Raw genomic sequence first — 57,490 nt, forward strand, 5'->3', positions numbered from 1 at the left:
CGCTTACCTGGGGGGGCTTCGTCATTGTTTTATAACACACAGACCCCCTACCCGCCCGCGCCGCCCGGGCCGCCCCCGTTTGGGGCGGGGGCCTTCGGTCCTCTCGGCTGCAAGTTGCCGGAGGCGCCGCGCATCCTCAACGGCCCTAAGCCGCCCCCGCCAGAGGGGCTTGAGCCGGTCGACGCGCAGGCTGGAAACTGTCCAGACCAATCCAGACCGTAGCGAAAACAGTGTTGGCTTCCGATCGTTCGTTGACCGCTGTTTTCGTCAGGTCAACTTTGCCTGTTCGCTGTATCCGGATCATGCCGCCGAGGCTGCGCTTTGTTGCAGCTCGGTTTCGGAGTCAGGTGACTTCCTATCAAACGAAAGGCAATCGCGTATTCGCGCCGCGGTTTGGCCGATCCGCCTAGGCAAACACGCCACCGTCATGACGACGTCGTGCAACTGCAAGCTGCTTTGCGCGGACCTTTTCTGTTAACCAGGGGAAACAGAATCGAAACACAAACGAGCATCAGCGAAATCGGCTTGAAACATGACGCCCCGATAAGCCGGTCATCGAATTGAGCCGGTCCCGACCGGCAGAATAGGGGAGACATCATGTGCACTGCCATTTCCGCCAAGCTCATCAACATCGCCGCCGCCGTCATCACCGGTACTGCCTTGCTTGTCAGTGCCGGCAACGGCGCAGCCCACGCCGCCGCCAACAAGATCGTCGCGCGTGTGTCGCTATCGCAGCAGACCATGGAAATCCTGGTCGACGGCCGGCCGACATTCGCCTGGAAAGTCTCGACCGGCGACAGGACGCACGTCACGCCGACCGGTTCGTTCAAGCCGACCCGCATGCATGAAATTTGGTATTCGAAGAAATACGACAACGCCCCGATGCCGCATTCGGTGTTCTTCAGCGGCGGCTACGCCGTACATGCGACAAGCGCCATCAAGCGCCTCGGCCAGCCAGCCTCGCATGGCTGCGTGCGTCTGCATCCGGACAACGCCGCCGATTTCTACCAGCTCGTCGAGGTCTTCGGCCCGGCCAACACCAGCATCGTCATCGTTAAATGAGCGATGCTTCTCGTCGCTCCCAGGCAAGGGCCGGATATTACCGCAATCTAATCCGGCATTACCGGCATCAGCTTCGGATCCGGCTTTTCGGCGTGATGCGGCAGGTCCTTGCTGGCGACAAAGGTGTAGAACATCGGCACCACGAACAGCGTGAACATGGTTCCGACCAGGATGCCGGTGAAGATCACCAGGCCCATCGAATAGCGTGCCGCGGCACCAGCGCCGCTGGAGATGATCAGCGGCACCACGCCGAGCGCCATCGCCGCCGTCGTCATCAGGATCGGCCGCAGCCGCACCCTGGCCGACGCGATGATCGCATCGCGCCGCCGCATGCCGTGCATTTCACGCTGCTGGTTGGCGAACTCGACCAGAAGGATGCCGTGCTTGGTGATCAGGCCGATCAGCGTGATCAAGCCGACCTGGGTGTAGATGTTGAGCGTGCCAAGCCCGACATTAAGCGGCACGATCGCGCCGAAGATCGACAGCGGCACCGCCATCATGATGATCAGCGGATCGCGGAAACTTTCGAATTGCGCCGCCAGCACCAGATAGATGACGAGCACCGCCGCCGCGAAGGCGATGATGATCGTGTAGCCCTGTTCCTTCTCCTGCCGCGATTGACCGGTATAGTCGATGAAGAAGGTGTCGGGCAGGCTTTGCTTGGCAATGTCCTCGATCGCCTGTAGCCCATCCCCGGTGGTGATGCCGGGCCGCGGCAAGGCAGAGATCGTCGCCGAGTTGAGCTGGTTGAACTGCTCGATGGCGGCCGGCGACGCGTTGGTCGAGATCTTCACCACCGCCGAGAGCGGCACCATCTCGCCCGATACGCTGCGCACGAAATACTCGCCCAGTTTTTCAGGGTTGTCGCGAAAGCTCTGCGGCACCTGCGGGATGATGTCGTAGCTGTTGGATTCGCGGTCGAATTGCGCCACTTCGGCGCCACCGACCAGGAGCGTCAGCGTCCGGCCGATGTCGGCTATCGGCAGGTTGAGCGCGGCGGCGCGGTCGCGGTCGATCGTCACCGTCACTTGCGGCGCGTCGAAGGTCATCGAATTCTGCACGACGATGAAGCGGCCGGAGGCCTGCGCCTTGTTCTTGATGTCTTCGGCCGCCTCGTACACCTGCGAGGCGTCGCCGGTCGAGCGCACGACCATCGTTATCGGCAGGCCGCCGCCGGAGCCGGGCAGCGTCGGCGGCGCGAAGACGAAAGCTTCGACGCCCGCCACCTTGCTCAGGCGGCCCGTAATGTCTTGCTGGATTTCCTTCGAGTTGCGCGTGCGGTCAGCCCAGTCCTTGAGCGCAAAGCCGACGAAAGCGCTGTTCGTCTGGCCACCACCGAAGGCGACCGCCGAGAACTGTGCCCGCGTCTCAGGCAGATCCTTGACCAGGCCGAGTATCTGATTGACGTAGGTTTCGGTATAGTCCGACGTCGCGTACCGCGGCGCGGTCACCAGCGAAAGCAGGAAACCCTGGTCCTCTTCCGGCGCCAGTTCGCTCGCGGTCTTGGTGAACATGAAACCGGTCGTGGCGACCAGCGCGAGGACGATCATCAGCGTCACCGGGCGATAGTTCAACGAACCGGTGACGAGCCGCTCATAGATGTGTTCGACGCGCCCGAACGTATTGTCGACAATGCGCTGGAAGCGGCTGTGCGAGCCGGACCTCAGGATACGTGCCGACATCATCGGTGTGATGGTGAGGGCGACGACACCCGAAAGCACCACCGAGCCGGCAAGCGTCACCGCGAATTCGCGAAATAGTGCGCCTGTCAGGCCGCCGGTGAAGGCCAGCGGCGCGAACACGGCGGCCAATGTTATCGTCATGGCGACGACGGCGGACGAGATCTCGCGCATGCCGTTGAACGCCGCCTGCATCGGCGACAAGCCGTCTTCCTCCATGTGGCGGTGGATGTTTTCCACCACCACGATGGCATCGTCGACGACAAGTCCGATCGCCAGCACCATGGCCAGCAGCGACAAAAGATTGATCGAATAGCCCACCGAAAACAGCAGGAAACAGACGCCGATCAGCGACAGCGGAATGGTCACGATCGGCATCAGCACCGAGCGGAACGAGCCGAGGAAGAGCAGGATAACAACGATGACGATGGCGACCGCCTCGCCGATGGTCTTGAACACCTCCTCGATCGACGCACTGATCTGCTCGGTTGAATCGTAGACGATCTCCATCGTCATGCCGAGCGGCAGCGTCTCCTGGATGGTCGGCACAATCTTGTGGATTGCCGCCGCGGTGGTCAGCGGATTGGCGGCCGGCGTCGGAAAGATAGCGAGAAAGATGCCGGGCTTGCCGTTGAAGCTGACCCTGGTGTCGGTGTTCGCCGCGGCGAGTTCGACGCGGGCCACGTCGCGCAATCTCACCACATTGCCGTCCTTCGACCGGAGTGGAAGGGCGGCGAAAGCCTCCGGGGTCTGCAGCGTAGAGCGAACGGTGATCGAAGAAACCACATATTCGTTTTCGGTGTCGCCGGGCGCGGAAAGGAAATTCGATTCGTTGATGGCGGCCAGCACTTCCGCCGCGGTCACGCCGCGCGCCGCCAGTTTGATCGGGTCGATCCAGACCCGCATCGAATATTCGGCTGCGCCGAAGATCTGCACGTCGGCGACGCCTTCGACCGTCGAGATACGCGGCCGCACGACGCGCTCGATATATTCGGTGAGCTGTTCCGGCGTCATGTTCGGGTTCTGCATCGAGATGTACATCATCGCGAACTGCTGGCCGGTGCCCTTGACGATCACCGGGTCTTTGGTTTCGTCCGGTAGATCGCCGCGAACGCTCTGAACCTTCGACAAGACTTCGTTCAGCGCGACGTCGGGGTCGGAGCCGAGCTTCATCTGCACTGTCACGGTGCTGGAGGACGGCCGGCTCGACGACGTGACATAATCGATGTTTTCGGTCGAAGCGACGGCACGCGCGATCGGCGCGGAAATGAACCCCTGGATCAGGTCGGCACTGGCGCCGGGATAGGCCGTGGTGATGGTGATGGCCGTTTCTTCAACCTCTGGATACTGCCGGATCGAAAGGTTGAAGATTCCCTGAAAACCCAGAAGCAGGATCATGCAGGCAAGCACGGTCGAAAGGACCGGGCGGCGGATGAAGAGGTCGGAAAAGCTCATTGCTGGGCTGCCTGCTGGTTCCCTGGCTTGCCCGGATCGATCGTGTTGTCGACGGCAACGGACATTCCGTTGGAGAGCCGGTTCTGGCCGGCGGTAACGACTTCGTCGCCGGGCGCGATGCCCTCCAGAATCTCGACCAGGCCGGCGTTGCGGCGGCCTGGCTTGACGAACACCTGGGCTAGCACGAGCTGCGGCTTCTGTTTTTCCGCTGCCGGCTTGGCTTCCTCTGCCGGTTTGGCTGGGGTAGCAGCCGGCTTTTCGTCGGGTTTTGCCGCGGGTGCTTCGGCCGCGGGCTTGGCAGCATCTGCAGCCGGCTTTTCTTCCGGCTTTGCCTCGGGCGCCGCGCCGTTGGCTTCGGCGGATTTGGCCGGGCGCACCACGAAGACGAAGTCGCCGTACAGGCTGGAAGTCAGCGCCGTCTGCGGCAGCGCCAGCACGTCGTTCTCCTCGGGCAGTTCGACGCGCACCTGGACGAACTGGCCGGGCGTCAGCTTGCCTTCGGGATTGCCGACCTCCGCCCTCACGGTCACCAGCCGGCTGGTCGGGTCGATCTTCGGATCGATGCCGCGGATGCTGCCGGTGAACGGCATGTCGCCGCCGCCGACGCCCAACCGCACCGTCTGTCCGATCTTCAGCTGCGGAAGCTGCTGCTCCGGCACGGTGAAATCGACACGCATCGTATCCATGTCCTGCAAGGTCACCACGGCGGTGCCGGGTGTGAGATACTGGCCAAGGTCGATTTTCGGAATACCGACGGTACCCTTGAAAGGGGCCGTCAACTGCTTTTGGTCGAGCACCGCTTGCAGCTTGTTTACCTGCGCGGCGGAGACCGATGCTGCTGCCTGCGCCGTGTCGAGCGTGGCATCGGTGCCCACCCCGCGCTTCTGCAGCTCAAGAGCGCGCATCAGCGTCGTCTGGTCGGAGGTGGCTTGCGCCTTCGATGCCACGAGGTCGGCTCGCTCGACTTCATCGTCGAGCTGCAGCAGCACGGCGTTGGCGGCGACCTTCTGATTGGCATGGAACAGGATGTCCTTGACGATGCCCGCGGTTTCGACCGTCAGGTCGACGCCGCGTACGGCACTGACAGTGCCGATCGCCTCGATGCCGGGCGTCCATGACATCGGTTTGACGATGACCGTCGACACGGTCGCGGCCGGCGGCTTCATGGTGGCGAAGAACTGTTTGATCGCATTGTCGCGAAACAGGTTGAAGCCGACGATGCCGCCGCACACCAGCACGAGCAGAATGAAGGCGATGATGAAGCGCTTGATCACGAACAGTCCCTCGGCCACGGCCCAGCATAACGGTCGGATGACCGGAACACATACCTGTGCCTGGTCCCAATTTCAAATGACGGCGATCTTACTGTACCGTCTGGACGGTCTTGTCAATTCCGCCTAAGCTAATGAATGGGGAACGCTTGATGAAGGCCCGCAGAGCAAATTCGCGCGAGAAGATCCTCGCCGCCGCCGCCGCCGTGGCGCGCGAGACGGGTCCTGGCAGCCTGTCGCTGGATGCGGTCGCCAGCCGTGCCGGCGTGTCGAAGGGCGGTCTTCTCTACAATTTCCCGACCAAGGCGAAATTGATGCAGGCGCTGGTGGAGGATTACCTGCGCGCCTTCGAGCAGGCCCTGGAGTCCGCCCGCACGGCCGGCGTCAACGGCGAAAGCCCGCTTGCAACTTACATCAAGCTGTCGGCCGAGCATGCCGAGGAATCGAAACCGTCGGCATCCTGGATATTTTCGGCGATTGCCGAGGATCCCGATTTCCTGACGCCGATAAAATCGTTCAGGCGGCAGCTATTCGAGCGGCTGAAGCAGGAGACGCCGAACCTCAAGGCGCTGCTGGTCTGCTATCTCGCCATCGAAGGGCTTCGCAGCATGAACCTGTTCGATTCGGACATTCTCTCCGCCGAAGAGCGCCGGCTGCTGATATCGACCCTGCTGGACATCGCGGAATAGTCGAACCGCCAATCTGCGGTTCTGAACCCGATTAATGGCGGCGTTCGTTCACCTGTGTCAAAATACGGGCTAGCACGTCGAAACCACGCCATCCCGCTTTCCGAAAATCGGTTCCGATTTTCGGGCCGATGCGCTAGAGCCTTTCGGGATTGAACCGAGCTGCCTTCAACCCGGAAAGGCTCCCACCGCTGCCCATGCCCCATCTTCCCGAGCATCTTCTCACCGGCTACCGCAGTTTCATGAGCGGCCGCTATCTCACCGAAAGCGGCCGTTATCGCTCGCTGGCGCGGGAGGGCCAGGCACCGGAAACGATGATCGTCGCCTGCTGCGATTCGCGGGCCGCGCCCGAAGCGATCTTCGATGCCGGGCCGGGCGAGCTGTTCGTGCTGCGCAATGTCGGCAATCTGGTGCCACCCTATGCGCCAGACGATCAGTTCCACTCGACATCGGCGGCGCTCGAATTTGCGGTGCAGAGCCTCAAGGTCAAGAACATCGTGGTGATGGGCCACGGCCGCTGCGGCGGCATCCGCGCGGCACTCGACACCACGGCCGCACCCTTGTCGCCGGGCGATTTCATCGGCAAGTGGATGAGCCTGATCGCGCCCGCGGCCGAGACCGTATCGTCCAGCACCTTCATGACCGCGACCGAGCGCCAGACGGCGCTGGAGCGCATCTCGATCCGCTATTCCATCGCCAATCTGCGTACCTTCCCTTGCGTCTCGATCCTCGAAGGCAAGGGGCGGCTGTCGCTGCACGGTGCCTGGTTCGATATTTCGACCGGCGAGCTTTGGGTGATGAACAAGGACACCGGCGATTTCGAGCGGCCGGAGATGGAGTAGGAGACAAGGCATGACGCGACTTCGGGACGCGTTCGCGGCTGCGGCACTGCTGTGCTCGGCAGATTTCGCCCGTGCCGACGATAGCGCGATCATCGATCGCTGGTATTCGGCACTCCTCGTCGCCGACCGCGGCGAATTGTCGGACCTGCTTGCCGACAACGTCCGCATCAAGCTCGACGACCTCGGCGTCGTGCAAAGCAAGCAGGAATTCATCGCCTCGATCGCCGAGTGGCAAGGCGCCGTCGCCGGGGCCGAAATCCGCCATCGGATCGAGAAATCGGAGGGCGGCGTCACCACTGTCATCGCCTGCTATGATTTTCCCAGCAACGACATGCTGATGCAGGAGACCTTTGCGGTCGCCAACGACCAGATCACCGCCAGTTCGCAAGCCGCGATCGCCGAAAATTGCGACGGCTACTGACGGAACCATGAACGGGACCCGCTGTTGCGCGCAACGGGCCGGCGCCTTACATCGGTGACGATCCGCTTCTCCCGCCCACCCAGCGAAAGTTTGCCCATGCCGTCAACCGTCGACCTCGCCGCCCATCCGCTGACCGCATGGCAAGGGCCGTTCGGCCTGCCCGATTTCACGCGCATCGGCGACGGCGATTTTTCTCCGGTCTTCGACGCGGCCCTGAAGGCGCATGAGGCCGAGATCGAGGCGATTGCCGGCAACACCGGGACGCCGACGATCGAAAACACGCTTGCCTCGCTCGAGCTTGCCGGCGAGGCGCTCGACCATGTCTCCTCGATCTTCTGGTGCCGCGCCGGCGCCCACACCAATGAGGCGATCCAGGCGCTGGAGCGCGACATCTCGCCAAAGATGTCGCGGCATTACTCGGCGATTTCGATGAACGAGCGACTGTTTGCCCGCATCGACGATCTCTATCAGCGCCGCGAGGCTTTGAAGCTCGATGCCGAAACGCTGCGGGTGCTGGAAAAGACCTGGAAAAACTTCGTCCGCTCCGGCGCCAGGCTCGACGCCGAAGGCAAGAAGCGGCTGGCCTCGATCAACGAGGAATTGTCGTCGCTCGGCACCAATTTCGGCCAGAACGTGCTTGCCGACGAGCGCGACTGGGCGTTGTTCCTCGACGAGGCCGACCTGGCCGGCCTGCCGGAATTCCTGAAAAGCTCGATGGCGGAAGCCGCCGAGATGCGCGGCCAGAAGGGCCGCTACGCCGTCACTTTGTCGCGTTCGATCTACGAGCCGTTCTCGACCTTCTCAGAACGCCGCGACCTGCGCGAGACGGCGTCCCGCGCCTTCATCATGCGTGGTCAGAATGGCGGCGCTACCGACAACACGGAAGTGGTGCGCGACATGCTGCGCCTGCGCGCCGAGAAGGCGAAGCTGCTCGGCTATGCTTCCTACGCCGCATTGAAGCTCGACGACACCATGGCCAAGACGCCGGAGGCGGTGCACGCGCTGCTCGATCCGGTCTGGGAAAAGGCGGTGGAAAAGGCCGCAAGCGACCAGGCCGAATTGCAGCGGCTGGCGGTCGAGGCCGGCAGCAACGAGAAATTCGCTGCCTGGGACTGGCGCTTCTATCAGGAGAAGCTGCGTGCAGAGAAATTCGCCTTCGACGAGGCCGAGCTGAAGCCGTATCTGCAGCTAGACCGCATCATCGACGCCTGTTTCGACGTGGCAACACGATTGTTCGGCATCTCTTTCGAAGAAAAGAAGGGCATTGCCACCTGGCATCCGGACGCTCGCGTTTTCGTCGTGAAGAATGCCGACGGCAGCGAGCGCGGCCTGTTCCTCGCCGACTATTTCGCGCGGCCTTCGAAGCGCTCCGGCGCCTGGATGAGCGCGCTGAAATCCGGCTACAAGCTTGGCGATGGCTCCAAGCCGGTCATCTACAACATCATGAATTTCGCCAAGCCGCCGGCCGGCGAGGCAGCCTTGCTGTCGGTCGACGAGGCCAAGACCCTGTTCCACGAATTCGGTCACGCGCTGCACGGCATGCTGACCGACGTTACCTGGCCATCGGTCGCTGGCACCTCGGTCAGCCGCGATTTCGTCGAGCTGCCCTCGCAGCTCTACGAACACTGGCTGACGGTGCCGGCGGTACTGGAAAAGCATGCGCTGCATATTAAGACCGGCAAGCCGATGCCAAAGGCGCTGGTCGACAAGATGCTGGCGGCGCGCACCTTCGGCGCCGGCTTCGCCACCGTCGAGTTCACCGCCTCGGCCTTGGTCGACATGGCCTACCACGCCCGGCCGGATGCACCGGAACAGGCGCTTCGTTTCGAAGCCGAGACGCTCGAAAAGCTCGACATGCCTGACACCATTGCCATGCGTCACCGCACCCCGCATTTCGGCCATATCTTCGCCGGCGATGGCTATTCTGCCGGCTATTACTCCTACATGTGGTCGGAAGTGCTCGACGCCGACGCGTTCGCCGCCTTCGAGGAAACAGGCGATCCCTTCAATCCGGCGCTGGCCGAGCGGCTGCGCAAGAACATCTACGCCGCCGGCGGTTCAAAGGACCCGGAAGAACTCTACACCGCCTTCCGCGGCAAGATGCCTTCCCCGGAAGCGATGATGGCCAAGCGCGGGCTGGTGTGATGCATGCCCGCTCTTGTCACCGTTCTCTTTCCATCCTGATTGATCTCGGCTGTCATGGCGGCGGGTTGCGCACCGCCTGATCCGGTTTCCGCCGGTCCCGTTCGGCCTCGTTGGCTGCGGCCGCGTCGTTGAGGTGACCGCACTTAATGCGGTCTCCATCGTTCCGGCCGAAGGAGCCGCGTTCATGGCGGCGCTACGGGCTGTGCGGGGTTAGGCAACGACAGCTTGCCCGCTATGCTGATCGGCCGCTGCCGCATCCGGACCGCGCCTTGCGACGACCGCTACGGAAACTCTCAGTCGCGAAGTGGCAGCCCCGCCAATGGAAGGCCGGGCTGGTAAGTTTGATTGTCTCGGCGAAGGTTTTTGCCGAGGCGATTGGCCTAGGCAGGCACAAAGCCAAAATAGGCTTTGTAGGAAGCCCCCTCGCCGGAAATCAGGGGCGTTTCCACTTTGAACCCAATCCCGCTGAAGGTGGTATTGTTCGTACGTGCCGCGAGCAACACCATCTGCTTTGCGGAGATGGTCACTGTCGCGCTCCCGATCCTGTCATCGCCCCAATCGAAGAGATCGCTGATGGCGCCGCCGATCGATGGCATCAAGGATCCCAGGGCGGGGCCGGCTATCGCGGCAATGATAGGTCCTGCCACCGGAATGAGGCCCAAAGCCAGCGTGCCCGCCGTATGGACGCCCATGACGATCTTCTGCACCTCGTCCTTGTATTTGTTGGGGTCGCCAAAATCGTTTTCCATCAGCACCGTGCCGATATTGATGCCGTAGGGCTTGCCTCGATAGATTTCCATAAGGTCGGGTCTCGTATCTCCGGCATCGACGTCGCCATAGACCTGGCTGCGCCTGGTGTCGGCGATCTGCGGCGTTGTCACGCTGACGATGACATAGGGTTCGTCCGCACTCGATCCCTGATCCCAGTCGGTCTCGCCGAAGCAATGGAGGCCGGTATAGTGGACGACGACGTCTCGAAGGTCGATCGCGCCGGTGTCGGGCCACCAGTATATGCCGCCGTTTTCAAACAGATTGGCACGGCCACCATCGGCAAATTCGGTCTCGTCGGTCGTGGGATATCCCAGATATGACTGTTCCCAGCCCAGGCTCTCCCACTTCTTGCGGATGTCACCGTACACCACGTTGGCTCCTGTGTTCGGTGTCCAGTAGATCGAGCCGGCATTGGCAAAATGGTTGTAGCGCCCGACGCCGTCGGGAGTTCCGGTTTCGTCGGTGACCGGATAGCCGAGAACCGAGCGCTCCCAGCCCATTGCTGCCCATTTGCCGCGAATTGCCCCCCAAATCGCTTGAGCACCGGTGTTCGGTGTCCAGTAGATCGAAGCGGTATTGTTGTTGAAGTGATTGTATCGGCCGACGCCGTCGGGAGTTCCGGTTTCGTCGGTGCAGGGAATGCCCCACGCGAGACCGCCAAGCGCAATCCACTTCCTGTAGATTTCGCCATGGATCTCAAAGGCGTCGTGCATGGCATCGTTGTAACAAATGCATGAGCCGTTCTTGAGATACCAGGCTTTTCCAGTGTCCTTCCTGTCGATCTCGGCGAAGCCGGCGCCTCCAAGGGAGTTGTACTTTTGCTGTATGACAGCTTCGGGCGAGAGGAGCGACCAAGGCCCGATCCTGAGCTGGTCGGAAAGTCTTGTGGCTCCAGCGCGGATGGTGCCGGCACGCACTCTCGAAGTTGCTCTGGCAGTATACGGCATGACCTTTTCCTTCCTGTGAGTGTTGGTATCGGGGGCTTCAGGCCTCCGGCGATCGGTTTTGATCGACGAGCCGAGGTTCCCAGACCGCGACTTACGGACGGCTTACAGAGTTCCGAGCTGCGCCAGAGTAATTCCAGGAAAAGTGTGGAACGGTTTTCCGTCCGGAATTGCGCAAAAATAAAGAGATAGAGCGGTTCGGCGTTTCCGTGAAACGATGAACCGGTCTAGAGAAACGGGCGCACGAGCGAACGCAGCAAAGGCGAGGGCTCGTCATCGCCGGTCGAAGCGAGCGCGCGTTCATAGCGCCGGTAATCCTCGATGGCGCCGGCATGATCGTTCCTGGAGAGGCTCTCCTGGATGAGCGTGCCATGGAGTTTGGCCGATTCCGGGTAGAAATCGAGCGCACGCCGGCACGCCTGGCGTGCCCGATCCGCATTGCCTTGACTCTGCCAGTGTTTGGCGATCCGCACGGCAAGCTCCACAAACCCATCCCGCACCCGGTCGGCCGCGGCATTCGACCAGGCGGGCATCGGGGCATTCGAGAAAAGCGGGCCGACAAAGCCTTCCAGCAGCATCTCCTGCTCCTCGATTGCGCAGTCTCTTTGGCCCGACAGAACGGGTTTCAGCCGGTCTTCCCAATCCTGCAGATCGATCGAGACCTTGTCGGCAGCGAGCCGCAAACGGCCTTCTCTCAGCGTTACGAGTTCGCCTTGCCCGAGCAATTTGCGCAGACGATGCAGCGCCTGCTCCAAGGCCGCTTTGGCCTGGTCGCCGTCGAGGTCGGGCCAGAGCCAATCCTGCAGGGTTTCCACCGAACAGACCTGGTCCCTCGACAGGCAGATAATGCGCAATATGTCGAGCGCGCGGGTAGGTTTGGCACCGGGCGCGACCTCGGCACCATCGATTTCGAGGCGGAAGCCTCCCATCAAGTGGATCCTGAGCGGCCAAGGCCACTGGACGGGTCGGCCAGCGGGCGGGACCAGATATCGCGCCCGAACGACACGGCGGCAGAGATCGACGTCGATCTTTCGCTCCAGCGCATCGGCGACAAGATCGGCCAATAGGTCCGGCAGGTTGAGCAGGATTGCGGAGGGGTTGACCTGGCGCAACGCCTCCATGAATTCAGCCAGACGACTGCCATAGGACGCGCCGCCGTTCCACTTCTGCTCCAGGGCCCGAGCGGCCAGAATGTTGAGTTCGACGCGCTGGCGAGGGCCGCCGCTCAGCCTTTCGACGATCTCCTGGAGTAGCGCAATGGCCTCCGCTGGACGCCGATCGGCCAGCAGGACCTGGTATTTGGTGACGTAATGCGGCCAGCGTTCGATCATCGGCTCATTCGCCCGCTCGATCGCATCCATGAAGGCATCGCAGTCGAGATAAGCCTTGACGAAGTCGCCGTTGCGCGTGTGCATCGCCGCGTGGCAGTCGGCGACTACAGCGACCTGGGTTGTGAACCTGCTGTCCGCGATCTCGCCCAGCCGGGAGACGAGCGCATTGAATTCCGAGAACCTGTTGTGAAGCTTCATCAGCAATTGAAGCTGATAGAGCGCGCTGAACTCGACGCCCCGTAAGGCGTGCTGCTCGCCTATCGCCGTTGCGCGTCGCAACGCATCCTCGGCCGAGGCATAGACAAAACCGCGCCGCGAATAGGGGAAGTAACGGCCGCTGGCCGAGCCAAAGGACACCAGCCACATGCCGAGCACCAACGGCGGGATATCCGGATGTTCGAGATCGGCGGCAACGCTGTCCACGGCATTGGCAAAAATGTCGCGCTGCCCCGACGAGGTCGCGTAGTCGATGAGCGCTTCGCTTGCCAGCAGGCGCAACTCGACCGAATCCTCGATCGGCAGATGTGTCAGGCGCTGCTGGATATCATTCACGAGGCGCTTCGCGTCATGGGCGTCGAATTCGCCAGGTTCGGCGAAATCGACGGCCCGCAGGATGCCGAGCCTGACCATCATGAGTTCCTCCGGATCCAACTCCGGCAATCCCTTGGCAAGAACCTGTGAGGCTCGGCGCGTCCAATCCGCCAGCCCCTCATGCGTACGCCAGCTGGCGGTCTTGACTACGACCGCCCGCGCCACCGTCAGGCATTGGCCGCGCATGTCGGTGTTCTCGAATGCTTGCCATGCCTTGGAGAAGTGCGGTTCGGCCTTCGCATCGTCCGATGCGAAGGCGACGCCCAGCCAATAATGGACCCACCCGTCCATCTGGTCGGGGGGCAGCCTGTTGCACCATTCGACGAAGCTGGCCCTGCGCCCTTGCGTGAGAACGCCGTTAGCGCACTCCAGAATGAGCTGGCGTGCCAGCGGCCAGGCGCCCGCCTGCAACGCCAGCACGATTGCCGCGTCGGTTTTGTCTGCCTCGTGCAGGACCTTTGCTGCCTGCTCGCGCAGCCTGGAACGGTCCGCTTCCGTCACGCGCCGGTCCAGTAGGCCGGCAAGGTATTCGCGCAACAAGTCATGCAGCTGGAAGGCGGCGCCGCCCGGACCGTCGCGCGTGATCAGCAGCTGGCGATGCTGCAGCCGCACCAGCAGGCGAGCAGCCTGCGGCGAGCCCAGGAACGCATCGGCAAGCTCCGTGCTGATCTCCGGCAGAACGTTGAGCCTGATAAGCAGATCCTGGTCCTCCGGCGCGATGTCGCGCAGGAAATAACGTCCGACAATCTCCCGAAGGCCGGCTCCCCCGGCAAGGCCGGTCTGCGAAAGCGGGTAGTACATTCCGGCGTTGGCCAGCAGGAGAAGGCCCACCGCCCAGCCGCGCGCCTCCGAAATGTCGCCGACCTCGGACGGCGATTGCGAGCGGGCGGTGACGAGGTTGCGAGCCTCCCCAGGCGAAAACTCCAGCAGCGTTTGGTTGAGCACCGGCAACTGTCCCGACAGCACGAGGTCGGCGACGTCGCCCTCGGGCAGCATCCGCGATGTGCAGATGCAGCGGACAGTGTTGGGGCGTTCGCGCAACAGGATCGCCAGCGTCCGGCGAAAGCCTGGCGCATCGGCACGATGCAGATCGTCGAGGACCAGGATCGTGCCCGGATCAAGCCGCGAGAAATAGGTGCGGAAGAACAGCCGCGCGAAATCGTCGGAATTGTCGGCATATTCCGGACCAAAGACCGGCATGCCGGCATGCCTGCCGTCGAGCGACAGCGTCAGATAGTGGAAAAGGCGCGCAACGTCCTGGTCCTCGGTGTCGACCCGATACCAGTTGTACGCCGATTCGCCTTGCTTCAGCCCGCCTTGTTCCAGCCCGCCGTGTTCCAGAAAGTCGATCACCGCGGTGGTCTTGCCGTATCCACCAGGCGCCGCCAGCCAGCATGCACCGCTGTCGAGGGCCTGCGAAAGCAGCGCCACTACGCGCGGACGGCTGACAATTCCCACTGGCCGGGGTGCCGAGAGCTTTGCTATCTCGCGCGGCGCGTCCCGGAAGTATTTATCCATTGTGAGGACTCTCGCAGCGCAGTCGCCTCGCCAAAACAGGTAATCGGTTCGCCCGCAACAACAAATCGCCGGCCGGCGTTGTGCTCGCCTGACGTGCCGTTCTCGCCGGCAAGGTCGCGGTTATCCCTTGTGCGACATGATATGCGAAACCCCGACACTCACGTCGGCGGTGTGTCTTGCCATCACTGCGTTCATTCGCATTGCAATCGCCGCATAGCCGTTTCGTTCGTGGTCGGTAACTTCCGAGGGCTTAAAGAGCCAAGGAAGGGGTGCAACCTGCGCGTCGGCGAAATTGGCCGGCAGGTTCGATGGCAAGGCCTTTTTCCCTAAAGGCAGCTCTAACCCAAGGTCGCTAAATTCCTCCTCGAGACTGGCGTGCAGATGAGAAAGCACCACATAGATCGCCAGCTTTGATCTAGTCCTTTCTGTGTTGTTTTGGTTGTACTCTTGAAGAACCTCATCGAACGATGGCGCTACATCGCTTTCCGCGGCGGTAGCTCGTGTTGCAACAGCACCGGCCAGGGCAGTCGCTGCCATTCCTGTAAGACCTACAAAATCACGCCTTGTCGTGCTGGTCATGGTGAATTCCCCTCGGTTTTGAAGACGGACCAAGTCTGGCAAGGACGAGGCGCAGTGGCAATAGGCCGCATACGCTACTGCTGTAGAGGGTCTTTACGTCGCCGATGTGAATCCACCCGGCAACGATAGTGCCAAGCCGCCAGCAGGCCTGCAATGCGTTCGCGAGCTTCGTCTGAGAGACGCCGTGAATCCAAGGAGGACTTCCTTGGAATTCATCCAGGCAAAGGGTCGGAAAAAATCCGCTGGTGGAGCTGAGGAGGATCGAACTCCTGACCTCGTCATTGCGAACGACGCGCTCTCCCAGCTGAGCTACAGCCCCGTCCAGCGGATGGGGCTTTTATCGGCCGCTGCGGTTTCCTGTCAAGGCTGCGCTTGCTGCCGAAATGCCGCTCGGCCGTTCGTGCGCCCTCGCCCATGCGGCAGAAGGCGGCTCTTGCCGCTTTCACCTACAGTGGCTACATGTCGGCAACAATCGGAGACCGGCATGATCGCCCTCATTCAGACCATTGTCATGGCGCTTGACCTTTACTGGTGGATCATCATCGCCTCGGCGATATTTTCCTGGCTCTACGCCTTCAACGTCGTCAACTCCCGCAACCAGTTCGTCGACACCATCAGCAACATGCTCTATCGGCTGACCGAGCCGGCGCTGCGGCCGATCCGCCGCTTCATGCCCGACCTCGGCGGCATCGACATCTCGCCGATCATCCTGCTGCTGATCCTGTTCTTCATCCGGCAGTTCCTGCTCACCACCGTGCTTTCGCTGGTCGTCTGAGCCCAGAGCGTCGATGAGTGCGCCGTTCCGCACGCGCGCCGACGGCATCGACCTGTTTGTCCGGCTGACGCCGAAATCAGCGATGGACAGGCTGGAAGGCATCGAAACATCGGCGGATGGACGAAGCCATCTGAAGGCTCGCGTCCGCGCCGTGCCGGAAAACGGAGCCGCCAATCGAGCGCTGGAAAGGCTGGTAGCCAAGGCGCTTGGGGTGCCGGCATCGGGCGTCTCGATCGCTGCCGGCGGCACAGCTCGGCTGAAGGCGCTGCGCGTGCTTGGCGATCCCGCGGCGCTGGCGAAACGCATCGATACGCTGGGCACACCTGCGCCATGATCTCGGCTGGCTCACTTACCCGCAAAAAAAGGCCGGGCTGCAAAGCCCGGCCAGATGTGAAGGTCGAAAACCTTCAGAGGGGAACGCGCCGGACGAATGGGAGGAAACATCCGACGCGCATTGCATATGGGTTGGCGTCGGCGACGTTTCAATGAGGTCGGAGGAAAGCTCAATGACCACTACTCGAGTCCTATTCTTCGATGTTCTGGGAACCGTCGTTGATTGGCGCAGCGGTATCGCAAGGGAGGCCGGCGCCTTCCTCGCGCGAGTTGGTGCAGAGCAGGTCGATCCCGGTGAATTCGCCGATGCGTGGGCGTCGCGCTATGACGCCTCGACCGAGGCGATGCGGACGGGGCAGCGGCCTTTCGTGTCACTTGACGTAATCAACAGGGAGAATCTGGACGCCACCCTCGTCCAGTTCGGGCTGGCCCCATCCGAGCTGCCGACCGCCGAACTTGAGGAACTCAACCTCGCCTGGCACCGGCTGGAGCCGTGGCCCGATTCGCTGAAAGGCCTTGCGAGGCTGAAGGAACGCTTCATCATCGTGCCCTTATCAGGGGCCAATACCCGGCTGTTGCTGGATATGGCCAAGCGCGCCGGCCTGCCTTGGGACACCGTCCTTGGCTCGGATGTGTTCGGCACCTACAAGCCTGCGCCGCAGGCTTATCTCCGCGCAGTGGAGATCCTGGGGGTGCGACCTGCGGAGGCCGTGTTAATCGCCGCGCACAATGACGACCTGGCCGCGGCACGAAAATGCGGTATCGGAACCGCCTTTGTTGCTCGGCCAAAAGAGCATGGCCCGACGCAGACGACCGATCTCTCGCCTCTTGAGAGCTGGGACTTTGTGGCCGACGACCTTGTCCATCTCGCCCAAGTTCTCCCGTAGGCCGAGGGCAGAAAACCTAAGCGATGTCGTCGCGGATGCAGGCGTTCAGATGGCCCTCGGCTGTCGCCCTCAGCGGCGGTACAGCCCCGGCGCAAGCTTCCAGCGCGAACGGGCAACGGGCTGGGAAAACGCAGCCCGACGGCGGGTTTGCCGGGCTTGGAATATCGCCTTTGAGCACCTGCCGGCTTTGCCTGGCCAGCGGATCGAGCGACGGAATGGCTGACAGCAGTGCGCGCGTGTAGGGATGCTGGGGACGGGCATAAAGCTCGGCCGCCGGCGCAACCTCCATGATGCGCCCGAGATAGAGCACGATGACCGTGTCGCAGATGTACTCGACGACAGCCAGATCGTGCGAAATGAACAGCATGGTCAGGCCGAGCCGGAGCTGCAGGTCGCGCAACAGATTGATGATTTGCGCCTGGATCGAGACGTCGAGTGCCGAGACCGGCTCGTCGGCAACGATGAATTCCGGCTCGAGCGTCAGCGCCCGGGCGATGCCGATGCGCTGGCGCTGGCCGCCCGAAAATTCATGGGCGTAGCGGTCATAGGCGTCGACCGGCAACTCGACCGCGGCAAGTGCCTTCTCGGCCTTCACCCGCCGCTCGGACTTCTTGCCGATGCCTTGAATGTCCAGGCCTTCGGTGAGGATCTGCCCGATCGTCATGCGCGGCGACAGGCTGGCGAAGGGATCCTGGAAAATATACTGCATCTTGCGGCGCTGGCGGCGCAACTGGGCGGCACCCAGCCTGGTGATGTCGGTGCCGTCATAGCTGATTTGGCCGGATGTCGGCTCGATCAGACGCAGCACCGAGCGGCCGATCGTCGTCTTGCCGGAGCCGGATTCGCCGACCAGACCGACCACCTGGCCACGCCCGATATCGAAAGAAATATCCTCCAACGCCCTTACGACGGGTCCGCGCGAGAACGCTGTCGGCGCAAAATGCTTGGTCAGGTTTTTGACAGCGAGGAAAGGGGCGTCGGCCATCAGAGCTCCTCCCAACGCAGGCAGCGGCTTTGCTGGGTCGGCGTCGCCCCAAACAATGGCGGGACCGCGGCGCGGCAGGCAGCGATAGCCATCGGGCAACGCGGCGCGAAGGAACAGCCCTTGGGCAGCAAGGCGAGCGACGGAACATTTCCGGCAATGGTCGGCAGCGGCGTTCCCGCCGCCTTCAGCGCCGTGGCCTGGCCGAGCCGCGGCACCGAGCGCATCAACCCTGCGGTATAGGGATGGCGCGGACGGGTGAACACCTCGCTCACCGGACCCGATTCGACGATACGCCCGGCATACATCACCGCCACCCGGTCGGCGATTTCGGCGACGACTCCGAGATTGTGGGTGACGAACAGGATGCCCATGCCGCGCTGCGCCTGCAGTTCGGCCAAAAGATCGAGGATCTGGGCCTGTATGGTGACGTCCAGCGCGGTCGTCGGCTCGTCGGCGATCAGCAAGCCTGGATCGCAGGACAGGGCCATGGCTATGGTAGCACGCTGGCGCATCCCGCCCGAAAGTTCGTGTGGATATTGCCGCGCCCGCCGCTTCGGATCGGGAATGCCGACCTGTTCCAGCAGCCGCACCGCGTCTGCTTCTGCCTCGCGGTGCGATTTGCCGAGATGGATGCGGATCGGTTCGGCGATCTGCTCGCCAATCGTGTAGACCGGGTTTAGGCTGGTCATCGGCTCCTGGAACACCATGCCGATCTCGTTGCCGCGTATCTTGCGCAGCGACTCGGCATCGAGGCTGGTCAGCTCGGTGACCGTGCCGTTCTTGCGCCGCAGCGCGATCGACCCCTCTGCGATATGTCCGACCCTTTTCGGCAACAGGCCGATGATCGACAGGCTGGTGACGGATTTGCCGGATCCGGATTCGCCGACGAGCGCCACCGTCTCGCCGGCACCGATCGTCAGGTCGACATCCCTTACCGCCGCGATGTCGCGGCCCGCGATGCGGAACACCGAGCGCAGGCCGGAAATCGAGAGGATCGGCGCGACGCTCAGCGGAGCAGCCCCACATCGCGAAGGATCGCGTCGACCTTCGCGGTTTCCTCCTCGTTCAGGCTGCGTTGCGGCCGCGCCATGGTGTTCGAGGCGATGATGCCGAGGCTCTTCATCGCCGCCTTGAAGGCGCCGACGCCGGCCGAGCCGGCGCTGGTCCTGCCGAGCGAGATCCAGACGATCTCGAACAGTTTCAACAACCGCTCCTGCTCCAGGCGGGCTTCGGCATGCTGGCCCGCCTGCGTCAGCTTCCACAGCCTGACATAACCATGCGGGTCGACATTGGCGAGGCCCGGCACGACGCCATGCGCACCCATCGCCAGCACACTGTCGACCAGGATCTCGGAACCGGTCATGCCGAAAAAACTGGGATCGTCGGCCATGTCCTTGAGCACGTAACGCAGATTGCCGTCATCGCCGCTGGAATCCTTGATGCCCGCGATGGCGCCTTCCCTGGCGAGGCCGACCGTGGTCTTGCGCTCCAGCTTGATGTGAACGCAGACCGGGATATCGTAGGCGATGACCGGAATGTCGATCGCATCCTTGATATAGCGGAAGTGGTCGCCGATCTCCGGCTGGCTGGTGCGGGTATAAAACGGCGCGGTGACGACGATGGCGTCGGCGCCGGCCGATCTGGCGATCCGGGCGTGGTTGATGACGCGGTCGGTAGTCGGGTCGATGACCCCAGCGAAGATCGGAACCCGGCCGTTATTGACCTTGACCGCGTGCTCGAGGATGGCCCTGCGGCCCGCCTCGTCGTGGAAGACCACCTCGCTGGTCGAGCCGAGCACAAACAGCCCGTGAACACCACCGTCGAGCAGGTTCTCGATAGTGCGGGTGAACGACGGGAAGTCGATGCTGAAATCGGCATTGAGCGGGGTGACGACAGGTGGCACGACGCCGGTAAACAGGGGCATTTTGATGAACCTTTGAGGTCAGTTGAGATCGGAGCGGGGGTCGAATGCATCGCGCAGGCCGTCGCCGATGAAGTTGATGGCGAGCACGGTGAGCACCAGTGCGGCGCCCGGGAACATCCATTGCCAGGGGTAATTTTCAAGCACGACGGTGGAGCGGGCGAGATTGAGCATGTTGCCCCAGCTGGCTTCGGGCGGTGCGATGCCGAGGCCGAGGAAGGACAGGCCGGCCTCGAGCAGGATGGCGTTGGCGATCTGTAAGGTGGCGTAGACGACCAGGATATCGATGCAATTGGGCAGGCCGTGCCGGAACAAGAGATGCGGCAGCCCTGCCCCCATGCCGCGGGCGGCGACGACAAAGTCGCGCTCGCGCAGTTCGAGCAGCCGGGCACGCACCATGCGCGACAGCACCGGCCAGGAGAGCAGCGAGATCACCAGGATGGTCGGGGCGATGCCGGTGCCGGCGATCGAAGCCAGCACCAGCAGGAAGATCACCGGCGGCAGCGTCATCGCCAGGTCGACCAGGCGCATCACCGTGCCGTCGACAAGACGCCCGCCAAAGCTGGCGACGGCACCGACCAGGAAGCCGATGACGGTGGAGATGGCGACCGAGCTGACGGCAACCAGCAATGAGATCCGCCCGCCTTGCAGCAACCGGGCCATGACGTCGCGCCCGACGCCGTCGCTGCCCAGCCAATGAATGGCCGACGGCGCCTTGTTCATTGCTCGGAGGTCGATGGTGTTAGGACCGAACGCCCACCACAAAGGATACGTCGAAACCGCCAGCAGGATCGGGATGACGACCAAAAGCCCGGCACGCGCCGCGCGGTTTTCAAAAAAGCGGTCGAGCGCGCGGCGAAGCGGGCCTTTGGTTTGCGGCACGGCTGTCGGGTCAACTGTAGGATCTGGCGCCGTGATTGCCATCATGCCACCTGAATGCGCGGGTCGACGACGGCATAGACGACGTCGGTCAACAGGTTGACCAGGATGACGCAAACGCCGATCACCAGGGTAGCGCCCATGATCACCGGGTAATCGCGGGTGCCGACGGCGTTGACCAGAAGCAGTCCCATGCCCGGCCAGTTGAACACGCTTTCCAGGAAGATGGCGCCGCCGATGGCGATGCCGACAGTCGAGCCGATCAAGGTAATGACCGGCAAGAGCGCATTGCGGGTCGCGTGCTTGATGATCACCCAGAACTCGCGCACGCCCTTGGCACGCGCCGTCCGCACGTAATCCTGGTTGAGCACTTCCAGCAGCGAGGCGCGCATGTAACGCATGATCACCGCGGCATGGCCGACGGACAGCAGGCAGGCGGGCAGGACGAGGTGCGCAAGCACATCCGTCGCCGAGAACGGCGCACCCGCGGTCTGCATGCCGCCGGACGGCGCCCAGCGCAGCAGCACCGAGAAGAAATAGAGACCGAGCAGCGCTGTCAGAAAAGCCGGGCTGGAGATACCGATAAACGACAGCACCGACAGCGCGATGTCGGATGGTTCGTTACGGCGCACCGCGCTGAAAATGCCGGCGGAAATGCCGAGCACGATGGCGATCGCCAGGCCCGTACCCATCAGCAGCGCCGTCGGGCCGATGCGTTCCATGACCAGTGGCAGCACGGCAACGCCGCTGCGCTGGATCGAATAGCCGAAGTCACCGCTCAGCGCCGCGCGCAGCCAGGCGAGATATTGCACGGGAAGCGGCCGATCGAGCCCGAGCCGTTCGCGCAGGCCCTCGAGGTCGGAAGCCGACATGGGGACCGATGGGTTGATATAGGCGTCGATCGGATCGCCCGGCGCCAGCCGCAACAGGATGAAGATGAGGACGCTGAGCGCGACCAGCATCAGCAATCCTGTGGCGCTGCGGCGGGCGATGAAGCTCAACATGGGCTTTCCGTGGCGGTGGCAGGCGGCGGCAAAGTGGTCCCGCCTGCTCGCTTGCTTGCGGGTTTCTTACTGGATGTCCCAGCGCTCGGGGTGAGCTGCGTAGGGGCCGCCGCCCGGCGCCGGCGTCCAGACGAAGTCATGCAGCTTGTTGGAGGCTACGCCATAGCGGTTGGCCACCCACAACGTCGCCCAGGGTAGCTCCTTGTTCATCACCTTGCAGACCCCCTGCCAGGATTGATCGAGCTTGGCCGGATCGGTTTGGCCTAGCGCGGCGTCCAATGCGGTGCTCAGATCGTCGAACTCGATGCGCATGGTGTTGAAGCCTGCCGGCGGGATCTGCGACTTGTTGAGGCCGGGATTGAGGCCGGCCGGGTTGGGGCCGTTCTGCAGGCCGGCATAGACCATCGGAAAGGCGTTCCAGTCCGGCGTGCCTTGCTTGTAGACGATGCCGTTGTAGGTCGGCGTATCGACGACCCGCGGCACCACATTGATGCCGACCTCGGCCAGCATCGACTGGACAGCGGCCATCACATTGGCCGCTTGCGGCGAGCCGTAATAGGTCAGCAAGGTGATCGGCTTGTCGCCGTTGATCTTGTCCCAGCCGGCCTCGCTCAGCAGCGCCTTGGCCTTTGCCGGATCGTAGGCATAGGGTTCGAGGCCTGCGGGAACGAGATGCGGCGCGACATAGCCGCAATTGGCTGGCTCGGCGGCACCGCCGTAGAGGCTGTCGATGATGGCGTTGCGATCGATCGCGTACATGATCGCCTGGCGGACACGGATATCCCTAAACAGGTCGACCTTCTGGTTCAGGCCGATATAGTTGACCACGTACGAGGCACCTTCGATCACCTTGAAATTGCTGTCGCTCTTGAACGATGCCGCATCGTCGGGCTCGACATAGGTGAACTGGATTTCGCCGGCACGGAGTGCGGCAACGGCCGCCGCCGGCGACTCGAAATAGCGGTTGATGAGCACGTCTACCTTCGGCTTGCCGCCGCGATAATCGTCATCGGCTGCCAGTTCGACATATTGGTCGGTCACGTAGCGCTTGAACTTGAACGGGCCGGTGCCGACCGGTGTGGTCGACCACCAGGTGCTTGTCGCCAGCGATTCCGGCGGCAGAGCGGCCAGGGCATGCTCCGGCAGGATCATCAGCTGCGAGAGGATGGATAGAAACGAGCCGTTCGGTTTCGATAGCTTCACCACTGCGGTGTGGTCATCCGGCGCATCGATCGAGGCGATGTCGGCGAGGCGGGCGGCAAACAGGCTGCCGGAGGCCTTGTTCCTGGCAAGCTCGAGGGTGAACTTGACGTCCTTCGAGGTGAACGGCTTGCCGTCGTGCCAGGTCTCGTTGACCAGGTTGAACGTATAGCTCAGCTGGTCGTCGCTGATCTTGTAGTCCTTGGCGAGGTCGCCTTCGATCTCGGTCAGCCCGGCATTGTAGATGACCAGCGGTTCAAAATAGGTGCTGAGCCAGGTGTAGCCGCCGGTCGCGACCAGCGGGTTGAAGTTCTTGGGAAAACCGCCGGGGCCGACGTCGAAGCCGCCCGCAATGGTCTTGGCGCTTTGTGCCTGGACACTGGTCAATGGGGCAATGCTGGCGAGCAGCAGCCCGGCGACTGAGAATGCGATGGTCCTGATGCGCATGGTTTCCTCCCTTGGCATAGTCAGGTTGTTCTTCAGCTTGCTCGGTTTTTGGCGATAACCCGCTGGATCCCCCGGTAATGGTCATCGAGCCGCCGACGCGCCTGGTCGACATCCTTGGCGGCGACAGCCTCGACGATCTCGTGATGGTCGCGCCATGTCGCCAGCGGCGTCGGATTGTCGAGATTGGTGAAATTCGAGGCCTTGTTGAACGCCATCCAGAAGATGTCGATCAGCGCGCTCAGCATGCGATTGTTCTGGCAGCGGAACAGCAGCTGATGGAATTGCTGGTCCTCTTCGGCGAAGCTCTCATGGCGCTCGGCACGTTGCCGCATGCGCTCGGTCAACTGGCGCAGCGCTTCGATATCTTCGGCGCTGATCATCTCGATCGTCTTGGCGATGAGGCCGGTTTCCAGCACGCGACGGATTTCGCGCAGCTCTTCGACGTCGCGCAGCGAATCCTGCAAACCGTAGGCCAGGTTGTCCAGCAGCGGCTTGAACGAGAACTCCTTGACGAACACGCCGATGCCGCGTCGCGTCTCCAGGATGCCGATCGATTCCAGCGCCTTGATGGCTTCGCGCACGGAGTTGCGGCCGACGCCGAGCCGCTGCGCCAGGAACGTCTCCGGCGGCAAAGGATCGCCGGCCTTGAGCTGGTTGCTTTCGATATAGGCCCTGAGGCTTTCCTGCACGGTGACGTGCAGCAGCGGTGGTCTGCTCAACGGTTCGATCGACTTCAGTTCCGCCATCCCACTGCTTTCATCATCCGCTGAAGCTTGCCCGCCGCTTGTCGTATAGCTACTTGTAGGATATCCTGCAAGCCCATAGCAAACGTGCTGCCTCCGAATGAAGATTATCCTCGCCGGCTCGAGCCACTGGCACGCCGAAATGCACCTCGACGCCGCACGCTTTCACGGTGCGGAGATCGCCGGTATCTGGGACGAGAACCCTGGCCAAGCGCATGCGTTCGCCGCGCACCACGACCTGCCGTTTATCGAAGATTTCAAGGAGATACTCTCCAGCCCGCCGGATGTGATCCTGTTGATGGGGCACCCTTCGATGGTGCCGGCGCGGGCACGTGCGATCATCGCGGCAAGGATACCGCTGATCCTGGAGAAGCCGGCGGCCAGCCATACGAGGGAACTGATGGCGCTGCGCGACCTTGCCAGGCAGTACCAGGCTTTTGTCGCTGTTCCCCTGCCCAACCGTTTCGGGCCGGCCGTTGCCGGCCTTGAACGGCTGCGCCGGCAAGGTCGCGCCGGCCCCGTGGCGCATTGCCAGTTCCGGCTGGTCAACGGCCCACCGCAACGCTACATCGCCGACGGTGTCGCCTGGGTGCTCGACCCGGCGGTTGGTGGCGGGGGTGCGTTGAGGAATCTCGGCATACACGGCGTCGACGCGGCACTCAGCCTCGCAACCGGCAAACTCGGCCTGAAAAGCGTTTCGATCGCGAACCGCATCCATCCCGGCCCGGTCGAGGATCACGCACTTCTGGTGCTGGAAGACGAGGCCGGCGCGCTGTTCATCGTCGAGGCCGGTTACTCCTTTGCTTCGATGCGCCCCGGCGGTGACTTCGAGTGGCGCATCGTCAGTGCCAATGCCACCCTCATCGATCATGGCGACCATGTTATCTGCGCAACGCTCGACGACGCGGCAATCGTCGACTTGCCGGTCGAACTGCCGGCAACGCGCTACCGTCTGTTCATACGCGATACGCTTGACCGGCTGGCCAGAAAGGCGCCTCCGCCGGTGTCCATCGAAGATTATGTTGCGGCGATGTCGCTGATCGACGCCGCTTATCAAAAGGCAGGACCATGATTGGAATAGGAATTATCGGCGCCGGCGATTTCGGCGCAGCCCATGCGCGGGCAATCCGTGAGGTTGGCGGCATTCGCCTCGTCGCCGCCTCTCGAGGAAATGCCGACGCACTGCAGCAATTCACCGCTGAACATGGCGGCCGCGGCTACGCGGACTGGCGAAGGCTGCTGGACGACAAGGAGGTCGATGCGGTCCTCATTGCCAGCCCGCACCATCTCCATGCCGAAATGGCCATCGGCGCGGCAAAGGCCGGCAAGCATATCCTGCTCGAAAAACCTATGGCGCCGACGGTGGCTGCCTGCGATGCGATCAACGCCGCCGTGGCCAAGGATGGCGTCAAGCTGATGGTCGCCCACCTGATGCATTTCGCCCTGCCCTGCATGGCGGCCAGGCAAATTCTGGAGGAAGGCGAGCTCGGCCGGCCGCTCGCCGGATCGAGCTGGATCATCAAGCTGTGGATGGAGCACAATCGCCGCGACTGGCATCTGCGCAAGGCGACCGGCGGCGGCATGCTGTTGACGGCCGGCATCCACGCGGTCGATCGCCTGGTCTGGCTGATGGATGACGATGTCGTGTCGGTGAGCGGCATGCTCGGCGCCAAGTTCCATGACCAGGAAGCAGACGACAGCGCTCTGCTCGGATTGCGCTTCGCCGGCGGCGGCATCGGCCAGGTGCAGAGCGTCGGCTATCGCACCGGCGCCACCACCTATGCCATGGATCTGGTCTGCGAGCGGGGAACGCTGCGCATCGACATGGACCGCGGCACCATGCTTGGCCGCGAGACGGTCTGGACCGAGCTGCCCGGTTCCTTTGAGCCGAACTGGATGCATAACGCGCTGGTGCGCGAATGGAGCGCAATGCGCGATGCCATTGCCGATGACACGCCGGTGCCGGTCGACGGCATCTATGCGCGCAAGATCGTCGCCATTATCGAGGCTGCCTTCGCGTCGAACGAAACCCGCCGCGAACACGAGATCGCCGGTGGACGCTGACCTCGACGACCATCTGGCCCGCTTGCCCGCACACGCACCGCGCGGCATCTGGGGCGCGGTGATGCTGGCCATCGACGATCGCGGAGCGATCGACTGGCAGGCGACGGAAGAGACGATCGCCCGGCTCTGCGCCTCAGGCATCGACGGCGTCTATTCCAATGGCACGGCCTGCGAATTCCATTGCCAGACCGAGCCCGAATTCGACCGGCTTTGTGAGTTGGTCGCAACCATAGCCGGCCGCGCGCGCCTTCCTTTCCAGATCGGCATCAGCCAGTCCAATCCGCGCGTCGCGCTCGAGCGACTGACGCGGGTCGCCGGACTTCGCCCGGCGGCGGTGCAGTTCACGCTGCCCGACTGGTGGCCGCCCAGCGACGACGAGGTCATGCGCTTTGCCGGCGGCCTGTGCGAGGCCGCGCCTGAAACACCGCTGGTGCTCTACAATCCGCCGCACGCCAAGCGCCACCTGACGCTCGACGGCATCGCCAGTCTGCGTGCGGCCGTGCCATCGCTGGTCGGCGCCAAGCTGCCGGGCGGCGACGCCGGCTGGTATGCCGACATGCGCCGCAAACTGGACGGATTTTCCGTCTTCGTCCCCGGCCACACGCTGGCAACAGGCTATGCTGGAGGTGCCCATGGCAGCTATTCCAACGTTGCCTGCCTCAACCCGAAGGGCGCGGTGCAGTGGTGGCAGATGATCCGCACCGACATGGTCGCAGCTGCCGAGGTCGAGGCCCGCATATGGGCGTTCCTCGCCGCACATGTTCTACCGTTTCGCACCCGTTACGATGTCAGCGATGCAGCACTCGACAAGGCGATGGCGGCGGCCGGCGGCTGGGCGCCGCTCGGTCCGCGATTGCTCTGGCCCTACAACTCGGTTCCCGACGAGGAGATCCCGACGCTGGCCAAGGCCGCTTACGCGGCTTTCCCGGAATGGTGGTAGACCCGTCACCAAGGCGCGGGACGACGGTGGCTCTTCAGCAGCCGGCGCGTGCTCCCTGTGTCGCGCGTGACGCAAACGCCCCCGGCTGAGGGACATCGGCCTCGCGCCGTGCCAGTGAATTGCGCAAGAGCGCGATCGCCTCGCGGCCGGCGGTCGCAATCTCGCGTGGCCTGTCGACGCCGACGATCATGAACTCCTTGATCCCCAAAGCGGCGTAGGAAAGCAGCGACAGCGCGACCTGCGCCGGCGGCCCGGCAAGTTCGAGCGCCTTCTGGCAGGAAGCGGCCGATTTGTCTTCCGAACGGATTCGGACGGGAAGCGCGAAACGCAGCTTGCCGGCCCGGCCGTGTTCGGCAGCAGCGCCGCGTACGCGCTCCATTGACTGGTGAATTTCTGCAAGCGAGCCAGGCGCCAGCTCGAACACGTCCGCATGCCTGCCCGCGACCCTGAGCGCAGTGCCCGACTGCCCGCCCATGCGGATGGTCACATCGGCACCATGCGGCCCCTTGCGCGGCACATAGCCGCCTTTGATGCTGTAAAAGGTGCCTTCATGGTCGAACGGCCTGTCGTTCGACCACAACCGCTTCAGCAGCACCAGATATTCATCAATGCGTTGCCAGACCACTGTGTGGCCGGCCGGACGTGCCTCGGCATCGTCGTCGCTCAGCGGCTCGCTGAGCATCCTGAGCGACAGCCGGCCACCGCTTCTCGCGTCGAGGGCAGCGAGCTGCCGCGCCGCCACGGTTGGTTCGATCACGCCTGCCCAATGCGTGAGCACGACCTCCAGGGACGAGGTCCGGTCCAGCGTCTGGGCGGCAAGGTCCATATTGGTCAGCAGCCCGGCCTGGTCGTCGATGACGATCCTCTGGAATCCAGCATCCTCGATCAGTGACAGCTTCGTCGCGGTCTCGACAAAGTCATAGAAAAAGCTGGCGTCGGCAGCGTGGATCTTACCGGGAACATGCGTGAACTCGATCGGCATTGCCATCTCCTCCATCACGTTGGAATCAGGGCGCGCAAATGCACACCGGCATTCGGTTCATCAACTCCGGAATTTCTGCAAACGGCAGGCCGCTATCCCGAGGAAGCCTCGATGATCAGAGCCTTGACAATCAGGGGATCAGCCCCAGTACCACTGCCCCGGTGAATACAAACGCAAGGGCAAAGACGAGATAGGCGAAAGCACCGGCATAGGCCGGCCGCCACACCTGGTCGGAACCCAGCCTTTGGCCTTTGCGGGCAGTCTGAGCGTTCTGGCTATAGGACATATCGACCTCCGTCTCGGCGCTTAATCTATAAAATCAGTAGACTTTGTCGAGTGCTATTTTCGCGCGATCCTTAGAACAATTTTCTCCAAACGGCGGACAAGTTAGTGCTTTTACTGCTTAGCGCTGCCTTTTGCGGCATGCCGGGGTGACGGCAGGAAACGTCAGGTCCATGTGTCTGTGGCTCCTTGGCCATCCAATGGATGAGGGATAGCATCGCTTCAGCGGAAAGCCGCGACGTCACGGCAAGGCAGCAGGGAGCAAACCATGGGGACAAGACTGGCCGGCAAGGTCGCCATCATTTCGGGTGGCGCGACAGGAATGGGCGGTGCGGCCTCGGAGCTTTTCGCGGCCGAGGGCGCCAAGGTGGCGATCGTCGACCGCAACGGCGAAGCGGCGGCGGCCACCGCAGCGGCAATCAGGCAACGCGGCCATGTCGCCGAACACTGGGTCGCCGACGTATCGGATGAGGCACAGGTCGAAGCGGCGGTGAAGGGCGCGACGGAAAAATTCGGCCCGGTCACGGTTCTGTTCAACCACGCCGGCACCCTCGTCATCAAACCCTTCCTGGAGACCACGCTGCAGGAATGGGACTGGCTGCATGCCGTCAATGTGCGTTCGATGTTCCTGATGGCGCGCGCCGTGCTGCCCGGCATGATCGCCGCCGGCGGTGGTTCCATCGTCTGCACCTCGTCGATCTCGGCGGTGGCGGCGACGCCGATGGAGGTGCTTTACGACACCACCAAGGGCGCCTGCCACATGTTCGCGCGCGCCATCGCCGTCGAGTTCCGCGACCGCAACATCCGCTGCAATGCGGTCTGTCCAGGCTTCATCAGGACACCGCATGGCCTGCGCGAGGTCGCCGATCTCGACAAACTCGGCGTCGATGTCTCCGACGCGGCAATGGCGGCGCAACAAGGGCGGATCGGCGAGCCGGAAGAGGTCGCGAAGGCAGCCCTGTTCCTGGCCAGCGACGAGGCCAGCTTCGTCAACGGCGCCCATCTGTTCGTCGATAACGGCTTCACCGCGATGTGAAAGGCGAAGCGCCGCTACCGCTCTTCGCGCCGGAACGGCTTGAGCAGCGCCGACGGGGCCACCGCATTGCGCGACATCACCGCCATAGCGACGATGGTGAAGATGAACGGCAGCATCAGGAAGGCCTCGTAGGGGATATGGCCAAGCCCGCTCGCCTGCATGCGCAACTGCAGGGCATCGACGAAGGCAAACAGCAGTGCCGCGCCTGCCGATCGCCACGGATCCCAGCGGCCGAAAACGACGAGCGCGATTGCCACCCAGCCACGCCCCGAAACCACGCCGAAGGTGAAGGCGTTGAATTGCGCCATCGACAGGAAGGCACCGGCCAGTCCCATCAAGGCACCGCCGAGGATCACCGCCTGGAAGCGTGTTGCAACGACGCTGACGCCGGCCGAATCGGCGGCGCGCGGGTTTTCGCCGACCATGCGGACCGACAGGCCCCAAGGCGTGCGGTAGAGCACGAAGGCGGCCAGGGGAATGGCCAGCATCGCCATGTAGACCAGCGAAAACTGGTTGAACACCGCCGGCCCGAGCACCGGAATGCCGGACAGGATCGGGATCGGCAGCGTCTCGAACCCCTTGATGTTCGGTGGCACCGATTGCTGGCCGAAGATCAGCCGGTAGAGGAAATAGGCAAGGCCCGACGAGAACAGCGTCACGCCGATGCCGCAGACATGCTGGCTGAGGCCGAGCGCAACCGTGAACAGCGCGTGCACGGCGCCCATCAGCGCCCCGGTCAGCACCGCCGCTAGCACGCCAAGCCAGAGGCTGCCGCTGAGGCTCGCCGCGGTGAAGCCGGTCATCGCCGACAAAAGCATGATGCCTTCGATGCCGAGATTGAGCACCCCCGCGCGCTCGGAGAACATCTCGCCCAGCGTCGCGAAGGCCAGCGGCGTGGCGATGCGGATGATGGCGGCCAGGAAGCCGACCTGGAAGATCTGTTCCAGCACCACGCTCATTTGGCTATTCCCACGCGACGGATGCGATAGGCGGTGAACAGCAGCGCCACCAGCATGGCGAGCAGCGCCGTTCCCTGGATGACATCGCTGAGGAAGGCCGGAACGCCGGTCGCCCGCGACATCGCCTCGGCGCCGGTCATGACGGCGGCAAGGAAGATCGCCGCCGGCACGACGCCGAGCGGATTGAGCCTCGCCAGCATGGCGACGACGATGCCGGAATAGCCATAGCCCGGCGAGATGTCGCTCATCACCTGGAAATGCACGCCGCCGACCTCGCCGACGCCGGCAAGGCCGGCCAATGCGCCAGACAGCAGCGCCGTCGAAATCAGCACCCGCTCGACATTGATGCCGCCATAGCGCGCCGCCTCGGGGTTTTCGCCGGTGACCCTGATGCGGAAGCCGAGCGTGGTGCGCGCGACCACGAACCAGATGACCGGTGCCGCGACCAGCGCCGCGACGACGCCGAGATGCAGCCGTGTGCCTTCGAGCAGCACCGGAAAATTGGCCGTATCCTCGATCGGCGGCGAGATCGGGTAGCCGCTGAAACTGTCCTTCCATGGCCCCTCGATCAGCGCCATCAGTGCATAGAAAATGACCGAGTTGAGCAGCAGTGAGCTGACCACGTCATCGACCCTGAATTTTACCCTCAGCGTGGCGGGGATCAGGGCGACGGCCGCGCCGGCGGCAGCGCCCGCCAGCGCCATCAGCAGCATGGCGAGCGGCCCCGGCATCGGGATTGCACCGACGGCACAGCTCGCCGCCGCACCAGCCAGCAATTGCCCTTCGGCGCCGATGTTCCAGAATTTGGCGCGGAAGGCGACCGCCACGGCCAGTCCGGTGAAGATCATCGGCGCGGCACGCACCAGCGTTTCGGTGATGGCGTAGCTGTCGCCCAAAGACGCCGAAAACATAACGCCATAAGCCTCGACGACGCCGGCGCCGGCCAGTGCGATGAGGCCGCTGCACAGGATCAGCGTCGCGCCGATAGCGAGCAGCGGCAGCGCCAGATTGAACCAGGCGGGCGTTGAGGTGCGGGCCTCGAGACGGAACATCAGGCATGGCCCTCCGCTCCGGTCATCATCAACCCGAGTCTGGCGATGCTGGCGTCGGCGCTGTTCAGCGTGCCGACGATGCGGCCTTCATACATCACCGCGATACGATCCGAGAGCATCAGCAACTCTTCCAGATCCTCGCCGATGACAATGATGCCGCAGCGCTTGGCGCGCATGTCGAGGAATTTTTCGTGGATGAAGCGCGCGGCGCCGATGTCGAGGCCGCGAGTCGGCTGCGAAACGATCAGCACCTTCGGATCGAAGGCGAGTTCGCGCGCCAAAAGCGCCTTCTGCAGATTGCCGCCGGAAAGCGCCCCGGCGCGCGTCATCGGCCCGGGGCAACGTATATCGTAGGCTTTGATCTGTGCCTCGGCGAAGGCGCGGATCCCATCCGGCTTGAGCAGGCCGTTGCGGCTGAACGCCGCCGTGCCGATGCGCGGCAGCACCATCGAATCGGCGAGCGGCAGATTGGTGACCAGCCCTGTCGTCATACGGTCTTCCGGGATGCGGCCGAGGCCGAGCGCCTGCACTGTGCTCGGCGAGAACCGCGAAACCGTTTTGCCGGCTATGGTCATCTTCCCGGCATCGGGCGCACGCACGCCGGAGATGACCTCGGCAAGCGCGCGCTGGCCATTGCCGGAGACGCCGGCGATGCCGAGGATCTCGCCGCCACGAACCGACAGCGAAACATCGCGCAGCGCCATGCCGGAATGATGCGATGTCGAGATACCGTCGAGGGTCAGCACGGCCGCACCCGGCATCGACGGTCCTCTGGCCGGAGGCACGATCTCGTGGCCGCACATCAGCCGCGCCATCTCCGACGACGTGGTGCTGGCCGGCGCATCGACGCGGCCGGCAACGCGCCCATGCCGGAGCACGACGCAGCGATGCGTCAGCGCTCGCACCTCGTTGAGCTTATGCGAGATGAAAATGATGCCGAGCCCTTGTGCCGCCATCGAGCGCAGCGCCGAAAACAGCCCGTCGACCTCGGTTGGTGCCAACACCGCCGTCGGCTCGTCGAGGATCAGCAGCCTTGCGCCGCGAAACAGCGCCTTGACGATTTCGAGCCGCTGTTGCTCGCCGACCGACAGCGCCGAGACGGGGAGGTCCGGGTCGAGCGTCAGCCCGTGCTGGCGGCCGATCTCGGCGAGCCGCGCCAGCCCGCCGGCGCGGTCGATCCGGCCCGATCTGCCGGGAATGCCGATCAAGAGGTTCTCCAGCACCGAAAGCCGTGGTGCGAGATGAAAATGCTGGTGCACCATGCCGATGCCGACGGCCAGCGCATCGGCCGAACTGTTGATCGCCACCGACCGGCCCTGCACCAGGATCTCGCCGGCATCGGGCGCATAGGCGCCGAACAGCACGTTCATCAGCGTCGTCTTGCCGGCACCGTTTTCGCCGAGCAGCCCGAGGATTTCACCCGGCGCGACGCTGAGATCGACGGCCTCGTTCGCCTGGACGGCGCCAAAGCTCTTGGAGATGCCGCGCATTTCGATGAGAGGGGCAGGCGTTGACAAGGGTGCTCCCGATCGGAATTGGCTTTACGGTTCAGGTTTGATCGACGGGAATGCGCTGCACCCCCCTCTGGCCTGCCGGCCATCTCCCCCTCAAGGGGGGAGATCGGATGTCACTTCGGCTTTCGCAAATCGTCAGCGCTGAAGAAGAGGTGCTGTCGGCGAAGCTGCTAATCTCCCCCCTTGAGGGGGAGATGGCCGGCAGGCCAGAGGGGGGTGCGACAAGCACCGGACCCCCAAAAGACAGCGCTCAGTCCGAGACCGGCGTATTCTCATCGACGTCGACGCGGAAATTGCCGTCGAGGATCTCGGCCTTCTTCTTCTCGACCAGTTCCTTGACCTCGGCCGGCAGCGTCTTGTCGAACTTGTGGTAGGGCGCGAGATAGGAGCCGCCCTTGGCCATGCGCGAGAAATCGCCGTAATCCTGCGCGGTGAAGACGCCGGCCTTGACCAGCTTGATCGCCTGCTCGACGGTCGGATACATGTCCCAGACCGGCCCGGTGATCACGGTGTCGGGGCCGAGGCTCGACTGGTCCGACATGTTGGAGATAGCGAGGATCTTCTTCTCCGCCGCCGCTTCGATGACGCCGAAGCGCTCGGCATAGATGACGTCGACGCCGGCGTCGATCTGGGCGACCGCCGCTTCCTTTGCCTTTGGCGGATCGAAGAACGAGCCGATGAAGGCGACCTTCTTCTTGATGTCGGGATTGACCTCCCTGGCGCCGGCAAAGAAGGCGTTGACCAGCCGGTTCACTTCCGGAATGCCCATCGCCGCGACGGCGCCGATCGTGCCCGATTTCGACATTTTTCCGGCGATCATGCCGGACAGATAGGCCGGCTCGTGGATCCAGTTGTCGAAGACGCCGAAATTCGGCTCGGCCGGCCCGGCGCCGGAGCCGAACAGGAAGGCGGTCTTCGGGAACTGCTTGGCGGTCCTGCGCGATTCGCGCTCGGCGGCGAAGGCATCGCCCAGCACCAGCTCATAGCCGCCCTGCGCATATTCGCGCATGACGCGGCTGAAATCGGCCGTCTGCACCTTCTCCGACCATTTGTATTCGATGCCGAGTTCCTTCTCGGCCTTCTGCAGGGCAACGTGGATCTGGTTGTCCCACGGCTCCTCGATCGGCGTGGCGAAGATAGCCGCCACTTTCAGCTTCTTGGTCTTGGCAAAGGCGCTGCCCGGCAGCATCGCCGCCGCCAGGCCGAGCGCGCCCAGCTCCAGCACGTTGCGGCGCGAAAGCTCTTCGCGTTTCGATTGGATTCTGCTCTTCCCGTTGTCCATTGCATGCCCCTCTGATTGGCGCCGTGTCGAGCCGGCTCTCTTCTCTGGAATATCAGCGAAGGAACTATGGAACGGTGCCCGGCTTTTGTCCACATGGTCAAATTTGAGTGGGCGGAACGCGCCATTAAATGGTCCGGCAAATCGACGCTTGCTCACAATCTCTCCAGCGCCACCGCGATCCCCTGGCCGACCCCGATGCACATGGTGGCAAGTGCATAGCGGGCGCTACGTTCGCGCAGCTCCAGCGCCGCCGTGCCTGATATGCGCGCGCCGGACATGCCGAGCGGATGGCCGAGCGCGATGGCACCGCCATTCGGGTTGACGTGCTCCGCATCCTCGGCAATGCCGAGCTGGCGCAGCACGGCGATGCCTTGCGAGGCAAAGGCCTCGTTGAGCTCGACGACATCGAACTGTTGTGGCTTCAGGCCGAGCCGGGCACACAGCTTCTGCGTGGCCGGCACCGGACCGATGCCCATGATGCGCGGCGCGACGCCGGCGGTGGCACCGCCGAGGATACGGGCGATCGGCGTCAACCCGTATCTTTTCGCGGCTGCTTCCGAGGCGACGATCAGCGCCGCGGCGCCGTCATTGACGCCCGAGGCATTGCCGGCCGTAACCGTGCCGCCTTGCCGGAACGGCGTCGGCAACTTGGCCAACGCTTCGATCGACGTGCCGCCGCGGGGATGCTCATCTCTGTCGACAACGACCGGATCGCCCTTGCGCTGCGCGATCGTCACCGGCGTGATTTCCTTTGCCAGCCGGCCATTGGCTTGTGCGGCTACAGCCTTGTCCTGGCTGCGCACGGCAAATGCGTCCTGGTCGGCGCGGGAGACAGCGAACTCTTCCGCCACGTTCTCGCCGGTCTCCGGCATCGAATCGACGCCGTATTGCTTCTTCATCAGCGGATTGATGAAGCGCCAGCCGATCGTGGTGTCGTAAATCTCGGCATTGCGCGAAAAGGCGGTCTCTGCCTTCGGCAGCACGAACGGAGCGCGGCTCATCGATTCGACGCCGCCTGATATCATCAGCTCCGCCTCGCCGGCCTTGATGGCGCGGGCAGCAATCATCACCGCATCCATGCCCGAACCGCAGAGACGGTTGACGGTCGAGCCCGAAACCTCCTTCGGCAGGCCGGCCAGCAGCAGCGCCATGCGCGCCACATTGCGGTTGTCCTCGCCGGCCTGGTTGGCGCAGCCATAGACGATGTCGTCGATGGCAGCCCAGTCGATGTTTGGATTGCGCTCGACCAGCGCCTTCAGAGGTATAGCGCCGAGATCGTCGGCACGGACCGCCGACAACGAACCGCCGAAGCGTCCGATCGGCGTGCGGATGTAGTCGCAGATATAGGCCTCGGCCATTATACAGCCTTCCCGGTTGCGCTGATGATTTCTGCTCCCGACCCAGCCATGTTGGCCGCATTCTCCTTGAGACGAAAGCACATCTCGCCGCCGGCCGTTAGGCCAAAGAGAATTTCAGCTGCCGCCCGCCGGGAGCGGCGGATCAGCCGATGCTTTCTCCACCGTCGATCACCAGCGCCTGGCCGGTCATGAAGGACGAGCGGTCGGAGACGAGGAACAGGATCGCTTCGGCGATTTCCTCCGCGCTGGCCCAGCGCTGCATGGGAATTTTGGTGCGGACATAGTTCTCGATCGCCGCCCGCCCGCCCATCTGCGCGATGAACGGCTCGTTGAAGGGCGTATCGACCCAGCCGGGGCACAGCGCGTTGATGCGGACATTGTGTTTGGCATAGTCGAGCGACATCTGCCGGGTCATCGCCACCACTGCATGTTTTGACGTTGCGTAGGCGATCATTTCGCGGTCGTAGAACACACCCGAATTTGAGGCGGTATTCAGGATCACCCCGCCGCCTTGCGCGATCATCGACGGCATGACCAGCCTGGCCGCCAGGAACTGCGCCCGCACATTGATCCGCCAGGAGGCATCCATGCCGTCGGCGCCGACTTCGGTCAGCGTGCCGCCGACCTGGATCCCGGCATGATTGTGCAGGATGTCGATCCGCCGATGCCGGCCCAGCGTTCTCGCAATGAGCTGCTCGACCGCCGCATCCTCGCCGACGTCGGTGGCGACGGCCTCGGCCCGACCGCCGGCCGCACGAACGTCGGAAGCGGTTGCTTCCCCCGCCGCCTGGTCCCTGTCGGCGATCACCACGAGCGCACCTTCCCTGGCCATCATCATGGCCCCGGCACGCCCGATCCCCGACCCGGCACCCGTCACCACGGCGATGCGATCTCTCAGAATCATGTTTTTTATCTTTCAGTGTGATGGTTTTCGTTGCCGCAGTTGCCATTGGGCAACCACCACGAGCACAACGGAGGCGACGAGCACGATCGTCGCGATGGCATTGATCTCCGGCGTGACCCCGCGCCGGATCGAGGCGAAGACATAGATCGGCAACGTCGTCTGTGCGCCGGCGACGAAGAAAGCGACGATGAAATCGTCGAAGGAGAATGTGAAGGCGAGCAGGAAGCCGGCGATCACCGCCGGCATGATCTGCGGCAACACGATGCTGCGGAACGTCGTCAGCGGGGTGGCGTAAAGATCGCTCGAGGCCTCGACCAGATTGCGGTCGAGGCTGCCGAGGCGCGTGCTGACAATCATCGCCACCAGCGCCATCGAAAACAGCCCGTGCGCGGCGATGATCGAGCCATAGCCGAGCGCCAGGCGCGGTGGCTGGTCGTTCGGCCACAGCGAAGCGACAAACGGGTTGACCACCCCGAATAGCTGGACCAGCGCGACCAGCGTCGAGATGCCGATGACGACACCAGGAACGACGATCGCAGCACCCAAAAGCGCATCGAACACGGCTCGCGTCCGCGCGCCGACACGCGCCAGGCCAAGCGCGGCGGCCGTGCCGCACAGCGCCGCCAGCAAGGCGCTGGTCGTGGCGATGAACAGGCTGTTCTTCAGCGCTTCGACCAGGAACGGGTTTGCCAGTGCCTTGCCGTACCATTGCACCGAGAAGCCAGTGAACTCGCTGGCGTGGTGGCCGGCGTTGAACGAAAACAGCACCACCAGCGCGATCGGCAGGTAGAGAAAGGCAAAGACCGCAACGACGAAGGCACGCATCAGATCAGGTCCACCCGGCGGGCACCCGAAAGCCGGGTCGAAATGCGGTTCGCGGCAAGCAGCACGACCACTGAAACCGCCACAAGTGTGATGGCGATTGCCGATCCGAATGGCCAATTGCGCGATTGCAGGAACAGATCGACCAGCGCGTTGCCGATGAAGAAGACCTTGCCGCCGCCGAGTAGCGTCGGGATCAGATATTCGCCGAGCAGCAGGATCATGACCAGCGAGAAGCCGGTCATCACACCTGGCAGCGACAGCCGCAGCGTCACGCCGAGGAATGTCGAGATCGGCGTCGCGCCGAGATCGGCGGAGGCCTCCAGCAGCCGGCGGTCGAGCCGCTCGAGGCTGACATAGATCGGCAGGATCATCAGCGGCAGATAACCATAGACGATGCCGAGCAGAACCGCTCCCGGCGTGTTGATCAGCCGCACGTCCTCCATCCCGACATAGGCCAGGAGAGCTGGGATGCCGCGCCCGCCAAGCACATACATCCAGGCATAGGTTCGCATCAGCAGGCTGGTCCAGAACGGGATGACGACAAGTGCCAGCAGGATCAGCTGCCACCGTTCCGGTGCGCGCAAAGCGAGGTAATAGGCGACCGGATAGGCAACGAGAAGACAGGCCAGTGCGCCCGCCGGCGCCAGCACCATGGTGTTCCAGAAGGCGGTCGCCCGCGCCGGAAGATTGGCAAACTGCGCCAAGGTGAAAGCGGCCTGATAGCCGCCTTCCGGCGCCCGCTCGCCGACGCTGAAAACGGCAATCGCCACGAACGGCAAAACTAAAAACACCACCAGCCACGCAGTTGCTGGACCGAGCAGCAGGGCGGTCAGGAGATTGTGACGAAGGACATTGCTGCGCATTGAAAAAACCGCCCCGGTGCCGGCGGACATCTGTCCGCCGGGGAGTTGCCTGCAACGAGCCTGTGGCCTGCCAGGTTCAAGCCGACTTGAAGCGTGCCATCAATTCGGCCCGGCCCGGATCGGTTAGCGTTGCAGCCGCACCGAATTCGAGCGGCTTCAGCAGATCCGCCGCCGGATAGAGGATCGGATTGTCCAGCACCTCCTTGGGCAGCAGCGCATTGACCCGCGCATCGGTGGAAGGCGCGCCGTTGGCCAGGTGCTCCTTGACCGCGACTTTCGGGTTCATCAAATAGTTGAGCAAGGCATAGCCGGCAGGCTTGTTCGGCGCATCCTTGGGTATTGCGTAGAAGTCGGTCCAGATCTCGCCGCCTTCCTTGCCAAGCACGTAGGCGATTTCGGGGATGTCGCGGTGGAGCTGCGCCCCGTCATTGGTCCAGCACATCGTCATCCAGGCGTCGCCGGCACGCATCGACGGCTGGTAGTCGCTGGAGACCGCGAACAGATGCGGCTTGACCTTCAGCAGCAATTCCTCCGCCTTGGCGAGTTCGTCCGGCTTCAGCGAGTTGAACGAGAAGCCGAAATATTTCAGCGCGATGCCGATCGTGGTCAGCTGGTAATCATGAACCATGGTCCGGCCGTCGCCCTCCGCCATGGCCGTGTCCCAGAATTCCTTCCAGCTTGTCATCGGCTTGGTCAGTTTCTTGGTGTTGACGGCAAAGCCGGTGGTGCCCCAATTCTTCGGCACCGCGTAGGTCACGCCATCGATCGTGCCTTCCCCAGTGAAGCGCGGGTCTTCTTGCGAGCCGTCATAATTGGCAAGCTTGGCCATATCCAGCGCCTCGATGATGCCAAGCTTCTTGTAAGTCGAGATCGTGTAGTTGGTCGGAACGAAAAGGCTCCAGCCCGAGGCGCCGGCCTGCAGCTTGGCCAGCATCTCCTCGTTTGACCCGAACACGTTCACCTCGACGGCAACGCCGGTTTCGGCCTTGAAATTCTCGAACGTCGCCGGGTCGTGATAATTGGGCCAGGTGGCAATCGACATGCGGTCGCCAAGCCCCTCCTGGGCGAAGGCTGGCGACGGCATGATGCCGAGTTCGCGGGCCATTACTGCCGTTGCGATGCCTAGGCCGGTGAGGCCAAGGAACTCGCGGCGGCCGATGGAACCGCGCTTGAGGCGCATCAACTGGTCGACGAATTTTTCAGGGCTTATCGGCAGTCCGTCACGATACGATTTCGACATTTTTGTTTTCCCTCTGGTTGGTCCCGTTATTCTCCGGAAACGCCAGCGGCGTTCCGGCTGTAAAGCCGACGGCGACGGGTTCACCCGGCTTGAAGAGATTTCCACCGCCAACCAGATGATCGGCCTTGGCGAGCAGTGTCCCGATGCCTTGGACCTCGATTGCATATTCCGCGGTGGAACCGAGAAAGATCCGGTTGCGGACAAGCCCGTTCAGCCGGCCGCTTCCGGGCGCGCCGAGACTTAAGGATTCAGGACGCAGGCTGACCGAGACGGCTTCGCCCTGGGCTAGCGAAGTGCGCTTGCGCGCGGCGATGACGGTGCCGTCGGCAAGCGCTATCTCGACGAGCTTGCCCGAGAGCCCGACGACCTTGCCGCTCAAGAGATTGGTCTTGCCGACGAAATCGGCGACGAAGAGGTCGGCGGGTTCATCGTAGATTTCGCTCGGCTGCCCAAGCTGGACGATGCGCCCGCCATTCATGACGCAGACGAAATCGCTCATCGACAGTGCCTCTTCCTGATCGTGGGTGACCAGGACGAAGGTGATGCCGATCTCGCGCTGCAGGTTCTGCAGCTCTATCTGCATGTCGGTGCGCAGCTTCTTGTCGAGCGCCGCCAGGGGCTCGTCGAGCAGCAGCACCGCCGGCTTGTTGACCAGCGCCCGCGCCAGGGCGACACGCTGCTGCTGGCCGCCGGAAAGCTCATGGATCTTGCGGCGTCCATAGCCCGCAAGCCGAACCATGGCGAGCGCCTCGCCTGCCTTCAGGCTGATCTCCCGCGACGACAGGCGCGGCCGCGCCTGGCGTAGGCCATAGGCGACGTTGTCCGCCACATCCAGATGCGGAAACAACGCATATTGCTGGAACACCATGTTGACCGGCCGCCGATAGGGCGGCGTGCCGGCCATGTCGCGGCCACGGATGAATACCACACCTTCGCTTGGCTGTTCGAAACCGCCGATCATGCGCAAACAGGTTGTCTTGCCGCAGCCGGACGGCCCGAGCAACGCGACAAAGGCAGACGGCGGGATGGCAAGATCGATGCCGCTGACCGCGATCACGCTGCCGTAGCGTTTGGTGACCCCGCGAAACTCGATGTCGGGCACTGCGGTCAAAGCTGCGGGCTCCAGCGGCTAGTTGGTCTCGAAACGCTATCAGAGCCAATGGCGGCTAGTATATACCTCCCAGGTGGTATATTTCGTCTATTTTCTCGTATGGAGGGGTATGAATTGGGCGTTTCACGCAGCGATGAATACAGCCGGCTCGCTGCGCTCATCGCAGCGACGCGGGAGACGAGCGGCGAGCTTTTCGGCAAGGCGATGGTCGCCTGGCTCCGCCAGCATGTCAGCTTCGATCATTGCGTGATCTTCGGCTATCGCGGCGCCTCACGCCCGCCGCTGCTGTTCGAGACATTCTCGCCGGCCGAAAGCCACGTCTTCGTTGCGCTCTATCAGGAAGGGCCTTATCTGCTCGATCCGTTCCACCATGCGGCAGTCGAGCGCAAGGAAGGCTTTTGGCGCATGCGCGAATTGGCGCCGGATCGCTTCTATGCCAGCGAATATTACCGCTCCTATTACAGCCAGACCAGGCTTGCGGAGGAGGTCGGCTTTTTCGTGCCGCTGCCGGGAAAGGACGCGCTGGTGGTCTCGCTAATGCGATTGCGCGCTTCGGGGCCGTTCGGAACCGCCGATGCCAGGTTGCTGCGCGACATGGCGCCTGCGGTGATCAGCCTCGTCAGGCTGCGCTGGCCTACCCTTCCGGCTGACGGACCGGTTGGGACGAAGCAAGACGAGGCGATTGCTCCGGTCAGTGAGTTCGAACGTGCTCACATCTGGAAGAGCCTTTCGCTCACGCCGCGCGAACAGCATGTCGTCGATCTGGTGCTTCAGGGCCATTCCACGGAATCGATTGCCAGGGCGATGCGCATCGTGCCGGGAACCGTAAAAGTTCATCGCCGCAACATTTACCGCAAGCTCAAGATAAAGTCGCAGGCGGGTCTGTTCGCGCGTTTTGTCGAGATCATGGACGCACGGATTCGGTAGTCCCAAGTTCAGCCGGCAGCGCCGTCCCAGGAACCGGTTTCGGCCATTTGCCTGAGCCGGGGTGCCACTCGAAAGACATCCTTGCCGGTCTGCTGGTGCCAGTGATCCAGCCGCTGGATGATCTTGTCCACGCCTTCGAGGCTCGCCCAGAACATCGGCCCGCCCTTGCCGACCGGGAAGCCGTAGCCGTTGACCCAGACGACGTCGATATCGGAGGCGCGGGCGGCAATCTTTTCCTTGAGGATTTTGGCGCCCTCGTTGATCATCGGATAGAGCGTCCGCTCGATGATCTCCTCGGCGCCGATCGCGCGCGGTGCAACACCGCGCTCGGCAGCCTTGTTGCGGATCAGCGCCTCGACATCGGGATCGGGCAGCGGCGTGCGCGAACCGCCTTCATAGCGATAGAAGCCGCTGCCGGTCTTCTGGCCGAAATGTCCCTGTTCGCACAACGCATCGGCGATCACGGCCGTCTGGCCACGCGCCTTGCGGTTGCGCCAGCCTATGTCGAGGCCGGCGAGATCGCTCATCTCGAACGGCCCCATCGGCCAGCCGAAATCGGTGAACACCTGGTCGACCTGGCGCGGCATTGCGCCTTCGAGCAGAAGCGTCTCCAGTTCCGCACCGCGCGCCGCCAGCATGCGGTTGCCGACGAAGCCGTGGCAGACGCCGACAACGACCGGCACCTTGCCGATCCGCCGTGCCAGATCGACGATGGTCGCCAGCACGTCGGTCGAAGTCTTGTCGGCGCGGACGATTTCCAAAAGCTTCATGACGTTAGCCGGCGAAAAGAAATGCATGCCGAGGAGATCTTGCGGCCGCGACGTCGAAGCGGCGATTTCGTTGACGTCGAGATAGGAGGTGTTGGTGGCGAGGATCGCGTCCGGTTTGGCCACGGCATCGAGCCTGCCGAAGACCTCCTTCTTGACCGCCATCTCCTCGAACACGGCCTCGACGATCAGGTCGCAATCGGCAAGATCGGCATAGTCGGTGGAAGCCTTGAACAACCCAAGCCGTTGGCGCTTGGCGTCTTCGCTCAGCGAGCCGCGGATGACGGAAACGGCATAATTCTTGTTGATCGTCGCCAGCCCGCGCTGCAAGGCCTCGTGTGTCGCTTCCAGCAAGGTCACGGGGACGCCGCCGTTGGCGAACGCCATGGCGATGCCGCCGCCCATTGTGCCGGCGCCGATGACGCCGACCCGGGCGATCTTGCGCCTGGCGACGTCCTTGCCGGCAATCTTTGCCGCCTCACGTTCAGCGAAGAACAGATGCCGCTGCGCGCGTGATTGGTCCCCGGCGACAAGCTTGACGAACAGGTCGCGCTCCGCCGCCAGCGCTTCGTCGAAGGGCAGCGTCAGGGCGTTGCGGACCGACTGCGCACAGGCGATCGGCGCCTCGAGGCCGCGTGCTTTGCCGGCAAGCACTGCCGCTTCCTTGTCGAACGCCGGCAAGTCGGCCTGGTCGAGGCGATCATTGCGGTCGCGCACCGGCGTGAACGGACCGCCTTTCGCGGCCGTTTCGTTGGCGAAACTCACCGCTTGCGCGGTCAGGTCGCCATCGAAGACGGCATCCACCAGGCCGGCGGCGAGCGCCTCGGCCGCACCGATCGGCGTTCCCGAAACGATCATGCTGAGTGCCTTCAGCGGACCAACCAGGCGCGGCAGGCGAACCGTGCCGCCGCCGCCCGGCAGCAGGCCGAGCTTGACTTCCGGCAGGCCGAGCCTTGCCGTTCGGTCGGCAACACGGAAATGGCAGCCGAGTGCCAGTTCCAGGCCGCCGCCGAGCGCAGTGCCGTGAATGGCCGCGACCGTCGGCTTGGCGATGGTTTCCAGCATGGCGACTAGGGCGCCCAGGTCCGGTTGCCGCGCCGGCTTGCCGAATTCGGTGATGTCGGCGCCGGCGACGAAGGTCCGCCCGGCGCATGCTATCACGATTGCTCCGACCGACGGCTCGTCGCGCAGGGAAAAGAGCGCCTGCATCAGCGGCTCGCGCACATGGAAGCTCAGCGCGTTGACCGGCGGATTGTCGATGCTCACCACCGCGACGTTGCCGTGCCTTGTAGTGCTGACGAAATCGGACACGCAAACCTCACGCAATGATGTTGGCCAATAGCGCGACGGGATTTACAGCGCTGGCATGCGGATGGGAACCACGTGTTTTGCGGGCCGCATCGATATCCCCTCGCCGCCGGGTGGCCTTGCCTTAGCGCAGCGCCTTCTGCCCACCGGCGGCGGTGATGACGCCGACGATGATCAGCCCGGTCAGCACCAGGCGGACGCCGACGCTGACGCCGAACGTGTTGAGCATGGTCAACAGCAGCACCAGGAACAGCGCCGCGCCCCAGACCCCCGGCACATTAGCCTTGCCGCCCGCCACCGACGTGCCGCCGATGACGACGACGGCGATCGAGGCCAGCAGATACTCATTGCCGATATCGACATTGGCGCCGCGGAAATAGCCGGCGAGCAGTGCGCCGTCGAGGCCGCCGAGCGCGCCCGACAGCGTGTAGGTGAGGAAGCGGGTGCGGCCGACATTGACGCCGGCCAGCCAGGCAGCGCGGATGTTCTGGCCGATCGCCAGCACCGAGCGTCCGTAGATCATGCGCTGCAAAACGATGCCGGCGCCGATGGTGAACAGCACGGTGAGGATCGCCAGCACCGGAATGCCGAAGATCTGCCAGTTGGTGAAATCGGCAAAGCCCGGCGGCGGCTTGATCTGCAGGCCCCGCCCATAGCTGATATCGACCGACTGGATGACGAAGCTGGCCGACAGCGTCGCGATGATCGGCGGAATGCGCAGCGCCCAGATCAGCAGATAGTTGACGGCGCCGATCGCCATGCCGCAGGCAAGCGCTGCCAGCAGGCCGACCGCGATCATCGCATCATTGCCGTCCATGACCTTCATGGCGACGGCGCTGGCAAGGCCGATATTGGCCGGCAGCGACAGGTCGACATTGCCCGGCCCGAGCGTGATGACGAACATCTGCCCGACGCCGACGATGACCGTGAAGACGGCGAGCGACAGCGCCGCCGTGATCATGCCGCCGCCGCCATAGCCGCCGGTGAAGGCGATGGTCGCCAGCCACACCAGCAGCGCCCCGAAAAACGACCAGATCCAGGGTCTGGCGAGCAGTGTCCGCAGCGATGCCATGCTCACCTCTCCCTGCGGCTGATCAGCACCCGCGCCGCCAGCACGATGATCAGGATGGCGCCGTTGGCGGCCACCTGCCAGTCGGGCGGAATGTGCATGAACGTCAAGAGCGGCGATGCCGCCAGCGCCAGCGTCAGCGCGCCGATGACGGCGCCGATCGGCGACACCCGGCCGCCGACGAACTCGCCGCCGCCGAGGATGACGCCGGCGATCGAAAGCAGCGTGTAGCCATTGCCGATATTGGCATCGGCCGAGGTGGTGATGCCGATCAGCGCCATGCCGGACAAAACGCCGAACAGGCCGGTCAGCGCAAACAGCGCGATCTTGGTGCGCAGCAGCGACCAGCCGGCGCGCTTGAGTGCGGCTGAATTGCCGCCCGATCCACGCAGGATGACGCCGTAGGAGGTGCGCATCAGGCCAAAATGGACGACGGCTGCGATCAGCAATGCCGCGATGATCGGGAACGGAATGAAGGGTGGCTTGAAGGCCATCAGCGCCAGCAGCCAGTCCGGCGCCTTGCCGCCGGGCTTGGGCAGGATCAGGATGGCCATGCCCTGCCAGACAAAACTCATGCCGAGCGTCACCACGATAGAGGGCAGGTTGCGCAGATGGATCAGCGCGCCGAGCAGCGCGTAGACGCCGATCGACCCGAGCAGGATCACGACGCCGAGCAGCGGCGCGTCCTTCAGCCATGTCGCCGTCACGCAGCCGACGAAGCCGACAAAGGTGCCGATCGACAGATCGAGCTCGTTGCCGGCGATGACGAACATCTGCGCGATCGTCGCCAGAGCGATCGGGATCGCCAGATTGAGCATCAGGCTGAAACCGAAATAGCTGATGGCGCGCGGGTTGAGCCAGGCGATGGCGATGAGCACCAGCGCCAGCGACAGTGCCGGCAGCAGGCTGCGCAGCATGCGCGCCCGCCTCGTGGCGCGAGCCGAAGATTTTAGCCCATTCTCGACGGATACCGCTGTCATCTCAGGCCGCATCGCCGAACGACGACTGGATGATCTTTTCCTCCGTCAGTTCGTCGCGATGAAGCTTGGCGACGATCCGGCCGTTCTTGAACACATAGATGTGGTCGCAATTGTCGAGCTCTTCGGTTTCGGTGGTGTACCATAGGAAAGTGCGGCCATGGCGAGCCTCCTCGCGCACCAGGTCGTAGACTTCGAGCTTGGTGCCAATGTCGACGCCGCGCATCGGATCGTCCATCAGCACGATCTTGGCGTCGGAGCCGAGCGCCCGCGCGAACAGCGCCTTCTGCTGGTTGCCGCCGGACAGCGAGAAGATGTTGTTGTTCATGTCGGGCGTACGGATGCCGATTTTCCGCTGCCACAACTCGGCGAGCTCGGCTTCGCGCTGCGGCGAGATCAAGAGGCCGTTGCGCAATCGCGCCAGCGAACGGATGCCAATGTTCTCGGCAATCGACCATTGCGGAAAAATCCCGTCCGACTGGCGGTCGCCGGCAACCAGCGCCACCGGCGCGGTGACCTCGATGCCGGTCTTGGCACGGGAAGCCGCAGCAAAGATAGCCAGCAAAAGATCGGTCTGCCCATGCCCGGCAAGTCCGGCAAGGCCGATGATCTCACCGGCACGGGCGACGAGCTCGTTGCCGTCCTGCTGTCGCGCCGGGCGCGCCCGGACCCGCAGCGGACCGGGCTCCGGCTTGCCGCTCGCAATCTCTGCGGCGGTCTTCTCGCGCGCCTCCGCTCCGCCCATCGCCGTCACCAGCCTGTCGCGGTCGAAGGCGTCGGCCTGCCCGGCGGCGACCACCTTGCCGTCGCGCATCACCACGATGCGGTCGGCATTTCCGAGCACTTCGCCCAACACATGCGAGATCAGGATGCAGCTCTTGCCGGCAGCGATGAAGCGGCGCACGAACGCCAGCAGCTGGCCGGCGGTATGCGCGTCGAGCGAGGATGTCGGCTCGTCGAGGATAACCAGCTCGAGCGGCTCCTGCGTGACCGTGAAGGCGCGCGCCACCTCCACCATCTGCCGGCTGGTGATGGAAAGATCACCGACGATGTCGGATGCCGAGATGCTGTGGCCGGGGAAGATCTCGTCGAGCTTGGCGGCGATCAGATCGGCCGCCTTGCGCCGCCAGCCGAAGCCATGCAGCGACGCGTGGTTGATCCGCGTGTTCTCGGCGACGCTGAGGTTCGGGCAGAGCGACAGCTCCTGGAACACACAGCGTATGCCGAGCTGCTGCGCGCGCGGCACCGAATAACTTGCCTCGACACCGCCGCGGACCGCGATCTGCCCGCTGTCGGGGGCAAGCGTGCCCGCCACCATATGCATGAGCGTCGATTTTCCGGCGCCGTTATGGCCGACGAGACCGACGCATTCTCCGGCACGAACGCTGAAATCGACACCGGCGAGCGCCCTGACGGCGCCGAAATGTTTTTCGGCTCCGTCCAGTCTTATGATGTCCAAACTGACGGCGCCGAAAAGCTTTTCGGCGCCATCCGGCATGATGATGTCTGCATTGGCCTCGGGCATCCCTCAACGATACCCGGTTATCCGTGGCGGCAACAATAGCGCCATGCTCACTTGATGTTGGCCTTGATCGCCGCGATGGCGTCTTCCTGCGTGTATTCGTGGCTGGCGACGCCGCCCTTCGGAATCTTCGGCAGCGCGGCCTCGAAATCGTCCTGGGTGAAGGCAAGATAGGGCACCAGCAGGTCGTGCGGCACGTCGGTGCGGCCGTCGAGCACCTGCTGCGCCACCCAGAAGGCAAGCGTCGATACGCCCGGTGCGATCGATGCCGACCAGGTCTTGTAACCGTCCTTTTCCTTCTGCTCCTTCCACCACTGCAACTCGTCCTGGCGATTGCCCATGATGATGGTCGGGCGTGGCTTGCCGGCGGCGGCGAAAGCCTGCGCCGCGCCGTAGCCGTCACCGCCCTGGTCGACGACCCCGACAACATCCGGCAGCGAAGGCAGGATCGTCGCTACGGCTTTCTGTGCCGTGGTCTGGTCCCAGTCGCCGGTCACCGAGCCGACGATCTTGAACTCGGGATGGGCAGCGACGCCTTCGAGGATGCCGGCATGGATGGCATCGTCGATCGAAGTGCCGGCGAGGCCGCGGATTTCCAGCAGGTTGCCGCCCTTGGGCTGGAACTTGGCCATCTGCTCGACTTCCTGCTTGCCCATGTCCTTGAAGTCGACGACGACGCGGTAGGCGCAGGGTTCGGTGACGATACCGTCGAAGGAAACGACGACGATGCCGGCGTCGCAGGCCTGCTTGATGGCGCCGTTGAGCGCATCCGGAGACGCCGCGTTGATGACGATCGCGTCATAGCCCTGCAGGATCAGGTTCTGCACCTGGGCTGCCTGCGTCGGCACTTCCTTGTCGGCCGTCGTGAAGACGTCCGCGGCGCCGACCACCTTGTCGGCAACCGCCTTCTTGGTAACGATGGCGTAGCTGTCCAGCATCGCCTGCCGCCAGGAATTGCCGGCGTAATTGTTGGAGAAAGCGATTTTCTTGCCGCTGGTGTCGGCAAGAGCGGTACCTGCGGCGAGCATCGCCGCAAGAGCTCCTAAAGCGAATATTTTCCTCATGTCATACTCCTCCCGTGAGTTGCTGTCTTACTGGTGGTTAATGGCTGGCTGGTGGGTATTGGCTGATACGCTCACAATCTTGTTTTTTATCTATTATCAGACAAATGCAGATAGGCGGCAAGCTGTCAACATCAAACCATGGCCGGCGATCAACTTGCGGTGCAATCATTGAAACCGGTTCGACTCCTGGTCTAGGGATGGCACTGGAGACCGATTTGAATGGCGACGAACCTTGCCCCGGGTGCACCCGGCATTCCGGCACGCTGGACCTCGAGCGCCAAGAGCGGCGTCGGCACCGCGCTCTCGCCGGCCTGCCCGATCTGGTTCACCATCAGCCACGGTATCCTCAACGAGATCTACTACCCGCGCCTCGATAGCGCATGCACCCGCGATCTGGGGCTGATCGTCACCGGACCCGACGGCTATTTCTCGGAAGAAAAACGCGATGCCGAACACAGTATCGAACCCCTGGCGGACGGGGTGCCTGCCTACCAGCTGGTCAACACCGCAAGCGATGGAACCTACAGGATCGAAAAGCGCATCCTGACGGATCCGGAACGTCCCGTCTTGCTGCAGGAGATTATGTTCACGCCGCTCAAAGGCGCGGCCGCCGACTACCGCGTCTACGCGCTGCTGGCACCGCACCTCGTCAACGCCGGCATGGGCAACACCGCCTGGATCGACGACCATGAAGGACAGCCTGTCCTGTTTGCATCGGGACGCGGCACCTGCCTGGCGCTCGCCTCGTCGGTGCCGTGGAAGGCGTGCTCGGCCGGCTATGTCGGCGTCTCCGACGGCTGGCAGCAGCTTGGTCAAGGCGGCCGGCTCGATCCGGCCTGCCGCAGGGCCGAGGACGGCAATGTCGCGCTGACCGGCGAGATCGCCTTTTCGGCTGCGAACCCAAAAATATTGCTGGCGCTGGGCTTCGGCACGACGCCGCAACAGGCGGCGGAAACCGCTTTCGCCAGCCTGAGGCAAGGTTTTGAGCCCGCAGCCGGATCCTACGTCGACAAATGGCGCAAATGGCAGGCCGGATTGCTGCCGCTGGACCGGCATGCGGCGTCCGGCCTCAACAGCTACCGCCTCAGCACGGCGGTGCTGGCGACACACCGGTCGTCCGCCGGAGCAGCCGTTGCCAGCCTGTCGATCCCGTGGGGCTTCAACAAGGGCGACGACGATCTCGGCGGCTATCACCTGGTCTGGCCGCGCGATCTGGTCGAAACCGCCGGCGGCTTCCTCGCTGCCGGCGACCCGGCGGAAGCCTTGCGCATCCTTGGCTATCTGCGCTCGATCCAGCAGCCGGACGGCCATTGGCCGCAGAACGCCTGGCTCGACGGATCGGCCTATTGGCCGGGCATCCAGATGGACGAATGCGCCTTCCCGCTGCTGCTTGCCGACGCACTGCGCCGCGCCGGCCATTTGCCGCCTGCCGCACTCTCCTCCTTCATGCCGATGATCGAGCGCGCTGCCGCCTATGTCGTGCGCAACGGCCCGGTCACCGGCGAGGACCGCTGGGAAGAAGACGCCGGCTACAGCCCGTTCACACTTGCGGTCGAGATCGCCGCATTGCTTGCGGCTGCGGACATCTTCGATGCCGCCGGCAAAACAGAGCCGGCAAACTATCTGCGCGAAACCGCCGACGTCTGGAACGATCAGATCGAGCGCTGGACCTACGTGGCCGGCACCGCCGCATGCGAGCAAGCCAGCGTCGAAGGCTACTATGTCCGGATCGCCCCGCCCGACAAAGCCGGCGCGGCATCGCCGAAAGACGGCTACGTCCCGATCAAGAACCGCCCGCCGGCCGATACGGACCGGCCGGCCAAGGCGATCGTCAGCCCGGATGCGCTGGCGCTGGTCCGCTTCGGCCTCAGGGCGGCCGACGATCCGCGCATCCTCGACACGGTCAAGGTCATCGACGCGCAATTGCGCTGCGAGCTGCCGCAGGGCCCGCTCTGGTACCGCTACAATGGCGACGGCTATGGCGAGCATGCCGACGGCGCGCCCTTCGATGGAACCGGCCGGGGCCGGCCCTGGCCGCTGCTGGTCGGCGAGCGCGCTCATTACGAGCTGGCGGCAGGCCGCAGGGATAGTGCGGCAAGCCTGCTCAGGACGTTCGAGAACTCTGCCGGACCGGGCGGCCTGCTACCGGAGCAGGTCTGGGACGGTCCCGACATGCCGGAGCGCGAATTGCGGCATGGCGGGCCCTCCGGCAGCGCCAAGCCGCTGGTCTGGGCGCATTCCGAGCACATCAAGCTGCTGCGGTCGCTGCGCGACGGCACGGTGTTCGACATGCCGCCGCAAGGCGTCAAGCGCTATATCGAGGGCAGGACGGTGTCGCGCTTCAGGGCATGGCGCTTCAACCACAAGATCCGTACCATCCCGGCAGGCAAGGCGCTGCGCATCGAACTTCTGGCCCGGGCGGTGGTTCATTGGAGCAGCGACAATTGGGCAACCGTCCATGACACCGAGACCACCGCGAATGCTTTCGGCATCCATCTTGCGGAATTGCAGGTTGCCGAGATTGCTCCAGGCAATAGCCCGGGCAATAGCATTGTCTTCACTTTCTTCTGGCCCGATAGCGGCCATTGGGAGAATGCTGACTTTTCTGTCGGCATCGGCGATACAGGATAGAGCATGACCCCGCAAAGTGGAGACCGGTTTTCGGACAAGATCATGCTTCAATCACGGCGCCACTAGATCATCGATCCCTCAAGTAAGGCAGGACGAGACCATGCAGATAGGAATGATGGGACTGGGCCGGATGGGCGCCAACATGGTTCGGCGCCTGCTGCGCGATGGCCACGAATGCGTCGTCTACGATATTAACCCGGCGAGCGTCGCCGCGCTTGTGAGCGCCGGCGCGGTCGGAGCCGCCTCGATGGAGGAGTTCGTCGGCAAGCTGGCGAAGCCGCGCAGCGCCTGGCTGATGCTGCCTGCGGCGATCACCGGCAAGATCGTCGACCAGGTGGCTGCCCTGATGGAGCCGGGCGACATCATCATAGACGGCGGCAATTCCTATTATCACGAGGCCGTCGACCACGCCGCGCGCCTCGCCTTGAAAGGCTTGAGCTATGTCGATGTCGGCACCAGCGGCGGCGTCTGGGGCCTCGAGCGCGGCTACTGCCTGATGATCGGCGGCCCCGACAGCGCGGTCCAGCATCTCGATCCGGTCTTCGCAACGCTGGCGCCGGGCGCCGACGCCGCTTCGCCCGCTCCTGCCAAGGATGCCGGAACCTCGCCCTTCGGCTATCTTCACTGCGGACCAAGCGGCGCCGGCCATTTCGTCAAGATGGTCCATAACGGTATCGAATATGGCGTTATGGCCGCCTATGCCGAAGGCATGAACATCCTGAAGTCGGCGAATGTCGGCAAACGGCAGCGCACCGCCGATGCCGAAACCAGCCCGCTGGAAAACCCGCAATATTACCAGTTCGACATCGACATCGCTGAAGTGGCCGAGGTCTGGCGGCACGGCAGCGTCATCGGCTCGTGGCTGCTCGACCTGACGGCCGGCGTACTGAAGGCCGATTCGTCGTTGACGCAGTTCGGCGGGCGGGTCTCGGATTCCGGCGAAGGCCGCTGGACGCTGAAGGCGGCGATCGACACCGGCGTGCCGGCGCCGGTGCTGTCCTCGGCGCTGTTCGACAGGTTCTCCTCGCAAGGCGAATCCGAATTCGCCGACAAGCTTCTGTCCGCCATGCGCTATGCCTTTGGCGGCCATGTCGAAAAACCCAAGGCCGGCTCGTGACGGGCGACAGGGAGGCACGCCCATGAGCCAGGAACGATCGGACACGCTGGTGCTTTTCGGCGCCACCGGCGATCTCGCCCACAAGAAGATCTTCCCCGCCCTTTACGCCATGGTGGCCAAAGGGACGCTGAACGAGCCGGTGATCGGCGTCGCCTTCGATCCCTGGGACCTGGCCAAGCTGCAGGCGCGCGCCCGCGACGGCATCGTCAACGCCTTGGGCAGCATCGACGACAAGATCTTTGCCAGGCTTGCATCGTTGCTGCGCTATGTCAGTGGCGACTATCGGGCGCCTGCGACTTTCGAGAAGCTGAAGACCGCGCTCGGCAGCGCTGAGCGGCCGCTGCACTATCTGGCGGTGCCGCCGGCGATGTTCGAGGTGGTCGTCCAGGGGCTGGAGCAGTCGGGCGCCGCCCAGGGCGCGCGCCTGATGGTGGAAAAGCCGTTCGGCCACGATCTGCAATCGGCGCGCTGGCTGAACCGGGTGCTGCATCTGGTCTTCGATGAAAAGTCGATCTTCCGCATCGACCATTATCTCGGCAAGGAGGCGATCCAGAACCTGCTCTATTTCCGCTTCGCCAATTCCTTCCTCGAGCCGATCTGGAACCGCAATTACGTCGAGAGCGTGCAGATCACCATGGCCGAGGATTTCGGCGTCGAGGGCCGCGGCCGCTTCTATGACGAGGTCGGCTGCATTCGCGACGTCATCGAAAACCATCTGCTCAATATCCTCTTGCTGCTCGCCATGGAACCGCCGGTCGGCCGCTCGGCCGACGATCTCATCGACGAGAAGGTGCAGGTCCTGCGGGCGATCCGGACGCTGACCAGGGACGATGTGGTGCGCGGGCAGTTCGACGGCTATCTCAACGAGCCGGGCGTGGCGCCGAACTCGCCGGTCGAGACCTTCGCGGCGGTGCGCTTTTTCGTCGATACCTGGCGCTGGCAGGATGTGCCGTTCTTCATTCGCGCCGGCAAATCCCTGCCGGTGCACGCCACCGAGGTCATCGTGCAACTGAAGCGGCCGCCGCTCGACGTCTTCGATCCGATCAAGCCCGGCGACTGCAATCACGTGCGCTTCCGCATCGATCCTCAGGTGGCGATCTCGATCGGAGCCCGGCGCAAGGCGCCCGGCGATGACATGGTCGGTGAGCAGGTCGAGCTCACCGCGCTCGACGATTCGAAGGGCGACATGCCGCCTTACGAGCGGTTGATCGGCGACGCCATGAACGGCAACGGCCAGCTGTTCACCCGCCAGGACGCCAGCGAGCTCGCCTGGCGCATCGTCGGCCCGGTGCTCGGCGACACCACGCCGCCCCCTGTCTACGCGCCAAAGACATGGGGGCCGGCCGAAGCCATGGCTGGATTCGGGCCGCCGAACGGCTGGATCAATCCGGCGAAATGATTTCTGGGAGGCGAAGGCGATGGCCAAGGCGGTGAGGCACCCGGCATCGGAGGAAGAAAAGATCGTGCTTGCGATCGATATCGGCGGCTCGCACGTCAAGATCCGCACCAGTGCCGGCGGCGACGAGCGCAAGACCGCTTCCGGACCGGAGCTTACGCCGCAGCAGATGGTCGCGGCGGTGAAGACGCTCGCCGAAGGGCTGCACTACGATGTCGTCTCGATGGGCTATCCGGGCCCGGTGCACCACAACCGGCCGCTGACCGAACCCGCCAATCTCGGCAAGGGCTGGGTCGGCTGCGATTTCGCCGCCGAGTTCGGCAAACCGGTCAAGGTCGTTAACGATGCGCTCATGCAGGCCATCGGCAGTTATGAGGGCGGCCGCATGCTGTTCCTTGGCCTCGGCACCGGCCTTGGGGCCGCGATGATCGTCGATAACGTTGCCCAGCCGATGGAGCTTGCCCATCTTCCCTACAAGAAGCGCGGCAGTTTCGAAGACTATGTCGGCGCACGCGGCCTGCAAAAGCGCGGCAAGAAGAAATGGCGCAAACACGTCTTCGACGTGGTCGACCGGCTTCGCGCCGCCATGCAGCCGGACTACGTGGTCATCGGCGGCGGCAATGTCGACGAACTCACCGACTTGCCCGCCGATTGCAGACGCGGCGACAACACACGCGCCTTCGAGGGCGGATTTCGACTATGGCGCGACAAATCCCTGATTATTTGATATTGCTGATTGTCTGATATTATCGAGCACCGGCTCAGGGTTGTTAATCCCGCGCTGCCGTTAGTATTATTATTCAAAATAATGTGTGACGTGGTGCGGCGTCATTGCATTGCGCAGATTTGCCGACTAGGAATTTCTGCGACCCCCATGGACGGAGAGATAGATTGACCGACGACAACAACAACGCTCGCAAAAATATCGACCTGCTCGAGCTGACCGCCCATATCGTGTCCGCCTATGTCGAGAAGAACCGCTTGCCGGCTTCCGGCCTCGGCGATCTCATCGCCAGCGTCAGCGCTTCCATAGGCGGGCTCGGGCAACCGGCAGTGCCGGTCGCCGCGCCGCTGACGCCTGCCGTCAATCCCAAGAAATCGGTGACGCCGGACTACATCATCTGTCTCGAGGACGGCAAGAAGTTCAAATCCTTGAAGCGCCATATCGGCGTTCATTTCGGGCTGACGCCCGACGCCTATCGCGCCAAATGGGGCCTGCCGTCGGACTACCCGATGGTCGCCCCCAACTACGCGGCCTCGCGTTCGCAGCTGGCCAAGGCGATCGGTCTCGGCCGCAAAGCCCCGCCCGCGCCCACGCCCGTCAAGGGTAGGGGCAGGAAGGCCAAGGCGACGGCCTAAAGCATCGTTCGAAGCCCTGCAAACGCAAGCCTCGAAGATTGGCAGGACAGAGGGGGGCGCGAAGGAACTCGACCTGCGCGCCAAATAACCCTCTCCATCTCCGCCGAGCGTGGTTGCCGCCTGCAATTGGTATGGCAGCCTGAAAAAAGCTGGAGCCACGCCGGATTTTTGCGCGCGCCCTGCGCCGAACTGCGCTAAAGGCTTTGTTGGCCGGACCAGCGCCCATCGTGGAAGTGCCCCGCCGGCCGACATAGCCGCCACGGGGCCTTATTCCATGACCACAGAATCCCAAGTACCATCCGACCAGCGCTATGCCGCCTTTCGCCATCGGCCGTTCCTGAGCTACTGGGCGGCGCGCTTCCTTTCGACATTCTCCACCCAGATCGTGTCGGTCGCCGTCGGCTGGCAGATCTACGATCTGACCCGCGACCCGTTCGACCTCGGCCTTGTCGGCATCGTCCAGTTCCTGCCTTCGCTGCTGCTGGTGCTGGTCACCGGCGACGTTGCCGATCGTTTCGGGCGCCGTCTGATCATGGCGCTGGCGGTGCTGGTCGAGGCGGGCTGCGCCTTGGCCCTGCTGCTGCTGACGCTACGCGGCCTCTCCGGGCCGATGCCGGTCTTCATCGTGCTCGCCATGTTCGGCATCGCGCGCGCCTTCTTCGGGCCGGCCTCCTCATCGCTGTTCGCCAATCTGGTGCCGCCCGAGGATTTCGCCAACGCCATCGCCTGGAACTCGTCCGCCTGGCAGACGGCAACCATCGTCGGGCCGGTCGCCGGCGGCCTGCTCTACGGGCTTTCAGCCGAAGCCGCCTACACCACCGCCGCCGTGCTGATGCTGGTTGCCGCCGTGCTGATCTTCACCATCCCGAAGCCTGCCCAGCGCAGCCGGACCGACAGGCCGACGGTACAGACCCTGTTCGCCGGCTTCGGCTATATCTGGAGCGAAAAGATCGTGCTCGGTGCGATTTCGCTCGATCTGTTTGCGGTGCTCCTGTCCGGCGCCTCGGCGCTGCTGCCGGTCTACGCGCGCGATATCCTCGAACTCGGCCCATGGGGGCTCGGCCTGTTGCGCTCGGCGCCCGGCGTCGGCGCCATCTGCGTCGCCATCTGGCTGGCCGGACACCCGATCCGCAACCATGCCGGCCTTGTCATGCTCGGCTTCGTCGCGCTGTTCGGCGCGTTCACGGTTCTGTTCGGCCTCTCGACCATCGCCTGGCTGTCGATTGCGGCCCTTGCGCTGCTCGGCGCCACCGACATGTTCAGCGTCTATATCCGCGAGACGCTGATCCAGCTGTGGACGCCGGACGACGTTCGCGGCCGCGTCAACGCTGTCAACCAGGTTTTTGTCGGCGCTTCCAATGAGCTCGGCGAATTCCGCGCCGGTACGATGGCGGCGTTGATCGGCACGGTTCCGGCCGTGGTGGTCGGGGGTGTCGGGGCGATCGCTGTTGCCGGCCTATGGGCGGTGCTGTTCCCGCAGCTGCGCAAGGTGCGTCATCTCAGGGGGCGAAACTGATTACCGCAGCGCCGGCTTGCCGAAAATCATCGGCAGGAACTCGCCGAGCCAGCGCTTGAGGTGCATGTCCCAGATCAGCCGGCCGCCGAGATGGTCGCGGCCGGGCTGCGCGCCGGGCAGTTCGAAGCGGTGCGCGCCGCGCACGACCCAGCGCTGCATCATCGCCCGGGTCAATTCGCCATGGAACTGGATGCCCCAGGCATTGTCGCCATAGCGGAAGGCCTGGTTGGGATAGGTTTCGGCCGTCGCTAATAGCGTCGCGTCCTTCGGCAGCGAAAACCCTTCGCGATGGAACTGATAGACCATCTCCGGCCAATACATCAGCCTGCTGCCCGCTTCGGTCGCCTTCAGCGGATACCAGCCGATTTCGACGAGGCCCTCGCCATGGCCCTCGACCCTGCCGCCGAGATGCTTGACCAGCATTTGCGCGCCGAGGCAGATGCCAAGCAGCGGCCGGTTCTCGTTGAGCGGAATTTTGAGCCAGTCGGTCTCGCGGCGGACGAACTCGTCGCCGTCATTGGCGCTCATCGGCCCGCCGAACACCACGGCGCCGGCATGGCCATCCAGCGTCTGCGGCAAGGCCTCGCCGAGCGGCGGTCGGCGGATGTCGAGATCGAAGCCTTCCTCGATAAGCATATGGCCGACCCGTCCGGGGCTCGAATGCTCCTGATGCAGCACGATCAGGATCTTTGGTCTCGGACTTGGCTTGGGCGGCATTGGAAGGCGGGATCCTGTCTATTCGTCGCTTGAGGTTCCGGCAGCACCAGGAACCGCGGCGGCCGCCTTGAGGCGCGCCTCGACACGGTCGCGACGTTCGACGCCGATCAGCTCGGCGACCCGCCACACGGTATTGTCCTCGAGCTCGTGCAGCTCGCCATCGGCATAGACGATCTCCCACATCAGGCCGATGAAGGCCTTTCGCGCCTCGGCGTCGAGATGGCGCTTGAGCACGCTGG

50 protein-coding genes and 1 tRNA gene (1 of these 51 cut by a window edge) are annotated in these 57,490 nt (G+C 63.7%); 19 read left to right on the top strand and 32 right to left on the bottom strand.

Features of this window, described 5'->3' with window-relative positions; genetic code table 11:
* The first annotated feature begins 597 nt into the window (after positions 1-597).
* The gene (locus NKI72_RS19320; RefSeq protein WP_352834647.1) at positions 598-1,062 is read left to right on the top strand and encodes a L,D-transpeptidase; all 465 of its coding nucleotides are present in this window, start codon (positions 598-600) and stop codon (positions 1,060-1,062) included.
* A gap of 47 nt (positions 1,063-1,109) precedes the next feature.
* Here NKI72_RS19320 and NKI72_RS19325 read toward each other — a convergent pair whose 3' ends face one another.
* Together NKI72_RS19325 and NKI72_RS19330 are read right to left on the bottom strand one after the other, a co-directional pair.
* Positions 1,110-4,196, bottom strand: a complete 3,087-nt coding sequence (locus NKI72_RS19325; protein WP_352850516.1) for an efflux RND transporter permease subunit — start codon at positions 4,194-4,196, stop codon at positions 1,110-1,112.
* Positions 4,193-5,470 carry an efflux RND transporter periplasmic adaptor subunit gene (locus NKI72_RS19330; RefSeq protein WP_502898596.1) on the bottom strand — a complete coding sequence of 426 codons (1,278 nt, stop codon included), beginning with the start codon at positions 5,468-5,470 and terminating at the stop codon, positions 4,193-4,195. Before NKI72_RS19330 ends, NKI72_RS19325 begins: the two co-directional genes overlap by 4 nt.
* 149 nt (positions 5,471-5,619) lie before the next feature.
* Between NKI72_RS19330 and NKI72_RS19335 the strand changes: the two genes are divergently transcribed.
* The 4 genes from NKI72_RS19335 to NKI72_RS19350 all read left to right on the top strand — a co-directional run bounded on the left by NKI72_RS19335 (position 5,620) and on the right by NKI72_RS19350 (position 9,561).
* Positions 5,620-6,156, top strand: a complete 537-nt coding sequence (locus NKI72_RS19335) for a TetR/AcrR family transcriptional regulator (protein WP_352683701.1) — start codon at positions 5,620-5,622, stop codon at positions 6,154-6,156.
* 194 nt (positions 6,157-6,350) lie between these two features.
* Entirely contained in the window at positions 6,351-6,995 is a 645-nt protein-coding gene (locus NKI72_RS19340) for a carbonic anhydrase (protein ID WP_352681849.1), read from the top strand.
* A 10-nt stretch (positions 6,996-7,005) separates the two neighbouring features.
* Positions 7,006-7,416, top strand: coding sequence for a nuclear transport factor 2 family protein (locus NKI72_RS19345; protein WP_352834649.1), 411 nt, complete (start codon positions 7,006-7,008; stop codon positions 7,414-7,416).
* 90 nt (positions 7,417-7,506) lie between these two features.
* On the top strand, positions 7,507-9,561 hold the full coding sequence (locus NKI72_RS19350) for a M3 family metallopeptidase (RefSeq protein ID WP_352850527.1): 2,055 nt from the start codon (positions 7,507-7,509) through the stop codon (positions 9,559-9,561).
* A gap of 380 nt (positions 9,562-9,941) precedes the next feature.
* Here NKI72_RS19350 and NKI72_RS19355 read toward each other — a convergent pair whose 3' ends face one another.
* The 4 genes from NKI72_RS19355 to NKI72_RS19370 form a co-directional block, all read right to left on the bottom strand.
* On the bottom strand, positions 9,942-11,279 hold the full coding sequence (locus NKI72_RS19355; protein WP_352451262.1) for an LGFP repeat-containing protein: 1,338 nt from the start codon (positions 11,277-11,279) through the stop codon (positions 9,942-9,944).
* A 224-nt stretch (positions 11,280-11,503) separates the two neighbouring features.
* Positions 11,504-14,716: an AfsR/SARP family transcriptional regulator gene (locus tag NKI72_RS19360; protein ID WP_352850517.1), complete on the bottom strand. Its 3,213-nt coding sequence runs from the start codon at positions 14,714-14,716 to the stop codon at positions 11,504-11,506.
* A gap of 120 nt (positions 14,717-14,836) precedes the next feature.
* Complete coding sequence (locus tag NKI72_RS19365) at positions 14,837-15,295, bottom strand: hypothetical protein (RefSeq protein ID WP_352683710.1); 459 nt, start codon at positions 15,293-15,295, stop codon at positions 14,837-14,839.
* 243 nt (positions 15,296-15,538) lie between these two features.
* Positions 15,539-15,614 (bottom strand) — tRNA-Ala (locus NKI72_RS19370).
* A 165-nt stretch (positions 15,615-15,779) separates the two neighbouring features.
* On the opposite strand from NKI72_RS19370, the gene NKI72_RS19375 reads away from it, so the two are divergent.
* The 3 genes from NKI72_RS19375 to NKI72_RS19385 are packed head-to-tail and all read left to right on the top strand — an operon-like array spanning position 15,780 to position 17,290.
* Positions 15,780-16,070, top strand: coding sequence for a YggT family protein (locus tag NKI72_RS19375; protein ID WP_023678162.1), 291 nt, complete (start codon positions 15,780-15,782; stop codon positions 16,068-16,070).
* A 13-nt stretch (positions 16,071-16,083) separates the two neighbouring features.
* On the top strand, positions 16,084-16,404 hold the full coding sequence (locus tag NKI72_RS19380) for a DUF167 family protein (protein WP_352834659.1): 321 nt from the start codon (positions 16,084-16,086) through the stop codon (positions 16,402-16,404).
* Positions 16,346-17,290, top strand: a complete 945-nt coding sequence (locus NKI72_RS19385; RefSeq protein WP_352834661.1) for a haloacid dehalogenase type II — start codon at positions 16,346-16,348, stop codon at positions 17,288-17,290. The genes NKI72_RS19380 and NKI72_RS19385 overlap by 59 nt, the downstream gene beginning before the upstream one ends.
* A 16-nt stretch (positions 17,291-17,306) precedes the next feature.
* Here the strand turns inward: NKI72_RS19385 and NKI72_RS19390 are convergent, their stop codons facing one another.
* From NKI72_RS19390 to NKI72_RS19420, 7 genes are all read right to left on the bottom strand, one after another.
* Positions 17,307-18,275: an ABC transporter ATP-binding protein gene (locus tag NKI72_RS19390; RefSeq protein WP_352850518.1), complete on the bottom strand. Its 969-nt coding sequence runs from the start codon at positions 18,273-18,275 to the stop codon at positions 17,307-17,309.
* Positions 18,275-19,285, bottom strand: a complete 1,011-nt coding sequence (locus NKI72_RS19395) for an ABC transporter ATP-binding protein (protein WP_352681929.1) — start codon at positions 19,283-19,285, stop codon at positions 18,275-18,277. The genes NKI72_RS19390 and NKI72_RS19395 overlap by 1 nt, the downstream gene beginning before the upstream one ends.
* Positions 19,282-20,199, bottom strand: a complete 918-nt coding sequence (locus NKI72_RS19400; protein WP_352681864.1) for a dihydrodipicolinate synthase family protein — start codon at positions 20,197-20,199, stop codon at positions 19,282-19,284. Before NKI72_RS19400 ends, NKI72_RS19395 begins: the two co-directional genes overlap by 4 nt.
* Before the next feature lie 18 nt (positions 20,200-20,217).
* A complete protein-coding gene (locus NKI72_RS19405; protein WP_352681866.1) occupies positions 20,218-21,120 on the bottom strand; it encodes an ABC transporter permease in 903 nt (300 codons plus the stop codon).
* Complete coding sequence (locus NKI72_RS19410; RefSeq protein WP_352681868.1) at positions 21,120-22,079, bottom strand: ABC transporter permease; 960 nt, start codon at positions 22,077-22,079, stop codon at positions 21,120-21,122. The genes NKI72_RS19405 and NKI72_RS19410 overlap by 1 nt, the downstream gene beginning before the upstream one ends.
* Positions 22,080-22,145: 66 nt before the next feature.
* Positions 22,146-23,726 carry an ABC transporter substrate-binding protein gene (locus NKI72_RS19415; RefSeq protein ID WP_352834668.1) on the bottom strand — a complete coding sequence of 527 codons (1,581 nt, stop codon included), beginning with the start codon at positions 23,724-23,726 and terminating at the stop codon, positions 22,146-22,148.
* A gap of 32 nt (positions 23,727-23,758) precedes the next feature.
* The gene (locus NKI72_RS19420; protein ID WP_352834670.1) at positions 23,759-24,472 is read right to left on the bottom strand and encodes a FadR/GntR family transcriptional regulator; all 714 of its coding nucleotides are present in this window, start codon (positions 24,470-24,472) and stop codon (positions 23,759-23,761) included.
* A 97-nt stretch (positions 24,473-24,569) separates the two neighbouring features.
* On the opposite strand from NKI72_RS19420, the gene NKI72_RS19425 reads away from it, so the two are divergent.
* From NKI72_RS19425 to NKI72_RS19435, 3 genes are read left to right on the top strand one after another with little or no spacing between them, the layout of a single operon-like run.
* On the top strand, positions 24,570-25,541 hold the full coding sequence (locus tag NKI72_RS19425) for a Gfo/Idh/MocA family protein (RefSeq protein ID WP_352834673.1): 972 nt from the start codon (positions 24,570-24,572) through the stop codon (positions 25,539-25,541).
* Positions 25,538-26,533: a Gfo/Idh/MocA family protein gene (locus tag NKI72_RS19430; protein WP_352834676.1), complete on the top strand. Its 996-nt coding sequence runs from the start codon at positions 25,538-25,540 to the stop codon at positions 26,531-26,533. The genes NKI72_RS19425 and NKI72_RS19430 overlap by 4 nt, the downstream gene beginning before the upstream one ends.
* Positions 26,523-27,473: a dihydrodipicolinate synthase family protein gene (locus NKI72_RS19435; RefSeq protein WP_352834678.1), complete on the top strand. Its 951-nt coding sequence runs from the start codon at positions 26,523-26,525 to the stop codon at positions 27,471-27,473. Before NKI72_RS19430 ends, NKI72_RS19435 begins: the two co-directional genes overlap by 11 nt.
* A 34-nt stretch (positions 27,474-27,507) precedes the next feature.
* On the opposite strand, the gene NKI72_RS19440 is transcribed toward NKI72_RS19435, so the two are convergent.
* Both NKI72_RS19440 and NKI72_RS19445 read right to left on the bottom strand, forming a co-directional pair.
* The gene (locus NKI72_RS19440; protein ID WP_352834679.1) at positions 27,508-28,455 is read right to left on the bottom strand and encodes an LLM class flavin-dependent oxidoreductase; all 948 of its coding nucleotides are present in this window, start codon (positions 28,453-28,455) and stop codon (positions 27,508-27,510) included.
* Between the two features lie 130 nt (positions 28,456-28,585).
* Entirely contained in the window at positions 28,586-28,741 is a 156-nt protein-coding gene (locus tag NKI72_RS19445) for a hypothetical protein (RefSeq protein WP_023678176.1), read from the bottom strand.
* 264 nt (positions 28,742-29,005) lie between these two features.
* On the opposite strand from NKI72_RS19445, the gene NKI72_RS19450 reads away from it, so the two are divergent.
* Positions 29,006-29,773: an SDR family NAD(P)-dependent oxidoreductase gene (locus NKI72_RS19450; protein ID WP_352834681.1), complete on the top strand. Its 768-nt coding sequence runs from the start codon at positions 29,006-29,008 to the stop codon at positions 29,771-29,773.
* 14 nt (positions 29,774-29,787) lie between these two features.
* Here the strand turns inward: NKI72_RS19450 and NKI72_RS19455 are convergent, their stop codons facing one another.
* The 10 genes from NKI72_RS19455 to NKI72_RS19500 all read right to left on the bottom strand — a co-directional run bounded on the left by NKI72_RS19455 (position 29,788) and on the right by NKI72_RS19500 (position 40,881).
* A complete protein-coding gene (locus NKI72_RS19455) occupies positions 29,788-30,732 on the bottom strand; it encodes an ABC transporter permease (protein WP_352850519.1) in 945 nt (314 codons plus the stop codon).
* On the bottom strand, positions 30,729-31,784 hold the full coding sequence (locus NKI72_RS19460; RefSeq protein ID WP_352834684.1) for an ABC transporter permease: 1,056 nt from the start codon (positions 31,782-31,784) through the stop codon (positions 30,729-30,731). The genes NKI72_RS19455 and NKI72_RS19460 overlap by 4 nt, the downstream gene beginning before the upstream one ends.
* Positions 31,784-33,274 carry an ABC transporter ATP-binding protein gene (locus NKI72_RS19465; RefSeq protein WP_502898597.1) on the bottom strand — a complete coding sequence of 497 codons (1,491 nt, stop codon included), beginning with the start codon at positions 33,272-33,274 and terminating at the stop codon, positions 31,784-31,786. The genes NKI72_RS19460 and NKI72_RS19465 overlap by 1 nt, the downstream gene beginning before the upstream one ends.
* 274 nt (positions 33,275-33,548) lie before the next feature.
* Positions 33,549-34,580 (bottom strand): BMP family protein, encoded by a 1,032-nt coding sequence (locus NKI72_RS19470; RefSeq protein ID WP_352683733.1) that lies wholly within the window; start codon positions 34,578-34,580, stop codon positions 33,549-33,551.
* Between the two features lie 152 nt (positions 34,581-34,732).
* The gene (pcaF, locus tag NKI72_RS19475; protein ID WP_352772203.1) at positions 34,733-35,938 is read right to left on the bottom strand and encodes a 3-oxoadipyl-CoA thiolase; all 1,206 of its coding nucleotides are present in this window, start codon (positions 35,936-35,938) and stop codon (positions 34,733-34,735) included.
* A 142-nt stretch (positions 35,939-36,080) separates the two neighbouring features.
* Positions 36,081-36,842 carry an SDR family NAD(P)-dependent oxidoreductase gene (locus NKI72_RS19480; protein WP_352834687.1) on the bottom strand — a complete coding sequence of 254 codons (762 nt, stop codon included), beginning with the start codon at positions 36,840-36,842 and terminating at the stop codon, positions 36,081-36,083.
* A 12-nt stretch (positions 36,843-36,854) separates the two neighbouring features.
* Positions 36,855-37,667, bottom strand: a complete 813-nt coding sequence (locus NKI72_RS19485) for an ABC transporter permease (RefSeq protein WP_352834690.1) — start codon at positions 37,665-37,667, stop codon at positions 36,855-36,857.
* A complete protein-coding gene (locus tag NKI72_RS19490) occupies positions 37,667-38,530 on the bottom strand; it encodes an ABC transporter permease (RefSeq protein ID WP_352834691.1) in 864 nt (287 codons plus the stop codon). The genes NKI72_RS19485 and NKI72_RS19490 overlap by 1 nt, the downstream gene beginning before the upstream one ends.
* A 76-nt stretch (positions 38,531-38,606) precedes the next feature.
* Positions 38,607-39,770, bottom strand: coding sequence for an ABC transporter substrate-binding protein (locus NKI72_RS19495; RefSeq protein ID WP_352850521.1), 1,164 nt, complete (start codon positions 39,768-39,770; stop codon positions 38,607-38,609).
* Complete coding sequence (locus NKI72_RS19500) at positions 39,751-40,881, bottom strand: ABC transporter ATP-binding protein (protein WP_352540866.1); 1,131 nt, start codon at positions 40,879-40,881, stop codon at positions 39,751-39,753. Before NKI72_RS19500 ends, NKI72_RS19495 begins: the two co-directional genes overlap by 20 nt.
* A 114-nt stretch (positions 40,882-40,995) precedes the next feature.
* Between NKI72_RS19500 and NKI72_RS19505 the strand changes: the two genes are divergently transcribed.
* On the top strand, positions 40,996-41,808 hold the full coding sequence (locus NKI72_RS19505) for a helix-turn-helix domain-containing protein (protein ID WP_292657193.1): 813 nt from the start codon (positions 40,996-40,998) through the stop codon (positions 41,806-41,808).
* Between the two features lie 8 nt (positions 41,809-41,816).
* Here the strand turns inward: NKI72_RS19505 and NKI72_RS19510 are convergent, their stop codons facing one another.
* From NKI72_RS19510 to NKI72_RS19530, 5 genes are all read right to left on the bottom strand, one after another.
* A complete protein-coding gene (locus tag NKI72_RS19510; RefSeq protein WP_352834696.1) occupies positions 41,817-43,886 on the bottom strand; it encodes a 3-hydroxyacyl-CoA dehydrogenase NAD-binding domain-containing protein in 2,070 nt (689 codons plus the stop codon).
* 121 nt (positions 43,887-44,007) lie between these two features.
* Positions 44,008-44,955: an ABC transporter permease gene (locus tag NKI72_RS19515; RefSeq protein ID WP_352456288.1), complete on the bottom strand. Its 948-nt coding sequence runs from the start codon at positions 44,953-44,955 to the stop codon at positions 44,008-44,010.
* Between the two features lie 2 nt (positions 44,956-44,957).
* Positions 44,958-45,932, bottom strand: coding sequence for an ABC transporter permease (locus tag NKI72_RS19520; protein ID WP_023678190.1), 975 nt, complete (start codon positions 45,930-45,932; stop codon positions 44,958-44,960).
* A 1-nt stretch (position 45,933) separates the two neighbouring features.
* Entirely contained in the window at positions 45,934-47,427 is a 1,494-nt protein-coding gene (locus tag NKI72_RS19525; RefSeq protein ID WP_352850529.1) for a sugar ABC transporter ATP-binding protein, read from the bottom strand.
* Positions 47,428-47,501: 74 nt separating this feature from the next.
* Positions 47,502-48,515: an ABC transporter substrate-binding protein gene (locus NKI72_RS19530; protein ID WP_352481006.1), complete on the bottom strand. Its 1,014-nt coding sequence runs from the start codon at positions 48,513-48,515 to the stop codon at positions 47,502-47,504.
* 219 nt (positions 48,516-48,734) lie between these two features.
* Here NKI72_RS19530 and NKI72_RS19535 point away from each other — a divergent pair, with 219 nt between their 5' ends.
* The 6 genes from NKI72_RS19535 (at position 48,735) to NKI72_RS19560 (ending at position 56,534) form a co-directional block, all read left to right on the top strand.
* Positions 48,735-51,146, top strand: a complete 2,412-nt coding sequence (locus tag NKI72_RS19535) for a glucan 1,4-alpha-glucosidase (protein WP_352834698.1) — start codon at positions 48,735-48,737, stop codon at positions 51,144-51,146.
* A gap of 100 nt (positions 51,147-51,246) precedes the next feature.
* Positions 51,247-52,263, top strand: coding sequence for a phosphogluconate dehydrogenase (NAD(+)-dependent, decarboxylating) (gene gnd, locus NKI72_RS19540; protein WP_352767430.1), 1,017 nt, complete (start codon positions 51,247-51,249; stop codon positions 52,261-52,263).
* Between the two features lie 22 nt (positions 52,264-52,285).
* On the top strand, positions 52,286-53,662 hold the full coding sequence (gene zwf / locus NKI72_RS19545; protein ID WP_352772220.1) for a glucose-6-phosphate dehydrogenase: 1,377 nt from the start codon (positions 52,286-52,288) through the stop codon (positions 53,660-53,662).
* A 19-nt stretch (positions 53,663-53,681) separates the two neighbouring features.
* Positions 53,682-54,386 (top strand): ROK family protein, encoded by a 705-nt coding sequence (locus NKI72_RS19550; RefSeq protein ID WP_352850524.1) that lies wholly within the window; start codon positions 53,682-53,684, stop codon positions 54,384-54,386.
* Between the two features lie 164 nt (positions 54,387-54,550).
* Positions 54,551-55,018, top strand: coding sequence for a Ros/MucR family transcriptional regulator (locus NKI72_RS19555; RefSeq protein ID WP_352613172.1), 468 nt, complete (start codon positions 54,551-54,553; stop codon positions 55,016-55,018).
* Positions 55,019-55,292: 274 nt separating this feature from the next.
* Positions 55,293-56,534 (top strand): MFS transporter, encoded by a 1,242-nt coding sequence (locus tag NKI72_RS19560; protein ID WP_352832425.1) that lies wholly within the window; start codon positions 55,293-55,295, stop codon positions 56,532-56,534.
* Here the strand turns inward: NKI72_RS19560 and NKI72_RS19565 are convergent, their stop codons facing one another.
* Positions 56,535-57,251, bottom strand: coding sequence for a glutamine amidotransferase (locus NKI72_RS19565; protein WP_352832422.1), 717 nt, complete (start codon positions 57,249-57,251; stop codon positions 56,535-56,537).
* An 18-nt stretch (positions 57,252-57,269) separates the two neighbouring features.
* Positions 57,270-57,490 carry the 3' portion of a tellurite resistance TerB family protein gene (locus tag NKI72_RS19570; RefSeq protein ID WP_352832420.1) on the bottom strand. 259 nt of this gene lie beyond the right edge of the window, so only the last 221 of its 480 coding nucleotides appear in the window; the start codon falls outside the window, past its right edge — the gene reads right to left on this strand; the stop codon is at positions 57,270-57,272.

It is taken from the genome of Mesorhizobium sp. M0437 (assembly GCF_040321335.1).
GTDB lineage: Bacteria > Pseudomonadota > Alphaproteobacteria > Rhizobiales > Rhizobiaceae > Mesorhizobium.

Coding starts and splice junctions, on each gene's coding strand:
- NKI72_RS19320 (WP_352834647.1), top strand. CDS start 598: ATGTGCACTGCCATTTCCGCCAAGCTCATCAACATCGCCGCCGCCGTC.
- NKI72_RS19325 (WP_352850516.1), bottom strand. CDS start 4,196: ATGAGCTTTTCCGACCTCTTCATCCGCCGCCCGGTCCTTTCGACCGTG.
- NKI72_RS19335 (WP_352683701.1), top strand. CDS start 5,620: ATGAAGGCCCGCAGAGCAAATTCGCGCGAGAAGATCCTCGCCGCCGCC.
- NKI72_RS19340 (WP_352681849.1), top strand. CDS start 6,351: ATGCCCCATCTTCCCGAGCATCTTCTCACCGGCTACCGCAGTTTCATG.
- NKI72_RS19345 (WP_352834649.1), top strand. CDS start 7,006: ATGACGCGACTTCGGGACGCGTTCGCGGCTGCGGCACTGCTGTGCTCG.
- NKI72_RS19355 (WP_352451262.1), bottom strand. CDS start 11,279: ATGCCGTATACTGCCAGAGCAACTTCGAGAGTGCGTGCCGGCACCATC.
- NKI72_RS19360 (WP_352850517.1), bottom strand. CDS start 14,716: ATGGATAAATACTTCCGGGACGCGCCGCGCGAGATAGCAAAGCTCTCG.
- NKI72_RS19365 (WP_352683710.1), bottom strand. CDS start 15,295: ATGACCAGCACGACAAGGCGTGATTTTGTAGGTCTTACAGGAATGGCA.
- NKI72_RS19375 (WP_023678162.1), top strand. CDS start 15,780: ATGATCGCCCTCATTCAGACCATTGTCATGGCGCTTGACCTTTACTGG.
- NKI72_RS19380 (WP_352834659.1), top strand. CDS start 16,084: ATGAGTGCGCCGTTCCGCACGCGCGCCGACGGCATCGACCTGTTTGTC.
- NKI72_RS19390 (WP_352850518.1), bottom strand. CDS start 18,275: ATGGCCGACGCCCCTTTCCTCGCTGTCAAAAACCTGACCAAGCATTTT.
- NKI72_RS19400 (WP_352681864.1), bottom strand. CDS start 20,199: ATGCCCCTGTTTACCGGCGTCGTGCCACCTGTCGTCACCCCGCTCAAT.
- NKI72_RS19405 (WP_352681866.1), bottom strand. CDS start 21,120: ATGGCAATCACGGCGCCAGATCCTACAGTTGACCCGACAGCCGTGCCG.
- NKI72_RS19410 (WP_352681868.1), bottom strand. CDS start 22,079: ATGTTGAGCTTCATCGCCCGCCGCAGCGCCACAGGATTGCTGATGCTG.
- NKI72_RS19415 (WP_352834668.1), bottom strand. CDS start 23,726: ATGCGCATCAGGACCATCGCATTCTCAGTCGCCGGGCTGCTGCTCGCC.
- NKI72_RS19420 (WP_352834670.1), bottom strand. CDS start 24,472: ATGGCGGAACTGAAGTCGATCGAACCGTTGAGCAGACCACCGCTGCTG.
- NKI72_RS19425 (WP_352834673.1), top strand. CDS start 24,570: ATGAAGATTATCCTCGCCGGCTCGAGCCACTGGCACGCCGAAATGCAC.
- NKI72_RS19430 (WP_352834676.1), top strand. CDS start 25,538: ATGATTGGAATAGGAATTATCGGCGCCGGCGATTTCGGCGCAGCCCAT.
- NKI72_RS19440 (WP_352834679.1), bottom strand. CDS start 28,455: ATGCCGATCGAGTTCACGCATGTTCCCGGTAAGATCCACGCTGCCGAC.
- NKI72_RS19445 (WP_023678176.1), bottom strand. CDS start 28,741: ATGTCCTATAGCCAGAACGCTCAGACTGCCCGCAAAGGCCAAAGGCTG.
- NKI72_RS19450 (WP_352834681.1), top strand. CDS start 29,006: ATGGGGACAAGACTGGCCGGCAAGGTCGCCATCATTTCGGGTGGCGCG.
- NKI72_RS19455 (WP_352850519.1), bottom strand. CDS start 30,732: ATGAGCGTGGTGCTGGAACAGATCTTCCAGGTCGGCTTCCTGGCCGCC.
- NKI72_RS19460 (WP_352834684.1), bottom strand. CDS start 31,784: ATGTTCCGTCTCGAGGCCCGCACCTCAACGCCCGCCTGGTTCAATCTG.
- NKI72_RS19465 (WP_502898597.1), bottom strand. CDS start 33,274: ATGCGCGGCATCTCCAAGAGCTTTGGCGCCGTCCAGGCGAACGAGGCC.
- NKI72_RS19470 (WP_352683733.1), bottom strand. CDS start 34,580: ATGGACAACGGGAAGAGCAGAATCCAATCGAAACGCGAAGAGCTTTCG.
- pcaF (WP_352772203.1), bottom strand. CDS start 35,938: ATGGCCGAGGCCTATATCTGCGACTACATCCGCACGCCGATCGGACGC.
- NKI72_RS19480 (WP_352834687.1), bottom strand. CDS start 36,842: ATGATTCTGAGAGATCGCATCGCCGTGGTGACGGGTGCCGGGTCGGGG.
- NKI72_RS19485 (WP_352834690.1), bottom strand. CDS start 37,667: ATGCGTGCCTTCGTCGTTGCGGTCTTTGCCTTTCTCTACCTGCCGATC.
- NKI72_RS19490 (WP_352834691.1), bottom strand. CDS start 38,530: ATGCGCAGCAATGTCCTTCGTCACAATCTCCTGACCGCCCTGCTGCTC.
- NKI72_RS19495 (WP_352850521.1), bottom strand. CDS start 39,770: ATGTCGAAATCGTATCGTGACGGACTGCCGATAAGCCCTGAAAAATTC.
- NKI72_RS19515 (WP_352456288.1), bottom strand. CDS start 44,955: ATGGCATCGCTGCGGACACTGCTCGCCAGACCCTGGATCTGGTCGTTT.
- NKI72_RS19520 (WP_023678190.1), bottom strand. CDS start 45,932: ATGACAGCGGTATCCGTCGAGAATGGGCTAAAATCTTCGGCTCGCGCC.
- NKI72_RS19525 (WP_352850529.1), bottom strand. CDS start 47,427: ATGCCGGATGGCGCCGAAAAGCTTTTCGGCGCCGTCAGTTTGGACATC.
- NKI72_RS19530 (WP_352481006.1), bottom strand. CDS start 48,515: ATGAGGAAAATATTCGCTTTAGGAGCTCTTGCGGCGATGCTCGCCGCA.
- NKI72_RS19535 (WP_352834698.1), top strand. CDS start 48,735: ATGGCGACGAACCTTGCCCCGGGTGCACCCGGCATTCCGGCACGCTGG.
- gnd (WP_352767430.1), top strand. CDS start 51,247: ATGCAGATAGGAATGATGGGACTGGGCCGGATGGGCGCCAACATGGTT.
- zwf (WP_352772220.1), top strand. CDS start 52,286: ATGAGCCAGGAACGATCGGACACGCTGGTGCTTTTCGGCGCCACCGGC.
- NKI72_RS19550 (WP_352850524.1), top strand. CDS start 53,682: ATGGCCAAGGCGGTGAGGCACCCGGCATCGGAGGAAGAAAAGATCGTG.
- NKI72_RS19560 (WP_352832425.1), top strand. CDS start 55,293: ATGACCACAGAATCCCAAGTACCATCCGACCAGCGCTATGCCGCCTTT.
- NKI72_RS19565 (WP_352832422.1), bottom strand. CDS start 57,251: ATGCCGCCCAAGCCAAGTCCGAGACCAAAGATCCTGATCGTGCTGCAT.